The following is a 41,274-nucleotide window of genomic DNA, read 5'->3' as shown; positions in this document are numbered from 1 at the left end:
TCAAAACGAATCAGGGTATCCATACCCGTGAACTGACGCTCGACACTGATTGCCGACATATTTCTCCTTATTTACGATTGCTTGTTCTGGAGCAAACGCGACTAGCGTCGCAAACCAAGACGGGATATCAAAGTACGGTAGCGCTCAACGTCTTGGTTGCGCAGGTAGTCGAGAAGTCGTCGGCGTCGGCCGATCATCATCATGAGGCCACGGCGCGAATGGTGATCGCCCTTGTGCACCTTGAGATGCTCGGTGAGCTGAGCTATCCGATCCGTGAGAATGGCGACCTGAACCTCTGGGGAACCGGTATCACCCTCACGAGTCTGGTAGCTCGCAATGACCTCTTGCTTAGTCGACATACGTAGTCATTCCTCTTCTAGATCTGGACCCACCAGATTGACGTTTCACTTACGAGTACGGCGTTCATCATAGCGCCTCAAGGAAGGAAAGACGGCCAGGCCCCGACCGCTTCGATCGTGTCATGCACATCACGCTCCATCTGTTGACGAAAGTCTTCCTCAGAATCAAAGACCTGCTGTTCTCGCAGCTTTCGCAGGAAATAGACGCACAGCACCCTCCCATAGAGGTCTTCGTCCGCTCCGATGACGAAGACTTCAAGCAGCCGAGCTCCACCCTCTGGATAGTACATCGGGCGAGTACCGAGCGAGATCGCTACCGCATAGCGCCGACCGTCAAGGTAGGTATACCCCGCGTAGACGGCATCCGGTGGCTTCACGAACTCCTCGCCGACCACGAGGTTGGCGGTAGGAAAGCCAAGGGTGCGTCCTCGTCGATCCCCAGACACCACGACTCCTTCGACCCCAAAAGGGTGACCCAAAAGCTCGTTGGCAAGGTCCAATTGACCCTCTTGTACGAGGGATCGGATCAGCGTTGCCGACACCACTCGGTCGGTTCCTAACAGCGCAATCGCCTCGGGGTTCTCCGTTAACTCCCCGACGGTCAGCAACCTAGACGCGTGCACCGAAAACCCTCGGAGTGCGCCCTGTTCGACAAGGTCGGCAATCGATCCTGCACCCTTGGCTCCATAGGTAAAGTTCTCCCCCACGTAGACCCCTGTCGCACCCAAGGTGTGGACGAGCACCTCATCGACAAAGTCGATCGGAGCCTGAGCGGCACGTGCTGGATCAAAGTGGAGGAGATAGAGGACATCCACACCGAGGGCACCCAACAGATGGTGGCGCAACCTTGGACCCATAAGGAGACGAGGGGCGCGCTCGGGAGCGAGCACCTTCATCGGATGTTGGTCAAACGTGACGACTACAAGTGGCAATGCTCGCCGATCGGCCTCCTCACGCGCAGCACCGATGAGGCCGAGATGACCGAGATGAAAACCATCAAAGGCTCCAATGGTTACGACCGACTGATCCAACGAGTAGGTCGGAGCTTCAGAGCTGAGCACCTCGATCATTTAGCCCCCTCTGGCGGCACCACACGCAATGGGACCAGCTTATCGCCCTGCACACCATAGACCCCAACAAGTCGTTGATACTCGGGCTCAGCACCTTGGGCCAGAACCAACACCTCCTTACCATCGCCAAGCGCAGGTGGACATGCAAGCACATGACCATTGCGAGCCTGTGTCAGCAACTCCCTCTCAATCGCGTAGGATGGTGCGTCAGGAAAGATCACCGACAAAGGGAGACGATCGTCCGGCTCAAGGGAGGTGGGATCCTTCGCAGACGCAAGCGTCACTGAACCGATCGACTCCCGTCGTAGCGCATACAGCGTCGCACCCGTACCGAGAAGCTCGCCAAGATCCCGGGCGAGTGATCGGATGTAGGTACCCGAAGAGCAGTGAACGCGAATCACCACATCCAAAAATGGACCTGAACGAGCGAGATCAAGAAGATCAATGGCATAGATCGTCACTGACCGCTGCGCCAGAGTGACCTCTTCACCCGCGCGCGCAAGTGCATAGGCCCGCACACCGTTGACCTTAAGAGCGCTAAAGGCCGGCGGTAACTGGTCGATGGTGCCGAGAAAACTCGCAAGTCCCGCCTGTACGGCCTCCGCCCCCAGGGTGGAGGGAACAGCTTGAAAGCCCTCGACCGCCCCAGTGATGTCGAGCGTATCGGTGCGTAGTCCACAGCGTACGGTCGCATAGTACACCTTGTCCGCACCCAACACAAAGGCCAACAATCGCGACCAAGAACCAACTGCGACCACCAAGAGACCAGAGGCGAGCGGGTCAAGTGTACCGCTATGCCCAGCTTTCTTGATCCCCAGTTGCCGTTTCGCAATGGTAAGCGCCCGCTGCGAGGTGATGCCAACCGGCTTGTCGAGAGCGTAAAAGCCCCCTGCCTCCATCGCTTGCTTAGCCAAGGTTTTGATCATGGCGGCGTAAAACCGCCTCAATCGCCTCCGAGGTTGCCAACACATCATCGACGATGAACTGCAACTGAGGCGTGCGTTTCATGCGGACCTGCCGAGCGATCGCAGCCTGCAGCTCAATGCGGTGTGCCTCAAGCGCGATCTCGGCCTCCTCGGTGAGCGAAGCAAAGAAGACCAGAGCAGAGCGTAAGTCAGGGCGCACCCGTACGTCGGTGATCGTCAGCAACGCCACACGATCATCGATATCTCCGATACGCTCAAGCTCCCAGGCCACCACCTCTTGTAGCAGCCGTGAAACCCGATCAACCCTCTCGTACCCATGCGAACCTCGACTGGCCATGTTCGGCTTACTCCCTGGCGATCTCGCGGAGCTCAAAGGTCTCGATCAGATCTCCGCCATGGAGATCCTGGAAATCGGAGAGTCCAACACCACACTCAAAACCAGCGCTCACCTCACGAACATCATCCTTGAATCGTCGCAGCGACACCACGGTACCCTTCCAAAGGATCACTCCCTCGCGCAAGAATCGCACGTGCGATCCTCGTGTGATCACACCCGATCGCACATAACAACCAGCAATCGCGCCAACCCGAGGAATCCTAAAGACCTCGCGAACCTCAGCTTCACCGGTGACCACCTCTTCATACTCAGGCTTGAGCATGCCGACGACGGCAGCCTCGATGTCTTCGATGACCTTGTAGATGATCTCATAGGTGCGAACCTCAACGTGGGCGAGCTCGGCCGCCTCACGAGCACGTCGGTCTGGACGCACATTGAAACCGATGATAAGTGCATCTGACGCAGCAGCGAGTGCTACGTCGTTCTCAGTGACGCCGCCTACTGCCTTGTGGATGATCGCAAGACCCACCTCATCGCGGGCGAGCTTCGCAAGCGCGTCAGCGAGCGCCTCAAGACTCCCCTGGACATCTGCCTTCAAGATGATATTGAGCATCGGCACGTCGCCCTTTTGGATCTGCTCAAAGAGATCCTCGAGTTTGATCCCCGAACTACCGATAGCCCGATTGGCGTTGGCGGCCAGACGTAACCGTTGCTCGCGCGATTCCGCCACCTCTCGCGCACTCGCGATCTCATTGGTCACACGGAACAGATCGCCGGCACTGGGAACCTCAGAGAAGCCCAATACCTGTACCGGAACCGATGGTCCGGCAAGATTGACCTTGTTGCCTCGATCATCGACAAGGGCCTTCGCCTTCCCCCATGCCTGTCCAGCAACCATCGAGTCACCGACCCGCAACGTCCCCGACTGCACCAACACCGTCGCCACTGGGCCACGGCCCACATCGAGGTGACCCTCAAGGACCGTGCCTCTGGCATGGCCCGTCGGGTTCGCATCGAGCTCTAACACCTCGGCCAACACCAGGATCTGCTCAAGCAGGTCGTCAATGCCTAAATTCTGTAGCGCCGAGATCTCGACGACGATCGTGTCGCCGCCCCACTTCTCTGGGACGAGGTTGTACTCCGAGAGCTGTTGGAGGACACGATTCGGATCGGCATCGGCCCGGTCAATCTTGTTGAGAGCCACAATGATTGGGACGCCAGCCGCCTTTGCATGGTTGATCGCCTCAACGGTCTGGGGCATGACACCATCATCGGCAGCAACGACCAAGACGACGATGTCCGTCACCCCAGCACCGCGTGCGCGCATGGCCGTAAAGGCCTCGTGGCCTGGCGTATCGATAAAGGTTACACGACCACCTGGCAGCTCGACCTGATAGGCACCTATGTGCTGAGTGATGCCGCCAGCCTCACCCGCAACCACGTTGGAGTTGCGAATGCGGTCGAGCAACAGTGTCTTGCCATGATCAACATGTCCCATAACGGTGACGACGGGCGGACGAGATGCGATCGCATGCTCGTCTTCGGTCTCGTCAACGTCGAGGTAGCGAGCGGCGAGCATCGCCTCTTGTTCCTGTCCAGCATCCACCATGCGAATTTGCGCACCGAGTTCGGCAGCGTACAACTCAATCATCTCGTCAGAGAGCGACTGTGTTGCCGTGACCATCTCACCCTGTAACAACAGAAAGCGAATCAGATCACCGGCTGAACGATTGAGCTTGGGCCCGACCTCCTGTGCGGTCGATCCGCGCTCGATGATGACTTCGTGATCCGGTATCGGCGCACTCGAGGGGACGTAACTCGATACCGTCGTCGGCTCGAGCTCTTCGTACTCCTTCCTCGATACCCGCTTCTTCGACTTCGGTCCACCACGGCTACGGCCGCGCGGAGCTGGCATTGGTCCACCTGGACCTCGTGCCGGCGCACCTCTGCTACCACCTCGTGGCGGCGGGGATCCTCGAAATCCGCCCGTAGAGGGTCCAGTGCCCGCCCCTGGACGCGCACCGGTCTGATCAGTGCGAGGAGGACGATCGTTCGGTCCCGCAGGGCGCGGCGGTCGATCGTCGGGTCGGCCCGTACGAGGAGGCAGTGGAGCTCGGCTACCGTCACGCGGAGGACGAGCTGGCCTGCGACCACGGGGATCGGGATTCGCGGAAGGACGCGGGGGCGGCGGAATTGGTCGCCCGGAGAAGGAGGTAAGGGGTTGTTGTTTACGCGCTGGTGGCGGCGGAATTGGCTGACCGGAGGGCGATACCGGTGATGACCTCGGTCGCGGTGGAGCCTGGGGTTCCGCGGCCTCACGGGCGAGCTTGCCTGCATTGGCGATCGCTACACGTTCAGCCTCTTCACGCTTGGCGGACTCCTGTGCAATCACGGCCGCTAAGTCGTGCTTATCCTCGTCCTCTGCTGGCTTGGCCGCCGGACGCTCCTCGGGAACCACCTCCACTGCTGGAGCAGGACTGGGCTCAGCGACTGCCTCCTCAGGCTGGTCTTGAGTCGGTTCCGCCTTTGCACCATAGATGCCAATACCTTCGCGTTGTGCACGTCGACGCGCACGGTCAGCATGCGCCTCCTCAACGCTTGAGGAGTGTGACTTCACGTCTATTCCAAGGGCGAGGCACAGATCAAGCGCCTCCTTATTGGAGAGGTTTAACTCCTTCGCAATCTCATAAACTCGTAACTTCTTAGCCAACGACGAAACCTGACCTCCACTGTACCGACTCGACGCCTACGCCATCTGAGTCCATTGCAACCTCTACCTTGCGCTCGCTCAGACACCAAAGGAGTCCTTTAACCTAGCCAGTCTAGCCGGGGGGATAGGAATTCTTAGTGCCTTCGACAAACGTCCGCCTCTGAATGTCTCTTCGGCACACCGTCGAGAGTCAGAGCACAACCATGCGCCCCTGCCGTGTCCCGCCCGTAGGTGAACATCGCCATCATAGGCCGCGAGTCGAATCAACTCCGACGTTGGCCGTCGACGTCGACAGCCCACGCACATCCGTATCACGACTCGCCGACTGCGAGCCATCGTCACCCCTCGGAAGGATCCCCAGTCGGGGCGTCCATCGTCTCAATCGCCACATCGGAGACCCCTCGATCCTCATCAACCTGATCCGCCCCACCCTCTGATGCGGTACTTTGCCCATCGCTCGGCGGACTGTCCTGGCCCATTGGGGATGAAGCGATGTCCTCGAGGTAACCTTCTTCGGCCGCCGCCTCACGATCGAGTGCGGCCACCTCACTCTCGGCACGGACATCGATATGCAGCCCGCTGAGGCGCGCTGCGAGTCGAGCGTTTTGGCCCTCTCGGCCGATAGCGAGCGAAAGCTGATCATCTCCGACGACGATGAGTGCCGAGCCAGCAGCCTCATCAATACGCACCTCAAGCGCATAGGCAGGCTGAATCGCCCGTTCGAGGTACTCGATAACATCGTCTGAAAATGGTACGATATCGAGTTTCTCACCCATCAACTCATTGGTCACCATGCGCACACGGGATCCGCGCGACCCAACACAGGCACCCACCGGGTCGACCCCGTCATCGTTGGACCAGACGGCCACCTTGCTACGATGACCTGGTTCACGCGCAATCGCCTTGATCTCGACGACCCCAGAAGCGATCTCGGGGACCTCGAGCTCGAAAAGTCGCTTGACCAAACCGGGGTGCGTACGTGAAACGACGATCTGAGGGCCCTTCGCCGTCTTGCGTACCTCAACAATATAGGCCTTGATCCGCTGTCCAATGGAGTAGCGCTCATTCGGTGGGCACTCAGTATGGGGCATAATGGCCTCGATCTTGCCGAGATCGAGCAGCGTGAACCGAGTATCCATCTGGGACACAACACCGGTCACCACATCACCCTCACGCCCCGCATACTCTTCGTATTTGAGATCGCGTTCAGCATCACGAATCTTTTGAAACATCACCTGTTTGGCCGTTTGTGCCGCTATGCGACCGAAATCCTTCGGGGTGTCCTCCCACTCGCGCACGACATTGCCGTCGTCGTCAAGCTCCTGTCCAAAGACCCGGATCTCACCGTTATCCGGGTCAATCTCGACGTAGGCCTCATCGGCCGCCCCAGGCATGCGCTTATAGGCAGCCACCAATGCGTTCGCCAACGACTCAAGTAGTGTCTCTACCGTCAGGCCCTTCTCTCGAGCAATTACCTCAAGGGCATCCATAAAATCCTGGTTGTCACGCGCCATCGACCTGCCTCCTTCCATCGTTGTTTTTGTTCTTGGTACCCCACTGGAAGACGGTCATCGCCTGATCGATCTCGCGCAGTGCATAGAGTCGTGATTCGCCCTCCACGATGACCTCAATCCTTGGTTCGCTCTCATCGAAGACGCGAGCCAACACGCCTGCAACGACCCCATCCGTCGACGTGAACTGTATATCTCGCCCGGTCGCCCACTGAAAATGGGTCAATCGCAGCAGTGGACGCTCAAGCCCTGGACTCGACACCTCAAGCGTGTAGGTGCCATCTCCTTGTCCACCGGCATCATCAAGCACCGCCGAGACGGTCTTCGATGCTTGCGCGATCTCATCTAGCGAGGGAGCTGACGCATCATAGTGCTCGAGTCGGAGGTCTAGAACCCGCCCGTGCCAGGTAGCCGATAGCACGCGAAGGTCAAGCGGCGCGATCACCGGGTCGAGGAGATCGATAAGCGTCTGACTCGAGAGCATACCTCCTCCTCCCACCTATCCACTTGAACAAAAAACGTGGGCTCACGCCCACGCAGTTCCCATACTACGAATTATCCTTCACCAGTATAGCGCATCGCTATCGTCGTTCAGATGCGAGTGCCCGGGTGAGCGACAGGATCGTGGCGGTGACCTCGTCGATCGGAACTTCGACGGTCTGTTCTCGAATGCGGTCTCGCAACTCGACGACGCCCTTGGCCAATGAACGGGCACCAACGATACAAAAGAGGGGGGATCCGATCAGTTCGAGATCGCGCATCGCCACCCCAGTCGAGATGCTCCGATCTTCGAGTAGCGCTGCAATGCCAGACTGAACCATCGATTCGTGCAACTGCTCGGCTACCGTAGCCACCTCGTTGGTCTTGGTGGCACCCACGCCCACGATACTCACGACGTAAGGGGCAACCTCTATCGGCCAGACCACCGCATCCCCATCCACTGAGCCATACTGTTGCGCGATTACCGCCGGCACCCTCGTCACCCCAATGCCATAGCAACCCATCCAGTAGGGCAGCTCCTCACCGTCAACGGAACGATAGCGGGCATGGGACAAGACTCCGGAATAGGTCAACCCGAGCTGGAAGGTATGGCCGACCTCCACCGAACGAATCAGCGATAGAACCCCGCCACATCGAGGACATGGATCTCCATCTTCAACCACTACCAGATCAACAAATTGATCGACCTGGAAATCGACACCAACGCGCAGACCGACGCAATGATGACCCACTTCATTGGCTCCACTCGCCCAACTAGGACGCGTACGGACCAAGGGGTCTGCAATCACCCGAACCTCAGAGCCGTGACCCTGCGGACCAATGTAGCCCTTCGCGAACCCCGTCATCTCGGCATCGGTGGCCAAGCGCATGCCACGTGGAACGTTGAGCGTACGATCACCAGGTAGGAGCGCGATGACCCGATCACCCAGGTCGTCAATCAACAACATCGACTTGAGCATGCTCGCAACCTCTACCTCTGCACCGAGATCGCGCAGCGCCTTCACTGCGATCTCAATCCCCGGCGCATTCGGCGTCGCATACGTCACCGGCTGACCCTCTGGGTCAACCTCGACCGATGGCCGTTCGCCAGCGCGAGCAGCCTCGATATTGGCTTGATAGCCGCAGTCACTACAGTGAGCAAAGTGATCCTCTCCAATGCTGGAGGCGACCATAAACTCATGATTCACGTCCCCGCCGATAGAGCCAGCATCGGCTTCAACCGGCTCCGCCCGAAGACCGAGCCGCGCAAAGATGGCGAGGTAGGCGTCATAGAACCTTCGATACGAGTCGCGCATCGCGTCGCGATCAACGTCGAAGGAGTAGCCATCGGCCATAATAAACTCGCGTGTTCTCATCAATCCAAAACGTGCCCGGGGCTCATCCCGGAACTTGGTTTGGATCTGATAGACCAGCTTGGGCAGATCGCGGTAGCTCTCGATGTCGGGGCTCATCGCCTCGATCACCGCCTCCTCATGGGTCGGTCCAAGCACAAATGCACCTGATTTACCGTCAACACGAAAAAGGACATCCGCCATCTTGTCGATACGACCGGTCGCTCTCCAGATATCCACCGGTTGGAGTGCCGGCAACAGAAGTTGGGATGCCCCCGCACGGTCCAGCTCCTCCTCGACGATGCGTTCCACATTGCGAAGCACGCGAAAACCCAGCGGAAGAAAGCTATAGACACCACTGGTGAGCCGACGAATGTAGTTCCCACGAATCAGGACTTTATGTGAGGCGGCCTCAGCATCCTGAGGGACCTCCCGTCGACTCCTAAAGACGAGTTCAGATGTTCGCATGGGAACAAAGGCTAGCACGGCCCCAATGATCGCTCAGCGACGCTTCTTGTTAAGCCTCGCTTCAACACCCTCAACCATGATCGCCTGTGCCTCCTCCACGAGGGCTGCGACCATGTTCGCCTCAGGAACGACCTCGACAATCTTTCCCTTGATAAAGAGGTGACCCTTCCCTTTGCCGGCAGCGATGCCAATATCAGCCTCACGCGCCTCACCCGGTCCGTTGACGTTACAGCCCATAACCGCGACTTGTAGGGGGAGGCCAAGCTTCTCAAGCTCTCGTTGCGCCTCGGTAGCGACCGCCACCACGTCGATCTCTGCTCTTCCACAACTTGGGCATGCGATGAAGTCGAGTCCTTTGCGCTCGCGAAGGCCCAACGACTCAAGGAGCTGCCGTCCGGCTCGGGCCTCCTCGATCGGGTCTGCGGTCAGCGAGTAACGAATGGTGTCCCCGATCCCTTCAGCGAGCAAGGTGGCGATACCAGCCGTGGCCTTGATGAGACCACCGGGCAATGGCCCCGCCTCGGTGACCCCGAGGTGGAGCGGGTGATCGACCTTTTGGGCGAGCAACCGGTAGGCAGCGATCATCAACGCCACATTCGAAGCCTTGACCGAAAAGGCGACATCGTCAAAACCCACCTCATGGAAGAGATCGAGTTCATGCAGTGCAGAGGCGACCATCGCCTCCGCGGTGATCCCTCCATACTGCTTCGCAAAATCCGGGTGCAGCGAACCAGCGTTCACGCCGATTCGGATAGGAACGCCACGCGCTCCCGCCTCACGCGCCACGAGTTTGATCTCTTCAGGTTTGCGCAGATTGCCCGGATTCAGTCGAAGTGCAGCGACCCCAGACTCCAGTGCGGCGAGCGCCATCTCCACATGGAAGTGGATATCAGCTACGATCGGCACAGGAGATCGTGGAACGATCTGACGAAGTCCATCAGCTGCATCCTGCGAGTTGCAGGTACATCGGACAATCTCTGTACCGGCGGCAGCCAATGAGTAGATCTGGACGAGCGTACCCTCGACATCGGCGGTCTTGGTGGTCGTCATCGACTGCACGGAGATCGGGCTATCGCCGCCGACGGTGACCTTGCCAACCTGGACTGATCGTGCGACGCGGCGCTTTGCTAGTACTACCTGTTCACGTGTCATTGTAACTCACTTTCATTCCTAGCCTAGCGAAATGGATTCGCGATTGGATGAACGATATCCAAATACAGTGCCGTCACCCCTATGAGCAAAATGATGGTCAGCACTGCGTAGGTGACAGGCATCAGCTTCATGACATCGGCGTGATAGGGGCGGTTCTTACGCGAGCGCAGGCGCTCATAGATGGCGATCACGACGTGACCACCGTCGAGCGGCAGGAAGGGGAAGAGATTGAAGACACCCACGAAGACATTGATCAAGAACAGGAGCTCAAGGACCGCCGAGATGCCAGAGTGTACCGCGTCGTTCGCCAAGTAGACGATGCCGATCGGTGACTCAAAGCGTGATTGTGCCCGTGCCGACGTCGGATTTGATGACGGATGGATCACCTCGTGGGCGTAGGTCGCGATGCCATGAGGTGAAAAATGTGAAAGGATCCCTGTCACCGACTGCCAAGCAAAGGAACCCAACCCCGTCACGGCGTGGCCGACACCACTAAGGAACGAATCGGTGACCGTCTTCGAGGTCGCCTCGATGCTCACACCGATCACCCCAGCTTGGTGCAGCGGCTTGTACGCCGGATCCGTACGCGCCAAAACTGCAGCACTGACGGGAATCACGGTTCGATGGATCACCTTGTGCCCAACCGCAAGCGTGAGGTGTACCGGCTTGCCTGGATTCTCTTCGATGATCTTGCCAAAGGTCGTCGTGTTCGGGTGGGTAATCCCGTTCACTGCCAGGACGGTGGATCCGGCAGGAATGTGCGCCTGGATCGCTGGCGACTCGATGTGGGGAGTCTTGGCGACCGCGGCGATCACGGTTCCACCACTCGAGACGGCAAAACCGACGCTCGAGAGCAGGATCCACAGGATCGCAAAAGCCATGATGAAGTGCATCAACGAACCCGCTACACTCACGAGAATTCGGCGCGGGAAGGTAGCCTGCCGATAGGTCTTCGCCTCATCCTCTGGCGGAACCTCTTCAACATTGGTCATCCCAGAGATCCTGACATAGCCGCCAACGATCAATGCCTTGACGCCGTACTCGATCCCGCCTACCTTGATCGACCAGATTCGAGGGCCAAAGCCAATAAAGAACTCCGTCACCTTCATACCCGATAACCGAGCGGTGATGTAGTGACCGAACTCATGCAAGATAATCATCGCCGCGATGGCCGCGACGACCACCAACGTAGAGAGCGCATGGATGTGGGCGGCGAAAGCAATGATCGCCGCGATGGCGATCAAAAACTCGATCAGTCGGCGTCCAGAGAAGGAGCGAGCCTCCGCGAGTGTCGGTGCCCGGTTTTCTCGACTATCGGCATCGTTGACGGTATCGACGTCAGGCACTGGCGAGCACCTGCACCACTTCGGTGGCGACCACCCGCGCCTGCCGATCCAGCTCGACAACCTCATCGATACTCATTGGTGAACCTACCTCATAGCTCTCCATGGTCCGGGCAACCACCTCATAAATTTGCAACCAACCGATTCTGGAGTTCAAGAAAGCCGCCACCGCAACCTCATTGGCCGCATTCATCCAACAAGGGGCACCACCCCCGAGCTTTCCTGCCGCGTACGCTAACCCAAGTCCTGGGAAACGCGTCCGGTCGACCTCTTCGAAGCTCAGCGTCATGGGTCGTGACCAGTCCAACGCACCGTGAGCGAGATCGCTCCGAAGTGGCGAGTAAAGCGCCAAAGAGATTGGGAGCCTCATGTCGGGCATGGAGAGCTGTGCCAGTGTGGAACCATCAGTGAATTCAACCATCGAATGGACCAAAGATTCCGGATGGACCACGACCGAGATCGCGTCGTACTCAACCCCAAAAAGGTAGTGAGCCTCAATGACCTCGAGTCCCTTGTTAAACAATGTCGATGAGTCCACACTAATTTTTGGTCCCATCGACCACGTCGGATGCGCGAGTGCATCCTCTATGGTTACCGTGCGAAGGGCTTGGGCAGAAAGTTGCCGGAAGGGTCCACCTGATGCCGTGATGACCAACCGGGCAAAGCCAGCCGGAACTTGCCGCGACAGCCCCATCGCTTGAAAGATTGCAGAATGCTCGGAGTCGACCGGAATGAGCTCTCCGCCCATCGACAAAAGCGCGAGCACAAGGTCTCCCGCAGCAATAAGCGACTCCTTATTCGCCAGTCCGAGACGCAAACCGGCTCGCAATGCGCGCTCAGTGATGCGGATACCAGCAAACCCCATCACGCCGTTGATCACGATCTCCGCTGCGGTCACAGCGTCTACCAGCTCCTCCCCCGTCACGACGGCAACACTGGCATCCACGTGACTCCGCAGCTCCTTGGCCGCGACCTCATCGTAGACTCCCACGACGAGCGGATGAAACTCCTGCACCTGCTTGAGAAGGCGTTCGATATTCGAGTGCGCCGCTAGCACAGTGACCTTGAGGGTCCCTGGATCCTGCCGCACAAGATCAAGTGTCTGGCAACCGATCGAACCGGTCGAACCCATAACGGCAACTGATTTCATGGTAACCCTCTAATGCATCACCTTAAGTGGAGACTCAGAAACAGATAAAAAGCGACTGGTAGTACGATCAGTATCCCGTCAATGCGGTCCAGCATACCCCCATGACCTGGGAGTAACCGTGAAGAATCCTTAGCCGATACCGAGCGCTTCAGCGCAGACTCGGCCAAGTCGCCTACCGGGGCGATAATCGCTGACGCCACACCAATCAACACCCCCGCCTCAAGGGTAAACGGGTGAATCAACGGGAGCGCGAATGCACCAACCAAAATTGCCGCCGCGCCACCGATAAGAACCCCCTCGACAGTCTTCCCCGGTGAAATCGCCGGAGCAAGCTTATGCTTCCCCAGAAGCGAGCCACCAAAAAACGCGAAGACATCGGCGGTCGTTGCACAGAGTAACGCCCCGATCAGGAGACCGAGACCACCATCTCCAAACAACGCATGTCGAAGTAGGAGCCCAGCGAACGCCCCAAATAGGCCAACCCACACCACAATGACCATCGTGGTGGTTACACCGACCACAAACTGCTCACCACGGTGCTGAACCATGAACCAGACAAGGGAGGCCAGGATGGCCACAAAGATCACCAAAACTATGGCATCTTCTCCTGCCACATAGGCACCAACCACCAACCCGATAACGGCGAGAAGCCCCACCAATGCAGCGGGCCGATAACCACCTCGGCGCAGCAGATTGTAGCCCTCAGCTGCAGCGGTAGTGACCGCCACGACCACGACCACTAGCGTCGAGATTGTTCCAAGTTTGAGCGCGCCGATAAAGACAAGGGCGAGTACGACCCCCGTGATGGTCCGGACCACCTTAATGCGGCGAAGTGGATCCGTCCCGGGAGAAACTCTGTCATCTCTCTCCGGCACTGGGGCATCTCTCTCCGGCGCTGGGGCCGCGTCGTTCTGATGATCGCGGTGGGGGTGCGCCCTTTTGTTCTCAACAGAATCCCTACCCAACCATGGCGATCCTCTTCGAGCACGCATGACTTCGTGGCGCGTGCGACCCAACACTGCGCCCTCCGGCGGACCGTCTCGCCTCGTGCTCTCCGCCTCTTGGGTATCGCCGCTAGCCACTGGTGGTCGTGGAGTACTCGCCGACGACCCCCTGCGCTCATCGATCATGCGCTGGAGGGCCACACCATCATCGCCGACTTCCGGCGAGGGAGGCTTGACCGGCGCATCACCTTCGGGTACTCGTGGGGCCCCTGACGGCTCTCGATACGTCCGCTCCGGAGACGTAGGCCTCATTGCCTCATTGGACATGGGGGGACTCGTAACAGTTCGATCTGGGGAGAGGCGCTCCACAGGCACCAAGAAATCGTCGTTAGTATCGCTGGCGGAGGTGTCGGATCGGTCCTCCCTATCCTCAAGCGCATCAAAATTGGTCGGGGCCTCCTCGTGCACACGAGGAAGAGGCTCCCCGGCCAGCTCCTCGATGATTCGAGGGATCTCACCTGTAGGCGGATCTCGCCAACCAGGCAATTCGACCGTTGCATCCTCCCCAGTGCGATCGTTGACTTGGCGCTCCGGAGTGCCTGAGATACTATAGGGCACGTCAAGACTCAGCGTCTGATCAGGATCTTCCGCGGCTTCAGACCCAGGCACCTCGTCATAGAACAGCGTAGGATCGTCGTCCTGTGGAGGCTCACCTTGACCACTGAACAACGGCCCCTCTGACTGCCCGTTGGGCCCTCGCCGGTGGCGTTCCTCACCCTCACCCATCGATACGGCCCCTCTCAGACCTCAAGTAAATCGCGCTCTTTGGTCTCCAACGCCTTGTCAAGTTCAGCGATATACTGCGACGTTAACTGTTCGAGCTGTTTCTCAAGGTCCCCGAGGTCGTCAGTCGTCAGTGAACCCTGTTTCTGCCAAACCTCAAACTGGTGGCGCGCACTACGCCGTATGGCTCGAACTGCAACTCTCCCCTCCTCAGAGCGCGCACGAACAACCTTAATGAGTTCTTTGCGTCGTTCTTCCGTAGGGGGCTGCAGGGTGATGCGAATCGCCGCACCATCGTTGCTGGGGTTCACGCCGAGATCTGCATTGCGTATAGCCGTCTCGATAGCACCGAGGCTCCCGCGATCGTAAGGATTGATAACCAAGGTACGTGCATCGGAGACACCGATACCAGCAATGGTCATCAGCGGAGTGGGCGAGCCATAGTAGTCAACGAGGAGATGCTCGACTAACGCTGGAGCCGCACGACCTGTGCGTACCGAAGCAAACTCCTCCTCAGTATGTTCAACGGCCTTGGCCATCTTGGTCTTCGTCTCGGCGATAACCAGATCCGTATTTACTTCTTCAGCCATCAGTCAACCACCGTTCCGATTTCACCACGCCATGCGCGAGCGATATTACCAGGGCTGGTCACGTCAAACACGATCACTCGAATGTCGTGGTCCTTGCAGAAAGTGACGGCAGTCATATCCATAACATTGAGATCGCGCGAAATGACATCCATATACCCAACATGATCATACTTCGTAGCGCTGGGGTCAAGGCGCGGGTCGGCGGAGTAGATTCCATTAACCCCTGAATGTGTACCCTTCATCATCGTCTGCGCACCGATCTCCGCGGCTCGAAGTGCAGCTGCGGTGTCCGTCGTGAAAAACGGATTACCGGTGCCAGCAGCGAAAATGACGATCCTACCCTTTTCGAGATGACGCACCGCTCTGCGCCGGATGTAGGGCTCGGCAAGCTCGGACATCTGGATGGCACTCTGGAGCCGGACTGGCTGGCCGAGCGCCTCAATGGCACTTTGCAGTGCGAGCGCATTCATCACCGTCGCAAGCATCCCAATGTTGTCCGATGTTGGAGCATCAATGCCGATATCCACGCCGTAGGTGCCACGCCAAATATTTCCGCCACCGACCACCAAGGCGATCTCAACGTCGAGCTCCGAACGGAGCCCGACGAGTTCTTGGGCCAGTTGGGTCAGTACCTTCGCGTCAAGTGGCCCCTTGGCCGCATCTCCAAGCGCCTCGCCCGAGATTTTGAGTAGAATTCGGCATCGATCATCCGATGACTGCACTGTCGTCAACGAGCTACTCGCCGACGACGAGTTGCGCGAACGCGACGAGCGTTGCTTGTCCTAGCACCTCTCGAACTCGATGTTTCTCATCTTTCACAAAGGGCTGTTCCAACAGGCAGATGGACTTGTAAAAGCCATCAAGGCGCCCTGCTACGATCTTTTCGAGGGCCGCCTCTGGCTTGCCCTCATTTCTCGTCATCGTCTCGAGCGTCTCGCGCTCCTGCGCTACCACCGATTCCGGAACGTCCTCGATTCGCAGATACGTTGGACGAGCGAATGCAATGTGCAACGCGATGTCGTGGGCGAGCTCATTCGACCCATTCTTGAGCTGCACGAGCACTCCGTTAACCCCTCGATCCGCCTGAACGTGCAGATAACCCGACACCTCTTCACCTTCACCGGCCTCAAGTCGAACGACTCGACCGAGCGAGATGTTCTCCTTCAACGAGATGATAAGAGAGGAGATCATCTCCTCATACTCCGTGACCGCCTGCTCTCCTCGCTCCGCGACAGCAGCAGCGATCTCGTTCACGGTGTTGACGAAGTCCGTTGACTTCGCGACAAAGTCGGTCTCACACTTGAGTTCAACGAGTGCACCAGCACGATTGCCAACCATGGAGAGCGCTACCGCTCCCTCGCTGTTTTCACGCTCGGCTCGCTTCGCCGCAGAGACGACGCCCCGCTCCCGAAGCAGCTGTGCCGCACGCTCGGCGTCGCCACCTGTCTCTTCAAGTGTCTTCTTCGCGTCGAGAATCCCTGCGCCGGTGAGCTTACGCAGCGCCTGTACGTCCGCAGCTTTGATCTCAGCCACCCTCGGCCTTCCTTTCTGATTATATCAATAAATAGGACAGATTGTTGTTACGCTGGCACCGGCGCCGGAACGGGTTCTAAAGCACCAGCTTTGGACTTCCCTTCGATAATTGCCGTCGCAATCAGCCGAGTGAAAAGCTCACATGACCGGATCGCATCGTCATTACCTGGCATGATATGATCCACCAGCTCTGGGTCGCAGTTGGTGTCGACCACGGCTATCACCGGGATGCCGAGACGAGCTGCCTCAGTGAGCGCAAGGTGTTCCTTGACGGTATCGATAACGAACAGAGCATCCGGCAACCTGGTCATGTTGCGAACACCACCGAGGTTGAGGTCCAGCTTGGTGAGTTCTCGCTGCAACAACAGCGCCTCCTTCTTCGGCATTGCGTCGAAGTCTCCCTGCACCTTCATCTGCTCATACTCTTGAAGCTTGCGCACTCGCGAGGCGATCGTGGGGAAGTTGGTTAACATGCCGCCTAACCACCGATGGCTTACGTAGGGCATACCGGCCATCTTGGCATACTGCGTGATAGCATCTTGAGCTTGCTTTTTCGTACCGACGAAGAGCACACTGCCACCTCGAGCTGACAACGACCGAACGAAGCGGAAAGACTCGTCGATTCCCTGCAGTGTCTGGCGCAGATCGAGCAGGTAGATACCATTGCGCTTGTCGAAAATATAAGGCTTCATCTTTGGGTTCCACCGTTTGGCTTGGTGACCAAAATGGACTCCCGCCTCAAGAAGCTGAGACATGGTTACTAGTGGTTTATCTGGCATGATCCTCCCATCGGTTGCACTAAGAAGTGTCCTCGCGACAAACGCCGACCGTGGGTCGAACACTCCCGTTACTTACTCAAATTTGAGCCGAAGGTAGCCTAGCAGCAACCACAGTCGAGGTCAGCCTTCTTCGATGAGGTGGTCGGCGTCGCAATCGGCGCCTACGACTCGCTGCGTACCTTTCCTCAAGCGCTCGGTAGAGATGTACACTCCATCCAGATCGGGCGTGACCTAGCGGGAAATCGCCCTCTCAAGATCGTTAACGGTTGTGGTACCCAACCGAAGCGATTCCCGATACGCCAGGTATCGCATCGCTACCTTTGGGCACTTTTCACGAGTCCGGTTCGGCATTGCCGACCTCTGCAATCGAGTTCATTCAATCAAAGCTGCCAGAGAAAAGCGATTGTCCGACGGAGCCAAGCGCTCCACCGACGCATGCACGCTCCGCTCCCGAGTGAACTAATCGATCGCCGGCGCTAGCCCACGTCGCCGAGCTTACCTCGGAGTTGCAATACCGCCTTCGAGTGAATCTGGCAGACTCGGCTCTCAGTCACGCCGAGAATGTCGCCGATCTCGGCCAGGGTAAAGCCTTCGTAGTAGTAGAGGGTTAGCACCATCTTCTCTCGGTCACCCAGCCGATTGATGGCATCAACAAGCATGCGCCGAGTCTCTTCTTGCTCAAAGGAGCCATTGGCGCTCTCCTTACGATCAGCAATGGTATCGCCTAGCGTCATACCTTCGTTGCGCTCCCCACCAAGGACCACCTCATCAAGCGCTGCAATGCCTAGGAAAGAGATCTTGGAGAAGATCGCCTGCAATTCGGACTCATCAATCTCTAGCTCAGCGGCGACTTCCTTGTCGGTTGGACTCCGATGGAGCTTTGCTTCCAGCTTTGCATAGGCCTGTTCCACTGCTTTTGCCTTCGCACGAACCGATCGCGGCACCCAGTCAATTGCTCGGAGTTCATCGATAATAGCGCCCTTGATACGGGTAATTGCATAGGTTTCGAACTTGATATTGCGATCAAGGTCAAACTTCTCGATAGCATCGATCAGACCGAAGGTACCGTAGCTCGCAAGGTCGGCCTGTTCGACCGAGTTCGGCAGACCAATCGCGACCCTTGAGGCAACAAAGCGTACCAGCGGCGAATAGGTCACCAAAAGACGGTCTCGCAAACCCTGGTCGCCAGTCTCTTTGTATCTATGCCATAACTTATCTAAGTCGGCATCACCTTGCATCGCAGCCCCTACTTGCCCCGTGGATGTAACTCCCGATAGACCCTTGCTAACCGTTCGTGACTCACATGAGTATAAATTTCCGTTGTGGATAGTCTAGCGTGTCCGAGAAGCTCCTGAAGGCTTCGCAAATCGGCACCGTTTTCTAGTAGATGGGTTGCATAACTGTGACGCAAGGAGTGTGGGTGTGCACCAGGAAAATAGTGATCGACGATGCGTTGCACCGATCGAACTCCGAGTCGGGAACCCCGAGGACCCAAAAAGAGCGCCGTTGAACGGTCGGATCGGGTTCCTAGGTAGCGTTGCATCGCATCGAGGCAGCACTGAGCAACGGGCACGACCCGCGGTCTCCCACCTTTGCCATTGCGTACCGAGATCCGGCAGCCTGCGAAATCCACATCCCCAAGATCGAGCTGCACCAACTCACCGACGCGTAGCCCAGTGTCATACAGCGTCTCAAGTACGGCGTAGTGCAGAAGGTTCGCATCGGGATGCGATCGAAGGCCATCGAGAGTTGCACGAACGCTTGTTGCATCCAACGTTCGAGGAAGCTTCCTTTGCGTCGATGTTCCCGGCTTCACGAGCGCCAGACGCAGCGGAGCGAGATCAAGGTCATCACGAAAACGCAGATAGGACGAGAACGCCGCGAGATCAGTTCGCAGCGTCGATCGGGCAACCCCGCTCGCCTGTCGCTTCGATATCACCCGCCGTACAAGGCGAACATTCAGATCAGCCGGGTCGAGTATACCAAGTTCAGCAGAGGCGCGAATCATCCAATCCAAACCCGTAAGATATCGGTGTTGGGTCGCGGGTGAGAGATAACTCAGCGAGGCGCGGTACTCCTCCAGCCGCCAACAACGCGCATTACCCACACCCATCACCATAGTTCCTACCAGCCAGCTCGCCCTCGAACAGCCGAAGTGCGGGAGAACCTGAACCATCAGTAGCTATTGATCCCACGGTCACAGGTTAGCCTTTGAAAGGTGCCCCGAAAAACACCTCCTCCAGTTCTCCTCACATCGGCTCTCATCCTGGGTGCGCTCCTCTTGACGAGTTGTGGATCCGCAAACGCCAAGCCCGTGACCGCCAAGTCCAGCGGCGTGCTCAAACCCACTCCTACCACTGCAAGGGATCGAGCTGATGCCAAAGCATTTAGCAGCGTCAACTGGTCTAGGGTGACCTACCCTAGTCTTCTCCCCCACTGCCACGTCAACCCTGGGGCAAAAGTCGTCGAACACGGATCCGTCGTCGGCTATCTCGTGGGGTCACACGCACCTATCGCCATCGTAACGGCGACTTGTGGCATCAATGCCTCATCCCTACCGAATGGACTTTGGGCATTCGCCCCTCCCACCAGTTCGAGTAGCACCCGGCCACAGCTGCTCTCCACGCTGGTCTCCCTTCCACCAAGCCCACTGCAGCACGATTCTGCGACAAGCGTTCTCTACTTCTCAAACCTGCTCCAAGGCGACCAACAAGCAAGGGCGGTCCCAAGCCCACCTGGAACGACTCAGAGTTCAGATTATAAAGCGGCAGGTCCAGTTCTCTCGAGCATCAACTGTTACACGAGCGGCCCGCAATTTGTCCACGGGAACGCCTTCACCATCGTAGGACTTACGGGCATTGATTACTCGGTCCCCGACCAACCGCCAGCTGCCATGGAATCGCTCGAGTTCACCTTCACCCACGGCAGCTTCCGGCTCGTCAAGAAATTTATCACTGCCACCGCCCGCTATAGCTGTCCCGGCTAAACGACAACCCGCCCAACGAGATACCTCCTCAAACATCACCATTGAGCAACCGCTATCTCTCTTGGACTACCAGCGCAGGAGCCTCTTACTTTGCCGCCGCCTCCACCGCCTGGGCGATCGTGGGTGCCACCGCTGGATTAAAGACCGTTGGAACGATGTAGGCCGGTGATAACTCGTCTTCGGTAACGATCGCTGCCAGTGCGCGGGCTGCCGCCAGCTCCATCGCCTCAGTAATTTTTGTCGCGCCTGCGTCCAGAAGACCTCGGAAAAACCCTGGAAAAACCAACACATTATTGATCTGATTTGGTTCATCACTGCGACCGGTCGCAACGACAGGCGCAATACGACGAGCCACAGACGGCTCGACTTCAGGATCAGGGTTCGCAAGGGCGAAGACAATCGGATCAGGCGCCATGTGCCGCAGATCACTCTCGGTCAACAGGTTTGGCCCGGAGACCCCGATGACCACATCAGCCCCCTGGAGCGCGGTACGCAGATCCCCTCGAACGCCATCAGGGTTCGAGTGTTGAGCAACCCACAGGCGATTCTCGTCGAGCGAGCTAGACTGGGGATCAAGAACTCCGTCGCGGTCGACGGCGATCAGGTTACCAACACCCTCATTGATGAGTAGCTTGGCGATTGCCACGCCAGCTGCTCCCACCCCGAGGACGACCACCTTTGCCGTGTCCAGACGCTTCTCCACGACCCGAAGTGCATTGAGCAGGGCCGCCAGAACGACAATCGCCGTGCCATGTTGGTCGTCATGAAATACCGGGATGTCGAGGTGCTCTCGGAGGCGTCGCTCGACCTCGAAACAGCGCGGTGCGGAGATATCTTCAAGGTTGATGCCTCCAAAGACAGGTGCAATCATGCGAACTGCCTGTACGATCTCGTCGACATCTTGAGATGCCAAGCACACTGGCCAAGCATCGACATCACCAAAACGCTTGAACAGGACTGCTTTGCCCTCCATCACCGGCAGAGCCGCCTCAGGACCAAGATTACCGAGTCCGAGCACCGCTGATCCATCAGTCACCACCGCCACACTGTTGCGCTTGATAGTCAGATTTCTCGCCGCCCCATGATCGCGTGCAATCGCTAGTGATACCCGCGCAACTCCTGGCGTATAGGCCATCGAGAGATCATCGCGTGTCTTAAGCGGGACCTTGGACTCCGTCGCCAAGACACCTCCCAGGTGTAACAGAAGGGTGCGATCGCTCATGGCGCGCACGGTGACGCCTTCGATGGCCTCGACCTCCGAACGCAACCGGGATGCATGCTCTTCATCGACAGCGTTGCAGGTGATATCGACCACAAGCCGCTCTCCCCGGGACTCCACTGTGTCGAGGGCGGTAATAGCACCACCAGCTTCAGCCAACACCGTCGTGATCGCGCCGACCAGGCGCGAGTCGGAGATCTCCACCCGCAAAGTCACCGAAAACGAAGCACTCGGATTGCCCACCGTTCCACCTTTCGTTCCACACTTGCGTCTATCTAGCTGCACCTACAATAGGGCATAAGTCCGTCTACCTTCAAGTCTTCACGGATGCGACCCCTCCCTCCAGCACCAACGCGTTCATGGATTACAGACAGAACAGCCCCAGTCCGATCTTCTATCGGGCTCGGGTCTCCGAATTGGCACGCATCCAATCAGGGGTCATGGGGATCGCAGCTATTAGTGCGCCACCATGAACCGAGCGAGCATCCACGGACACGCCAGCACCACCACCGTGATGAGCACCACCGCGGGAGGACTATCTACCGTTGAAGTTACAAACGTCGCATCCCTGCGGATCTACAATCAAAACATGCATCCTCGCCACATTCGCCAGCGCCCAGGCATCATCGGGATCGTCGCTGCTGCCATTCTGTGGGGATTTTCTGGCATTGCGGCACAACAACTTTTCCAGCGTTATCACCTCGAGCCAACCTGGCTCGCCGCGGTACGAGTCACTGGGGCTGGAGTCCTCCTCGCCCTTTGGGCTGGACCCAGAGGGCGAGGAGCCGGTTTCAAGCGTTTCAGCGCCGACCGACGACGATTGGCCACCATCATCGTCTTTGGAGTGGTGGCCCTCGATGGCGTTCAACTCACCTTTTTCCTCGCCATCGCCCACGGCACCGCAGTATCCGCAACTCTTCTCCAGTTCACGAGTCCCGTTCTTATCCTTGGCTGGATCTCGTTACGGCATTTCAAGGTACCAAAGCCCTTACTGATACTCCTGATAGCAGGTGCGTTAGCTGGTGTCTTTCTCGTCGTCACCGACGGCTCCACCTCTGGACTGGCGATACCATTAGCGGGAGTCGCATGGGGACTGACCTCTGCACTCTTCACGGCGTTCTACAACCTGTTACCTACTGAACTCTTGGCACAACACAACGCAGAGGTCGTCGTCGCGGGTGCCTTCCTGATCGGGTCTGTGGTCCTGTTGCCATGGCTCATACTCGATGCACCAACCACCATGACCATGCCCGAGATCCTGCTTGTCCTCTTCATCATCGTCGGAGGAACCGCGGTCCCGTTTCTGCTCTACCTCAGTGCCCTCGCCAACATTGCTCCACTGCTCGCCAATGTGGTAGGTACGCTTGAGCCGCTCACCGCAGCCGTCGCATCGATCTTTCTCTTCAACTTGCGAGTGAGCTTGACACTCATCGCAGGAGTGGTACTCGTCCTTGGTTCGGTGATCGGCCTCTCACTCCTCGACGATGGATCCCGCCGCTCGGACGAACTGCCGACACCTCCCTCTTAGTGTCGCTCGCTCTATACAACTGATCAACCAGCCACCATATCAGAGCAGATCGCCAGCCCCCGGCCCACCAGCACTGCGCTCCCCAAGAATCATCAACTTCGCCGCAGCACTCGCTCGCACGACTCCCTGTTCATCACGGATCTCCGACTCCGCCTCGACGACTCGACGCCGTCGACCGAGGAATCGACCCTCGATCGCGAGTAGCTCATCAACTCGAATGGGCAAGGAGTATCTCACCTCGAGACGAGCCGTAACGGTGACAAAGCCCATCGAATAGGGAACGTAGCTCGCAGCCTCATCCAGCATCGTCGCGGTGATCCCTCCATGCAGGACGTCGTCCCATCCCACAAAACGCCGCTCAGCCCGGTAGGTCGCTCGAACCACGCCGTCGGAGCCACTGAACTCCAGATGAAGGCCGATCGGGTTCTTTGTGCCACACGCAAAACAGTTCTCTTCTCCCAACTCTATCTACCTTTCCCGTTGCTCATCCAGTCATGGATCCCTACCAACACCAAGCCTATTGGTACATCACTGCCCAGTACGGACTCTGATAGAAGACCTCGCTGGTCTCCACCACGACGCCCATGCGGCCCCTCACGCTACCGAATGGCAACGAGTACCAATGCTCGGGCTCGATCAAAGATCTGCGTCCGGATTGCGAAGAGCCAACGTCGCTTCTACGACACCACCACATGAGATGATCTATCTCGTGTGACCCGCCCGTGTCACGAGCGACACCGCACCACCGAGTACAATCAGAGATCCAGCGATGATCAACGACACCGAGAGTCCGGCATGAAACGAGCTGTACGCAGCACCAATGACCTTACCAACGATGGGCCCATAGATCTTGGCAGCGCCTCCTTCGTGACCAGCGACACCACCGGTTTCAACCGCGTTGATAACGACCTGACGAAACGCTGGGGGCACCCCCAATCGCGCGAGTCGACTCGATAGACCACCCGTTAATTCGCCGTTCAAGAAGCTACCCAAAATCGCTACACTCAAGGTAACCCCGAGGGCTCGCATCGTGTTGGTCGCTGCGGCCGCCATGCCAGAATGCTCTGGAGGAACGGTTGATAGGGCGATGCTTGTCACTGGCACGACTACCAGTCCAAACCCAATCCCCGCGATGGCAAGGGTCGCAGCCAGCAAGAGCGGGTGCGTTGGCCCCGAAAGCGCAAGGTCCGACAGCCCAATTCCAGCCGCTGCGAGAAGTGCGCCAAACCCAGTCGCCATCCTGGTTCCCACTTGGGTTGTCCAACGTCCAGCAACGATAGAGGCAACGATCATCGTGATCATCATCGCAGCGAAGATACCCGCTACTTGATAGGAACTGTCACCCTCGACAACCTCCAAATACAGGGCAACGAAGAAAAAGATGGCAAATATCGAGAAGTAGATGCTAAAGGCCAACATCAGCGCCCCACTGAACCGAGCATTGCGCAAAAACCTCAGCCGTAAGAGTGGATTCAAGGCTCGATGCTCCGCAAGAATGAAGCCGATCGCACCCAATAAAGCGAGGGCAAAACATGTGACGATAATGGGCGAAGCGTAACCTCGCACCTCGCCCTCGACGATGCCTACAACGAGAACCCCAAGTGCGAATGGGCCAGTCAACGAACCCAAGACGTCTACTGATCCAATCGATCGATCTGCACTCTCCGGTAGAACGCGGATCGCCATCACGATGACCACCACGCCAGCGACACAATTGAACCAAAATATCGTTGGCCAACCATCGAGTCCGACGAGGATGCCACCGAGCACCGGGCCAATCGCGAGTGCAAAGCCTGCGACTGCCGCCCACGTCCCGAGGGCCTTGGTCCGATCTGACTCCTCGGGATAGAGGTGACGGATGAGCGATAGCGTGCCGGGCTCGGAGGCTGCCGCACCGATACCCATCACAACCCTGGCAACGATCAAGATAACGGCTGAGGGGGCGAGCGCCGCGATCACCGACCCGATGACGAAGAGTCCCAGACCAGCCACCATCATCCGGCGTCGGCCGTACCTATCACCAATCGCACCAAACACCAACATGAGTGCGGCAAAGGCCACCGCGTACCCACCGATCACCCACTGCAGCTCATCGACACCCGCATGGAGATGGCTCTGGATAGGCGCTAGCGCCACCGCAACGATCGTGGTATCAAGAAAGGTGAGAAATAGCACACCGCTCAGGACCGCCAAGGCGAGGCGGCGCCGTGACTGCTCCACAAACTTAAGAGTTCTTCTCGAATGTAGCGCAGGCGGGTACTTTGGCACCCTCCAGCGAAATCAAGTTACAGAAGCTGGCATCCCCCACCTTCCATGTTCCATCCACCTTGACCGCCTCGCCATGCTGATCCTTGAGGGCGGGCTGTCCACCGAGGTAGATGGTATAGGTCACTGTTGCCGCCACAGGTGAGACCAAGGTGACGTTGGAGACCTTTGCGCTGGTACCCTTCGCGATACTTGAGCTCGCCTGTGCCTTGATCACTGGAGAGAATGCACTTCCATTTTGTAGGAGTCTGATCTTGGTAGCTGCCGCGGAGGAACCGTCAAAAAAGGTCTGGAATGTCTTGGTAATCGTGACCTTGGCCGACGGTGCCTTGGCAGGAGTTGCTGACGAACTACTCGTTCCACAGGCAGCCAACACGGTACTCGTCGTCATCATCGTCACCGCCATTAGAGCCATCTGTCTTCGTCTCACTTGGCATCCTTTCTCCATGGTGCAAGCCCTCAACGGACATCTCACACCTATCGCTACCTAGCATCCTATCGACTTGGAAGCAAATTACTTGGTACTGCCAACTAAGAGGACTATTGTCACTTCTTTCTGAGTCAAAGAGCATGAATAGACAAGTACCATCGTTGGGCAGTTCCACACTGTTGGTCACGCCCGATAATGCCTGACTTCCCAGAGGGTGCACGGGAATCAAACCTTTCACCGCTATGAACCGAATCTCCTCCAGCGGTTTTTCCATCGAGAGTTGCAAACCTTCACAAGGTGCCTCCAGGTGACCGTTTCGCCGAGAAGATCGTCAACGTGTCTGGCATCGATCTCACAACCATGTGCAGATCCGGTTCTCACATTGCTGTATTCGTCGGGGAGGAGCATCTCCGCCAGGACAGTACACCGTTACATCGAGCAGTAGAACCAGCTAGCTTCCCAACACGCCAATAGCCACCACGCCCCAAGCCGTCCTGTCTCTTCCCTGGCGCAGATACGACGGTAGTCCCCAGCTTACCACACTAGGTTGTGCGAGGCTCAAGAATCGAATTCGCTCCGTCTACCACAATGACTTGCCCGGTGATGTACGAGAGGCCTGGCAGGCAAAGGGAGGCGATCACCGCTGCCACCTCTTCAGGTGATCCAGATCGACCGACGGGACTGGCCGTTCCAAAGCGCAACTCGTCATCGCTCGCAGAGCCGCTCGCGATCCAGCCAGGCGCGACTGCATTGACGGTGATCCCCATAGAAGCGACCTCGAGCGCAAGGGATCGCGTGAGCCCCACCATCGCAGCCTTCGCGGTCGCGTACACGGCATGACCAGGCATCGCATTGACAGGCCCCGTCGTGGAAGCAACCATCACCACCCGACCCCAACCGTTCTCTTTCATGTCGCCAAAGAATGCCCGGCACACCAAGAATGCCGTATCAAGATTCCGGGAGAGCCCTAGATGCCACTCATCCAATGACAACGTTTCAACCGCACCGACCGCATCCGAACCATCTTGCACCGAGGTCATGCCAGCATTGTTCACCACAAGGTCGACACCCCCGTAAGCATCGACACATCGTTCCCGAAGCTGTTGCACCTCCTGGTCCAAGGTGAGATCAGCCACCACTCCACGTGCGTCGATCCCCCGATCCATGAGGTCAGCTGCTCGATCCTCTATACGTGCTGTCGTGGAGGTGAGAACGACCGATGCACCGAGCTCTCCAAGTGCAACCGACGTGGCAAACCCGATACCGGTGGGCGAGCCCGCCCCGGTCACAAGTGCCACTTTGCCAGTTAAGTCTCCCAAAATACTCACGGAACTCGCTCCCATCTGCGAAACTGCCCAGTACGCATTACCCTGATTGTGCTCTGTTGACGCAGCGCCGACGTGTACACCGTCCCAAGCGATCACTTCACAGCACATTGTCTTCGTCTCCATCTGATCTCATGCTGTTCCGATCCAACTTACCACGCCTCAACAGACGCTCCTCTTCGACTCGACCACGAATCACTTCCGCCCTCCGTCCCCGCAACGGAGATGAAACGACACTCGACACTCGTCCATCGTTGCCCCTGGAAGGCCCCTCGTGCATGTGGATGTTCGTAGACCCAGTATCGACGACACCACCGCTGCCACATACAACCCAGGTCTCCGAATCGGGATAGGAGGGACGCAGCTGCACGGATGCGGCCGATTGTTTACACGGTGGAAGCCGCCAAAACTGCAAGGCATGAGCGAAGCAGCGATGCAACCTAGACTCTCGGTCCCCGGTGCTCCGCGGAACTCTTAGCCTTGCGGTGACGACCAAAAAGAGACCCAGATCAACCGATACTCCGCTTTCCCACTCCACGCAACAATAGCCGAACCGCCACCGGCAGGAGCAAGACCAGTGCAGTGAATGCAGACAGCTCACCTGCCCCGGCCAGCTTCGTCGTTACCCCGCCTGCGAGGAGGATCGAAGGCGATAGCGAATGCAGCTATTTGCCACGCCTTGAGAAAAGGGCCTTACGTCGTCAAGCTGGCTAACTCAGAACGCTGAAACCTGAGCCAAGCAACGCACCAAAATCGATCTCTGGATGGTCCCGCATCACCGTCTCCAACCTGATGAGGCTCTCGAAAAGTGCCAACGTGGTACCATCTTTCCGGTGGAGTACTCGTACTCCCGGAACCCGCCCCATCTGCGTGACCCCTTCAGCCGTGATCGTTCTCGCCACGCGGTACGGCGTCGACAGGTATTCGATCAGTGCACCAAACTCGTGTTCCATGCGGTATTGGAACACCTCAAACTGCATCTGACCAACTGCGGCAAGTACAGGTAGCGGATCCCCGTCACCCTCGTAGAGCACCTGCAACACTCCCTCACGCTCCAGTTGATCCACGCCCCGACGAAACTGCTTCGCACGACCAGGGTCCTTCACTCGAACTCGTCGGAACATCTCTGGCGCGAACTGCGGAAAAGATGGGAAGACAACCGGGGTTCCCGCGTACAGCGCATCACCGATGCGCAGCTCACCTGCGTTGACGAGACCGACCACATCGCCTGGGAACGCAACATCGACTGTCGATCGATCAGCGCCGAACAGCGTACTCGCATACTTCGTAGAGAGGGTGCGTCCCGTATCAGCATGCGTGAGATTCACACCCCGCACAAATTTACCCGAACAGAGCCGAACGAACGCCACATGGTCGCGATGCGATGGGTCCATATTCGCTTGGATCTTGAAGACAAAACCCGAAATTGGTGCCTCCAACGGCCGTAGCTTTCCATCAACAGCCTGCCGCGGTCCCGGCGAAGGTACAAATTCAACCACAGCATCCAGTAAGGCGCGCACGCCAAAATTATTCATCGCAGAACCAACGAAGAGGGGGCTCGTCTTGCCTTCGAGAAAGTTCACCTGCTCGTGTGTAGCACCCACTGCGTCCAACAGGGTGCACTCTTCAACGGCGTTCACCCAATCTGAACCCGCTTCGGCCTCCGCAACCGAGGCGTCGAGCTCAACTTCAACCGCAAGCGTCTTTCCACGAACACTCCGTTCAAAGCGAGTAAAGCGCTTGTTTCGTCGATCAATAACCCCGCGAAACTCCCCAGGGATACCAACCGGCCACGTCACTGGGGTCGGTCGAACCCCAATCTTGTCCTCGATCTCATCGAGAAGCTCCAACGGCGACTTACCTGGGCGATCCAATTTATTGAGAAAGGTCAGCATCGGTAGACCCAGGGAACGACACACCTCGAACAGTTTGAGCGTCTGCGCCTCAACACCCTTGGCTACGTCAAGGACCATCACCACCGCATCTACCGCAGTCAACACCCGATAGGTATCCTCTGAAAAATCACGGTGACCAGGAGTGTCCAACAGATTGATCAGGCAGTCACGATACTCGAACTGCAGCGCGGTAGAGGTAACCGAGATGCCCCGTTCCTGCTCCATCGCCATCCAATCAGAACGGGTATCGCGCCTTCCCGCCCGTGCTTTCACGGTGCCAGCCTCAGCAATCACCCCAGCGTAGAGTAGGAACTTCTCCGTTAACGTCGTCTTCCCAGCATCAGGGTGGCTGATAATGGCAAACGTACGTCGCTTGGAAGCTTCCTCGATAATCTCCCGTCTCTCGGCATCCGCTATTGCCATATCACCGCCAAATCACCCTCTATCCCATCGAGAGCCCACGCTTCCCACGCACGCCCATGGAACATTCTACAAGCAGACAACCTTAGCCAACGAAGCGGAGAGCACCAATGGTTTAGCGGCCAGCCGTATACCATCAGTCGAGGTGACGCGGCAGATCGATCCATGAGCACCAACGAAGCCAGCAATCGAGGTCGTCATATGATCGCACCGCACAACAAAGGTCCGGCACCTCCCGGTACCGGACCTTTGGTTTAGGGCTAGCTCAACCTACCTCGTAGGCAAGCGAGGCTCAATCAGCAGACGCCGGCCTCTCAAGCTGGCTCGCACGTTCGATCGCGTCCTCAGTCTCTTGGCTCCCTGAGCCGGAGGCGACACCCCAATAGTAGAAACCAATCGCGACCACAATCACGACCACAAGGTCCCACGGATAATGAATCAGGCCATGCAGGTGGTTGTACTGGCCACCGAAACGCTTGGACCCAAAGTACGTCTCCAACAGCGAGACAGCAATGAAGGCAATCAACCAAATACCCTGTTTCCAGGCTTTCGCATTGATTTTCGCTAGATCACCACGCGCTGCAGAGACGATGAGATAGACAATGATGCCAATGGCATAGCCCACCGTGAGCTTCCAGACAGTCTCCCAACCGCTGAAGTAGATAATCAGCGCACCCATCACATAGGCAACAGGGCTGATGACACTAGCGCCACCAAGTCGATAGGGACGATGCGCTGAATCATGATGGCGTCGGAAAACAGCAAGTGACACTGGTCCCATGATGTAGGTGAACACGGTTGCCGAGGAGATGACGCCGACCAACGACTGCCATGTCGGGAACGGAAGGAGAAAGATCGCGGATGCGATAAGTGTCGTGACCATGGCATACATGGGGATACCAGTCTTGTCTGAAATCTTTCTCCAAACCTGTCCAAGGTAGCCGTTACGCGCACTACCGAGGATGACACGAGGAGTGGATGCGAAGTAGACCAGTCCAGTTCCGGATGGAGACAACACCGCGTCAGCATAGAGGATCGTTGCCAGCCAGCCCAGACCCAACGCTGAGGCAACCTGGGCAAACGGCGATGTCAGGCTCAGGGACGCCCAGCCATGCGCCAGTTCATTCTTAGGAATGGCAGCAATAAAGACCACCTGCAGAAGAACGTAGACGATCATACCTACAACGAGTGCGGTAATGATCGCACGGGGTGCATCGCGCTGTGGATGCTTTGCCTCCGCAGCCATCTCAACAGCCTGCCTGAACCCTAAGAATGAGAAGACGATTCCTGCAGTTGACACCGCCACCAATACCCCAGCAGTCCCATATGGGGCAAAACCGTGGGTGGCAGGGGCCGAGTAGTTCGACCAGTTCTTAGCCACAAACAAGATGACCAGGATGGTCAGTGTCGGAGTCAAGAACTTCAGAAAGGTAATGAAACTGTTAACCTTCGCATAGAGTTTCACCCCGTAGATATTGATCACAAAGAACAGTACAAGCAAGAGCGCTTCAACGATGTAGTCGATAGGTTGCTTGCCAGTGAAGGCACCGTTCACGGTCGAACCAAATCCCTTGATGTAGTGTGATGCGTACTGAACCACTGCTTCAGCCTCGATGGCCGGCACTGACGCGTAGGCAATAAAGGCCGCCCAACTCACAATAAAGCCGACCAGCGGGCCGTGCGAATATTGCGGATACCGTGTAGCCCCACCCGCCTCAGGCAAAAACCCTGAAAGTTCGGCGTAGACAAGAGCGATGAAAAGACACGCTATGCCACCCAATACCCAAGAGATAATTGCTGCGGGTCCGGCGGTCTGCGCGGCATAGAGCACCGCGAACAGCCACCCCGATCCAATAATTGCACCGAGCCCAGCAAAGCTCAGATCTAAGTAGGACATCTCCCTGCGGAGTCGTCCCGTCTGTCGTTGACCAGTCTGCACATGTCCCCCTTGCATATCCTGCAGCCCACCTCTTTAGAGGAGGAACCGTGCACAAAAAATACCATAACTACCTAAACTTGTCTAATCGTCACATCAGCAGTGCTACGCGATCGCCCGGTTGGCCCTCGGCATGCATCCAACCGTACACGACGAGAAGCGGTGTTCCTCCGCATAAAAATACGGCACCTTTCCATAGTTCTTCTGACATGAATAGGGTCCGCAAGTGTGCATCCCTGGCAGTCAGCATCGACCTTTAGAATCATTCCAACCTGTCCACGGTGGAACCGCTGATATCGCAGGCATGCACCTCACTGGTGCTTGGTACTGCGAACGAAGGTTATCGGCCAAGATCCACGCCAAAACCACGACAGCGGTGGGTTGCGGCACGCCCCTTCCGCGAGAAGTCCGATGCCGTCACGGCCCAACTCGTATTCTCCACGACGACATTTAAACTACTGCTGTTGCACCCAGTGCTATGGGAGTAAGGCGCGACAGTGATGCAGACACTCATCGAGTCGGGACATGCTACTGCTACACCCCAGCTAAGCACTCTTCTGGTCTAGTTGAGGCCGGTGCCCTGTTCGTTCCCGGGCTCTCATCGGGTACAGGCGGCAGTTCAGATGATGGGTTGACTTATCACCTGGAGAGAGGATGTAAGACCAGTAACAATACTGGCCGTGCTTGGAGAGACAAGAACGACTCTTGGACAAGTGAGCATGAAGTCCGAGACGAGAACCTTGTAAAAGGTGCGTCATTATGAGTGGACTCACTATTAATCACTCAGATGCAACGGTTGAACGCGGCTAACCCGTGACTTTACAGGCACATGTCTCTGAGACTCTCAACCGCCGGCGTAACAGCTCGACCGCGCTGGGCCCGCGGCTTAAGGGCTAGACCTTTCCCTAAAGCCTTCGCCTTGCCCGTGGCCCTGTCAACGCTGAGTTCAGCCACCGCGATCTTGAACTTGCGCCTCTCTGCCTTGAGCTCTTTGAGGCGCTTGACGTCAGTATCTTTCATACCGCCGTAGCTGTTCTTCCACCTATGCCAGGTGGTCTCGATCACCCGTGCGTCTGGGCCGAGTGTGCCCTTTACGACCGTTACACCCCCTTTTGGCAGCGTATCGCCCGTTGACCGATCGGCCCGTAGCACGGAGTGCTATAGTGACAATATGGCAAGAGACGTCACACAACGGGAGCTTCGAAACGAGAGCGGTCAGATCATGAGGGCGTTAGACCAGGGTGAGAGTTTCGTTGTTACCCGAAACGGCGTTCCCGTAGGCGAACTGACTCCCCTGCGACGCCATCGATTCGTGAGTGCCGAAACCGCCATCGCGATGTTCCGCAATGCTCCAAGCATTGACCTAGACCGACTTCGCGCGGACCTTGATCGCGTGGCATCCCAGGACACCGAACCTCGTGCCTGAATCTCGACGTGTCAAACGAGGAATCCTCGACACCTCCGTGGTGATCGACCTGGAACGACTTGAGGCAGAACAGCTCCCGATTGAGGTCGCGGTCAGCGCAGTTACCATGGCGGAACTCGCAGCTGGCCCTCACGCGACCCAAGACGTGAGAGAGCGCGCACGCCGACAGGACCGATTGCAGCGGGCAGAAGCGGCCTTCGATTCACTCCCGTTCGACGCAGAGGTAGCTCGCGCTTATGGCCGGGTCTACGCCGCAGAGATGGCGAGTGGACGCAAAGCACGCGGGACTCGAGCCCTGGATCTCATGATTGCCGCGACCGCCTGTGCCGCAAAGCTACCGCTCTATACACGCAACCCGGAGGACTTCCGAAGTCTGCACGGTTTGGTCGAAATCATCACGATTTAAGCTACCGCCCGAGGGGCAACGCCAGTGGGCTAATTCTAGTAGCTCACCCCACCCCACACCGACCGTCTGTCATTGCGCAACTCGCAGATGGGGAAAACTCGTAGGGTTGGGACAATAATCAGCAAATTCAATGCTTGAGCGATGAACCGCTATCTGCCTAGAGCTCTGCCGAACAACCCACCCCCAAAATGAGGAGAAAATGAGAGGGGGTTACTGGGGATTGGAAGGCCCCTCGTACCTCTGACCTGCTGGTTGTAAGCCAGCGCGAAGTTGTCCGAGTACGTAGTGATAGTGATCGAGTACGTCTCATTTTTGCAGCTCATTCATGTCCTTTAGAAAAAATGGTAAGACGTTCTCGGACGCAACTGTTGGGTGAAAAGTTGGGTGCGACGCATCGAGAGTGCTGCGGTACGGGTGGCCATCACCTCGTATGCCACAATCTGTTGTCAGCCAATCAGACCAGTCCCCATCATCAACTTGACTCCCGCAGTTCCACAACCGCTACATCTGGCTGTCCCAAATATGTCGCCAACTCTTTATGCTTCTAAATAATTGGAGAGGCCATATCCCGCCAGCGGCAATGAGATATCTGCAAGACAATCACCTTGGGTGGTGGGCCATGCAATGCGGCAAGTTCGCTAAAGTCACTATCTCTAGTTACTATGACAAAATTACTTTCACCAGCGAACGACCAAATCTCACTGTCCTTTGCACCTTCGAGTCCGACGAGGCTAACGTGAGAACTTTCCGGAAAACAGGGCTCCAGGATTTCGAGCATCCGACGCGATAGATTTTCATCTAGAAGAAGCTTCAAGCAGTGACACTCACGCTGCGATGTTCCCGTTCAGCAGCATACGCCAGGCACGCAAGAATGTCTCCTTGCTCCAGTTCCGGATAGTCTTCGAGGATCTCCCCTTGTGCCATACCTGAAGCCAACATTGCCAGAACATCATGGACTGTAATACGTAGTCCGCGGACGCAGGGCTTTCTGCTCCGCTTCCCGGGTTCTATAGTGATGCGTCCGCCGGTATCGATTTCGATTCCCCATTTCACTGGCTAGGGACATTCCCTACGTACCACTGCACCTGCTTCACTTCCACCGTGCGACACTTACCCCAACGGGAGCTGTCCTCAAAACTAGCATTACCTTTTCTGAAGAAACCCAGCCCACAATCAGAGATGTCGAGCGGATTGTGTCGATCCCAGAGCTCTTGGCAGTGTCGAACCTTGGTTGGGCTAAAGTCACCCCAGCCGTACTAGCGACATGTCGCGATCGCGTCGTTAATGGTGGTTGAGGTGTTCCAAGTAAGCTCCGACTCGATGAGCGCTACTGGCTTACGTTCTTGCTCAATCACAAGCCGTACAAGTTCACGCTCAGCCTGTCGCCTTGTGCCACGGAAACGAACGTTGCGATGCTTGACCCTCCCGAGGCTGTCTCGTCCGATGAAAACTCGGAGCTCCCAGGTGTCTGGCTGGACCACAAGGCGCAAGCTTCCTGCCATCAAATCCTTCAACTTCGAAACATTTGTTGGGTGTTTCAGTGGCTAGGAGCCTTGTTAGCTTCGGGAAACATGCCCTGACCTGGTGGGCCGTTTGTGAAACTCATCTGAGCTGGGCGAATGTCCCTCTCTTCAAGGTAGCTATCCTCTGTTAACTATGCGACTATCCTCTTTTAAGTACGGCCCTAGAGGCGATTTGAGCTGGGGGTTGTCATCGTAGATGAAAGGGGGAACATAGACTCTGCTCAAATTTGCACTGCGTCAGGGTAAACAGTTCTCTCCTGAGCGATGCCGGTAGATGCGCCACCGCCTCCCACCTAGGGGAAAGTGTCCAGCTTGAATACGCGTCGAGTGCATAGATATGCATGCTCATCGCTATAGCAGAGAAAGGCGACTCTAGCCCTCGTGAGATACTTCAGCAGAGATAGCCAGACCGAAGGCTCACGGAATTCTTAAGCACAACCGCGGTATTTTGTGTGGGTAGGTTCCTCCAACAGCACTGGGAAAAGAACCACATGGCAAACGTAGACGATGTTGCAGCAGCAATATTTGCCAAGACAAGTGAGATCGACACTTTCAAACTGCAAAGAGCTTGTCTATTGCTCGCCAGCATGGTGTCGAGTTTGGAAATCGAAACCACCGTTTACTGAAGAGATCCAGGGCTGGATTAACGGCGCAGTAGTTTAAGCGGTCCACAACACCTCAGTACTTTTCTGTCTCAGAGTGGCCCTCCGATGAGCGAAGTCGACTAACTGCAGGCGAACTCGAGGCCGTGGAGAGTCTTCCGGATGCCTAATGGGCAGCTCGCAGATTACCAGTCGACTCAAGTAACACACAGCGAAGCATCTAGGGGCATTGGTTTCAGATAACATATCGGCTGAAGAAGTTCTGCATGCCCAGACGATGGATCCGTCCGACTCCACTCATTGGCTAACCCCGTTGTTCACTCGGTGTGGCTACGACATCCGCAACTCTTCGTCGTCATGGGTTGGATTTGGAGAATCAGGTTCAGCCGGCGACCTTTCAGCTCGCAGCTCTTCCGGCCCTTAGCAGATTTATTCACCTAGAGCCAGAATCCAGGTGTCGTCGAGGTATCCGTTGTCGCCCCTACCTCCAAACAGGACAACCTGACCGTTCATTGCATCATAGGTCATGCAGGCCTCTTGCCTCGGTGTAGGTGACATGAGAGGATGAAGCTCTCTCCAGTTCTCCCCGTCAAAGATCCAGGTGTCGTCGAGGAGACGGGGGTTCCCTTCGCCGCCATAACCACCAAAGAGCAGAACACCTTGTTCGTCTGGATGAGACGCCATCACCCCAAATTGGCGATGAGCAGGTCGAGTTTTCAGGTCGAGTTCCTGCCAGTTCTCCCCGTCAAAGATCCAGGTGTCGTCGACAAGTGGAGAATCCCTCTGTTCTCGCGGGAAGAAGACTCCTATTATGGTCTTTGGACCGGCTATGATGCCGCCAAAGGTGACCACTTGACCAGATCGAAGCTGCGCCGCGCTTGCCTGGTGAGCATAGCTAGGATACCGAGATTGCCTTAATTCCTGCCAGTTCTCCCCGCCAAACATCCAGGTGTCGCTCAGGTTCTGTTGTGACCACACTCGCTCACCAGTGATCGGATTATCGCCACCTACCGGCGAAAACCTGACTCCCGTGACGAGCACCAGCACAAGTTACTGGCCGCTCGTGCTGAGGGTCGCCTTGTCGGATCAACTTCGGCCCAGTTGCATCCGTCAAATATCCAAGTGTCACTATAACTACCTTGAGGAGCATTGAATCCACCAAAGAGGACGACGTTCGCTCGCACTTCGTCATAGGCGATGGACGCGTTTGCCCGATGCGAAGGTGCGTTACTAGTCTCGAGTTGAATCCAATCAGCCTTTTCGTATTGTGGTGTTCCCAACGACATTCCCTCCAGCTTCACGGCGTTTCATCTCGACAACGGCATTAGTTTTCAGTACGTTTACAAAGCAAGCCTCGAAGTGCCCTGAGAATCTAGAGCCTATCCTGGAGCCTATCAACCGCTGGTAAGCGAACTAAGCTACGCAGATGGAAGACCCTATGTCGCGACTGTTCCTGAGTAGGTTAGCAGCCATTGATCGGCTTTACCAAATACTGCACACCGACATAGAATGGATCGCCCCCACGGCTTTCATTCGCAAACTCAATCAAGTTCGCAACGCCACCAGAGAACAAACTTAAGGTGCCGATCACTGGGGAGGCTACTCTTCCGTGCCTTGCAGCATTCAGAGCAGATGAAAAAACATCCGACATGCAATGATTAAGCTACGGTTGGCATTCCAAACGCATGGTATTGTGTAGACTGGGTCTTCTCGCATGCTCAATCGGTACTCATGAACAAGTTGAAGTATCCCATAATGAAGGGCTCTAAGTCCGAGATTCTTACGAGCTCCAACCCTTCCAATGAGGTCCAATTGCGTCCCTTCATGAGTACTGAATACTCGTCACAGTCGTACTGAGCAATGACGTAGGCTTGAGCATCCAAGGTCTGAAAGGTCCTAGCCCTGCCATCGACGACAATCGATACTGAAGAGTTGTGCGCCTGGGTCAGGAGGTTATCAGCTTGTCGGGCAACCTCAAGGTGCTCTTCGTCAGAACTCGCCTGCTCTTGTGATTCAAGCTCACCGTAGAGCATATCAGAGAACTGCTGCGAGAGGGGATTCGTCTGCAGCGTCCATCCTCTCCAAGTGGTTACAGCGAGAAGGGGCTTGTTTTGGTCATTTGGATACCCAAACCTAACTTTTACTCCGACTGCATCAATCTCCACCTGTCCATTGCGAACCGTACGCTTGTGGGGACGCCCACCCAATACTCTTGGCAAGTCATCATCAAAAGCAAGTCCGAATATTGGCAGACCGGTATCCAACATCATCGCGGCTATCCGGCGAATATTCCTCTCATGGTGAAATTCCGGTACCTTACCGGCGTAATTCATGGACCTACCTCCTTGCAAAAACGAGACACGTTGTCTCTGCCACCGTGTAGTGCTGGTTTGCTGTCATCGACAAACACAAATTTGATTTGCAATGACGTTCAACCAACCTGAGTTGACGACTCCGGTCCACCCGAGTAGCACACCCCACCATCCCATAGGATAGCGAGACTCGACGTATCAGAAACTACTGCCAAATAATCACCGCTTGGGACATTGACCGCACTGTCGCGACCATACCAACGCGTTCTAAAGGCTAGGGGACCTCCCCACGAGAAGTCATGCTCATAGTTGAGATCAGTCTCGTCGACCTGTACATGCCACTCATAGTCAGTTGCTGCTGTATCGAGATGAAACCCCGTGAGCAAACTGAAAGATCCTGGGGCACCAGAGGCAATGGTGACATAGGAAATGCCGCAATCACCACCGACTTCTCCATCAGGGCTTACTTGTGCGTTGCCTACAACAGTGTCTGCAACTGCTGCTTGGTGTCCGTCCGGCATCGTGACAATCCGAAAGCCATGCTCTTTAGCAACGGCAGCATCAAAGCCAACGATCGTCATGGGAGAAGAGGCGACTATAGGGCTTGTTGAGAGGGTGGAAGACGAATTTGTCAACCCCATCCCGGTTCCTAAACTAGCGAGTCCAAGACTGGCAGCTACAATAGCCCCACCCCGAACCATGTTCCTTACTTTCATCATTACCCCCTTATGGTAATTATCGCTACCAGAGTTATCGTCTGGTGCAATTGCAAACCTAACAGATCGTGGCGACGATTGTACGGGATTGTGAGATATTCCCGAAAGAGTATCATCTAACAAGGGGTTTGCCAGAGTGATTGTGGGAGTGCCAGTTAAAGACAGGAAGTGGTATTCGGGTGAGCAAATGATTGGCCCGAGGTGATGGTTCTAGACTGTGGGCTCGTGATCGACGATTCCGACATTGCTGAGCACCCAAGGTACTCTTTGGAAGCGCTGATCTGATTGAGGCGGGTGTGGTGATGGAGGAGGGGCCACTACGTCAAAGAGATATTGGCTAACCGTGTCGCCCTCACTTGGTATCAGCTTTTGGTAAGCCAGTATCCTCGCCCATTGAGAACGAGAAGGCCGAGAGGATCTGTGTTCGCCTATGGGGAGGACTAGATTGTGTCCCCGATTGGGTCGATGAGCTTAAGTGAGATGAACTCGGGTGATAGATCGCTTGAGATCCTCGCTGATCATATCCGTCACCATTTGATCTGGGAGCTTGAGTCCGGGGAGCGACGGCAGAAATGGATGGCTGGTGGTGAACAGGCATGGACATCAGTAATAAGGGCGCCATCTGGGTCGAAGGCACTTGGTTCTGTCCCGCGATGCCACAAGAACTCATCGATGCCACCAAGAACTTTCGAGCAGGGACCATTGATGAGGAGACCTATCGGGCCAGGATTGAGTCGCGTAGGGCCTATCGCTTTCGCCCTGCAGCCAAACCACAAGCCGATGGTAGTGTGCCGATGATGTGCCCAGCGGCCGGGGTTTCAGCGACGGTGGTGTGTCCACTCAAGAAATCGGTTCGCAAGAAGACCGCTGGCCTTGCCCACATCTCGAACCCACCTACTCACCCAGACGAAGTCTGTATCAATAAGAAGACCACGACGTTCGAGGGAGACGCAGGTGCCAAGTTTGCCCAAGCACTGCTCTTTGAAAGTCCCGAATGGAAGAAGCGTTACGCCTCTGCGCGTAACACCATCGAGAGCACCAATGCCTATCTCAAGGATGCCAATCATGGGGCTCTCCATGACGGGGGCAGGAGGCGCGCAGCAGGGTTTGCCACCCAATTCCTGTTCACGACCTTGATTGTCGTAGCGGCAAACGTTCGAAAGATCGAGACCTTCTTGGAGGACAAGGCCAGTGCTGTCGTCACCCAGTTGCCAAAACTACGACGTCGAGATCGCCTTGACAAGTACCAGGGTTATGAAGAGATACCAGCAGAGACTTAAAACAGCCTCTTATAACTAAGTACTCAAAGCACTGTCGATCCCTCATGCCCCGAAATCGAGGCGTGAGGCCTTTTTGTGTCTACCGTCGAGATCAGAGCGCAAGCAAAGCAGGATTCTGACCCATTTAGCGGCCTTGAACAGGGAAAAGTCAGTTCCTGGTGAGTTTCGCAAACGTGGATGGGGCAGTTTCACAAACGGCCCCTGGTGGGCGCTAAGGGACTCGAACCCCTGACCTGCTGGTTGTGAGCCAGCGCGAAGCTGTCCGAGTGCGCAGCGATAGTGTCCGAGTACGTCCCATTTATGGAGTTCATCGAGGTGTTCTGGCAAGGCTACTGAGATAGCCTCGGACTGGATCGGACGCTCTCGGACACAATTGTTGGGTGAAAAGTTGGGTGGATACCAACTCAACGTAAATCTGGTCCGACGATGCGCATAATCCTTGGAGAGGCGCCGAAGATCTAGTTACATGAGCCCCGAAGATCGGGGCTTTCCTGGCCTACCTAGAACGAGAATCTCTGATGCGCAAAGAATCGACTGAGTTCGGATCAGGTCCTATGGGAATCACTTCGATGTCGAATGGCAGTGACGATGACGATACCTTGGTCTTCGTCAATGAGATACAGTACCCGATACGAGCCTCGTCTCACCGACCATACAGGGTCAAGCGGTGGTCGAAGCGGTTTTCCAACCTTTCTTGGCTCAGTGACCAGGACCTCAGTAAGGAAAACAAGGATAGCTGCCCCAATCTTGGGTGGCAATGATTCCGCGAGCATTCGGGCTGCCGGAGAGGCAACCTCTAACCGGTACCTTCTCTCGGTCAATCAGTTTGACGCAGCCTGTTCGATGGACGCATCAGTTGTGCAAGCTCGTCAGCGTCTACGACATCGCCAGCTTCGACGGCTTGTATGCCCTCGGAATGGGATCGCAGCAACTCGGCATCCGAGAGGACTGCGATCGTCTCGCACAATGCGTCGTAGTCATCCGCTCCAAGCAGCACTGCGACACGGTGGCCCTTGCGAGTGATCTCAAAGCGTTCGTGCGTGGTTTCCGCCTCTGTGACGAGTTTCGAGAGTTGAGCACGAGCGTCAGCTAATGGCAGGGTAGACATGTATAAAAATCTAGCGACCGGCTATCTCGAGCCATAGTCGTAGCAGCTTGCTATTGGGTTTCTATGTCGACAAACATGAGTCATTCCTAGGCGAGCGGCACATGGAGGATTTCTCACTCTAGATCGATGGATAGCCTTGACAGGCTACACAATTGTATACTGTAGGCATGAGTACCACGATTAGGGTAAGCGAAGAAACCAGGGATCGGTTCGCGCGTCTCGCCGCCTCTACTGGCCGCCCCATGACTGTTCTTCTTGACGAGGCGGCCGACGCCCTGGAACGACGAGTTTTCTTCTCGCAACTGACAACCAGATACTCGGAGCTTCGCAATGACCCAGAAGCTTGGTCTAGTATCCAGGAGGAGCGCACCATTGAAGGTATCGCGCTACACGATCAATCTAAGTGAGCG

Annotated in this window: 41 protein-coding genes; 5 read left to right on the top strand and 36 right to left on the bottom strand. The window is 56.6% G+C overall.

From position 1 onward, the window contains the following. Positions 1-101: 101 nt before the first annotated feature. The 19 genes from rpsO to M7439_RS11630 all read right to left on the bottom strand — a co-directional run bounded on the left by rpsO (position 102) and on the right by M7439_RS11630 (position 19,600). Positions 102-359: a 30S ribosomal protein S15 gene (gene rpsO / locus M7439_RS11715; RefSeq protein WP_298210495.1), complete on the bottom strand. Its 258-nt coding sequence runs from the start codon at positions 357-359 to the stop codon at positions 102-104. Positions 360-436: 77 nt separating this feature from the next. Next, complete coding sequence (gene ribF / locus M7439_RS11710; RefSeq protein WP_298345003.1) at positions 437-1,429, bottom strand: riboflavin biosynthesis protein RibF; 993 nt, start codon at positions 1,427-1,429, stop codon at positions 437-439. Then, a complete protein-coding gene (gene truB, locus M7439_RS11705; RefSeq protein WP_308464504.1) occupies positions 1,426-2,355 on the bottom strand; it encodes a tRNA pseudouridine(55) synthase TruB in 930 nt (309 codons plus the stop codon). The genes ribF and truB overlap by 4 nt, the downstream gene beginning before the upstream one ends. After that, a complete protein-coding gene (locus M7439_RS11700; protein WP_298344997.1) occupies positions 2,336-2,692 on the bottom strand; it encodes a ribosome-binding factor A in 357 nt (118 codons plus the stop codon). The genes truB and M7439_RS11700 overlap by 20 nt, the downstream gene beginning before the upstream one ends. A gap of 7 nt (positions 2,693-2,699) precedes the next feature. Beyond that, a complete protein-coding gene (infB, locus tag M7439_RS11695) occupies positions 2,700-5,402 on the bottom strand; it encodes a translation initiation factor IF-2 (protein WP_298344994.1) in 2,703 nt (900 codons plus the stop codon). A gap of 78 nt (positions 5,403-5,480) precedes the next feature. Continuing rightward, entirely contained in the window at positions 5,481-5,708 is a 228-nt protein-coding gene (locus M7439_RS13165; protein WP_366525241.1) for a YlxR family protein, read from the bottom strand. A 32-nt stretch (positions 5,709-5,740) separates the two neighbouring features. Next, on the bottom strand, positions 5,741-6,916 hold the full coding sequence (gene nusA, locus M7439_RS11690) for a transcription termination factor NusA (protein WP_298344990.1): 1,176 nt from the start codon (positions 6,914-6,916) through the stop codon (positions 5,741-5,743). Continuing rightward, on the bottom strand, positions 6,906-7,397 hold the full coding sequence (gene rimP, locus M7439_RS11685; protein WP_298344987.1) for a ribosome maturation factor RimP: 492 nt from the start codon (positions 7,395-7,397) through the stop codon (positions 6,906-6,908). Before rimP ends, nusA begins: the two co-directional genes overlap by 11 nt. A gap of 97 nt (positions 7,398-7,494) precedes the next feature. Next, positions 7,495-9,213, bottom strand: coding sequence for a proline--tRNA ligase (locus tag M7439_RS11680; protein ID WP_298344984.1), 1,719 nt, complete (start codon positions 9,211-9,213; stop codon positions 7,495-7,497). 33 nt (positions 9,214-9,246) lie between these two features. Then, positions 9,247-10,365, bottom strand: a complete 1,119-nt coding sequence (gene ispG, locus M7439_RS11675) for a flavodoxin-dependent (E)-4-hydroxy-3-methylbut-2-enyl-diphosphate synthase (RefSeq protein ID WP_298344981.1) — start codon at positions 10,363-10,365, stop codon at positions 9,247-9,249. A 23-nt stretch (positions 10,366-10,388) separates the two neighbouring features. Next, complete coding sequence (locus M7439_RS11670) at positions 10,389-11,711, bottom strand: RIP metalloprotease (protein ID WP_298344977.1); 1,323 nt, start codon at positions 11,709-11,711, stop codon at positions 10,389-10,391. Continuing rightward, a complete protein-coding gene (gene dxr, locus M7439_RS11665; protein ID WP_298344973.1) occupies positions 11,704-12,858 on the bottom strand; it encodes a 1-deoxy-D-xylulose-5-phosphate reductoisomerase in 1,155 nt (384 codons plus the stop codon). Before dxr ends, M7439_RS11670 begins: the two co-directional genes overlap by 8 nt. 17 nt (positions 12,859-12,875) lie before the next feature. Next, entirely contained in the window at positions 12,876-14,588 is a 1,713-nt protein-coding gene (locus M7439_RS11660) for a phosphatidate cytidylyltransferase (protein ID WP_298344970.1), read from the bottom strand. 14 nt (positions 14,589-14,602) lie between these two features. Beyond that, complete coding sequence (gene frr / locus M7439_RS11655; RefSeq protein WP_298334850.1) at positions 14,603-15,175, bottom strand: ribosome recycling factor; 573 nt, start codon at positions 15,173-15,175, stop codon at positions 14,603-14,605. After that, positions 15,175-15,906, bottom strand: coding sequence for a UMP kinase (pyrH, locus tag M7439_RS11650; protein ID WP_366525268.1), 732 nt, complete (start codon positions 15,904-15,906; stop codon positions 15,175-15,177). Before pyrH ends, frr begins: the two co-directional genes overlap by 1 nt. Positions 15,907-15,910: 4 nt before the next feature. Continuing rightward, positions 15,911-16,708, bottom strand: a complete 798-nt coding sequence (gene tsf, locus M7439_RS11645; protein WP_298344967.1) for a translation elongation factor Ts — start codon at positions 16,706-16,708, stop codon at positions 15,911-15,913. A gap of 47 nt (positions 16,709-16,755) precedes the next feature. Next, a complete protein-coding gene (rpsB, locus tag M7439_RS11640) occupies positions 16,756-17,487 on the bottom strand; it encodes a 30S ribosomal protein S2 (protein WP_298344964.1) in 732 nt (243 codons plus the stop codon). A gap of 476 nt (positions 17,488-17,963) precedes the next feature. After that, entirely contained in the window at positions 17,964-18,725 is a 762-nt protein-coding gene (whiG, locus tag M7439_RS11635) for an RNA polymerase sigma factor WhiG (RefSeq protein WP_298344961.1), read from the bottom strand. An 8-nt stretch (positions 18,726-18,733) separates the two neighbouring features. Then, positions 18,734-19,600, bottom strand: a complete 867-nt coding sequence (locus M7439_RS11630) for a tyrosine-type recombinase/integrase (protein ID WP_298344958.1) — start codon at positions 19,598-19,600, stop codon at positions 18,734-18,736. Positions 19,601-19,705: 105 nt separating this feature from the next. On the opposite strand from M7439_RS11630, the gene M7439_RS11625 reads away from it, so the two are divergent. Next, the gene (locus M7439_RS11625) at positions 19,706-20,473 is read left to right on the top strand and encodes a hypothetical protein (protein WP_298344955.1); all 768 of its coding nucleotides are present in this window, start codon (positions 19,706-19,708) and stop codon (positions 20,471-20,473) included. An 85-nt stretch (positions 20,474-20,558) separates the two neighbouring features. On the opposite strand, the gene M7439_RS11620 is transcribed toward M7439_RS11625, so the two are convergent. Continuing rightward, positions 20,559-21,935, bottom strand: coding sequence for an NAD-dependent malic enzyme (locus M7439_RS11620; RefSeq protein WP_298344953.1), 1,377 nt, complete (start codon positions 21,933-21,935; stop codon positions 20,559-20,561). Between the two features lie 226 nt (positions 21,936-22,161). Between M7439_RS11620 and M7439_RS11615 the strand changes: the two genes are divergently transcribed. Further along, on the top strand, positions 22,162-23,220 hold the full coding sequence (locus M7439_RS11615; protein ID WP_298344950.1) for a DMT family transporter: 1,059 nt from the start codon (positions 22,162-22,164) through the stop codon (positions 23,218-23,220). Positions 23,221-23,259: 39 nt separating this feature from the next. Here the strand turns inward: M7439_RS11615 and M7439_RS11610 are convergent, their stop codons facing one another. From M7439_RS11610 to M7439_RS11580, 7 genes are all read right to left on the bottom strand, one after another. Beyond that, positions 23,260-23,682 (bottom strand): PaaI family thioesterase, encoded by a 423-nt coding sequence (locus M7439_RS11610; RefSeq protein WP_298344948.1) that lies wholly within the window; start codon positions 23,680-23,682, stop codon positions 23,260-23,262. A gap of 240 nt (positions 23,683-23,922) precedes the next feature. Next, entirely contained in the window at positions 23,923-25,440 is a 1,518-nt protein-coding gene (locus tag M7439_RS11605; RefSeq protein WP_298344945.1) for an MFS transporter, read from the bottom strand. Positions 25,441-25,444: 4 nt separating this feature from the next. Further along, a complete protein-coding gene (locus M7439_RS11600; protein WP_298344942.1) occupies positions 25,445-25,915 on the bottom strand; it encodes a hypothetical protein in 471 nt (156 codons plus the stop codon). 542 nt (positions 25,916-26,457) lie between these two features. After that, positions 26,458-27,366, bottom strand: coding sequence for an SDR family NAD(P)-dependent oxidoreductase (locus M7439_RS11595; RefSeq protein WP_298344939.1), 909 nt, complete (start codon positions 27,364-27,366; stop codon positions 26,458-26,460). Between the two features lie 584 nt (positions 27,367-27,950). Beyond that, positions 27,951-29,558, bottom strand: coding sequence for a peptide chain release factor 3 (locus M7439_RS11590; RefSeq protein WP_298344936.1), 1,608 nt, complete (start codon positions 29,556-29,558; stop codon positions 27,951-27,953). Positions 29,559-29,847: 289 nt separating this feature from the next. Next, positions 29,848-31,494: an APC family permease gene (locus tag M7439_RS11585; RefSeq protein WP_298344933.1), complete on the bottom strand. Its 1,647-nt coding sequence runs from the start codon at positions 31,492-31,494 to the stop codon at positions 29,848-29,850. A gap of 816 nt (positions 31,495-32,310) precedes the next feature. After that, positions 32,311-32,556, bottom strand: coding sequence for a hypothetical protein (locus tag M7439_RS11580; protein WP_298344930.1), 246 nt, complete (start codon positions 32,554-32,556; stop codon positions 32,311-32,313). A 157-nt stretch (positions 32,557-32,713) separates the two neighbouring features. Between M7439_RS11580 and M7439_RS11575 the strand changes: the two genes are divergently transcribed. Then, entirely contained in the window at positions 32,714-32,917 is a 204-nt protein-coding gene (locus tag M7439_RS11575; RefSeq protein ID WP_298344928.1) for a hypothetical protein, read from the top strand. Beyond that, entirely contained in the window at positions 32,910-33,323 is a 414-nt protein-coding gene (locus tag M7439_RS11570; protein WP_298344925.1) for a type II toxin-antitoxin system VapC family toxin, read from the top strand. Before M7439_RS11575 ends, M7439_RS11570 begins: the two co-directional genes overlap by 8 nt. Positions 33,324-33,867: 544 nt before the next feature. Here M7439_RS11570 and M7439_RS13160 read toward each other — a convergent pair. The 7 genes from M7439_RS13160 to M7439_RS11545 form a co-directional block, all read right to left on the bottom strand. After that, positions 33,868-34,137, bottom strand: a complete 270-nt coding sequence (locus tag M7439_RS13160) for a DUF5615 family PIN-like protein (RefSeq protein ID WP_366525267.1) — start codon at positions 34,135-34,137, stop codon at positions 33,868-33,870. Next, positions 34,134-34,358, bottom strand: a complete 225-nt coding sequence (locus M7439_RS11565; protein ID WP_366525272.1) for a DUF433 domain-containing protein — start codon at positions 34,356-34,358, stop codon at positions 34,134-34,136. The genes M7439_RS13160 and M7439_RS11565 overlap by 4 nt, the downstream gene beginning before the upstream one ends. A gap of 221 nt (positions 34,359-34,579) precedes the next feature. Then, positions 34,580-34,825, bottom strand: coding sequence for a hypothetical protein (locus M7439_RS11560; protein WP_298344919.1), 246 nt, complete (start codon positions 34,823-34,825; stop codon positions 34,580-34,582). Between the two features lie 1,052 nt (positions 34,826-35,877). Then, positions 35,878-36,489, bottom strand: a complete 612-nt coding sequence (locus M7439_RS11555; protein WP_298344916.1) for a kelch repeat-containing protein — start codon at positions 36,487-36,489, stop codon at positions 35,878-35,880. Continuing rightward, positions 36,456-36,734, bottom strand: coding sequence for a kelch repeat-containing protein (locus M7439_RS13155; protein WP_366525270.1), 279 nt, complete (start codon positions 36,732-36,734; stop codon positions 36,456-36,458). The genes M7439_RS11555 and M7439_RS13155 overlap by 34 nt, the downstream gene beginning before the upstream one ends. 432 nt (positions 36,735-37,166) lie before the next feature. After that, complete coding sequence (locus tag M7439_RS11550) at positions 37,167-37,781, bottom strand: hypothetical protein (protein WP_298344913.1); 615 nt, start codon at positions 37,779-37,781, stop codon at positions 37,167-37,169. Positions 37,782-37,879: 98 nt separating this feature from the next. After that, the gene (locus M7439_RS11545; RefSeq protein ID WP_308464503.1) at positions 37,880-38,479 is read right to left on the bottom strand and encodes a hypothetical protein; all 600 of its coding nucleotides are present in this window, start codon (positions 38,477-38,479) and stop codon (positions 37,880-37,882) included. Between the two features lie 593 nt (positions 38,480-39,072). On the opposite strand from M7439_RS11545, the gene M7439_RS11540 reads away from it, so the two are divergent. Further along, positions 39,073-39,756, top strand: a complete 684-nt coding sequence (locus M7439_RS11540) for a hypothetical protein (RefSeq protein WP_298344908.1) — start codon at positions 39,073-39,075, stop codon at positions 39,754-39,756. A gap of 545 nt (positions 39,757-40,301) precedes the next feature. Here the strand turns inward: M7439_RS11540 and M7439_RS13150 are convergent. Continuing rightward, on the bottom strand, positions 40,302-40,529 hold the full coding sequence (locus tag M7439_RS13150) for a type II toxin-antitoxin system RelE/ParE family toxin (RefSeq protein WP_366525266.1): 228 nt from the start codon (positions 40,527-40,529) through the stop codon (positions 40,302-40,304). A gap of 44 nt (positions 40,530-40,573) precedes the next feature. Beyond that, complete coding sequence (locus M7439_RS11535; protein ID WP_298344906.1) at positions 40,574-40,864, bottom strand: type II toxin-antitoxin system Phd/YefM family antitoxin; 291 nt, start codon at positions 40,862-40,864, stop codon at positions 40,574-40,576. Between the last annotated feature and the right edge of the window lie 410 nt (positions 40,865-41,274).

The sequence above is a fragment of the Ferrimicrobium sp. genome, assembly GCF_027319265.1.
GTDB lineage: Bacteria > Actinomycetota > Acidimicrobiia > Acidimicrobiales > Acidimicrobiaceae > Ferrimicrobium.
The sequence above is the reverse complement of the archived record's forward strand: the minus strand, read 5'-3'. Positions and strand labels throughout refer to the sequence as shown.

Excerpts from the sequence above, each read along its gene's own strand:
- M7439_RS11590 (WP_298344936.1), bottom strand. The coding sequence starts at position 29,558 with ATGGCAATAGCGGATGCCGAGAGACGGGAGATTATCGAGGAAGCTTCC.
- M7439_RS13155 (WP_366525270.1), bottom strand. The coding sequence starts at position 36,734 with ATGTCGTTGGGAACACCACAATACGAAAAGGCTGATTGGATTCAACTC.
- frr (WP_298334850.1), bottom strand. The coding sequence starts at position 15,175 with ATGGCTGAAGAAGTAAATACGGATCTGGTTATCGCCGAGACGAAGACC.
- M7439_RS11700 (WP_298344997.1), bottom strand. The coding sequence starts at position 2,692 with ATGGCCAGTCGAGGTTCGCATGGGTACGAGAGGGTTGATCGGGTTTCA.
- nusA (WP_298344990.1), bottom strand. The coding sequence starts at position 6,916 with ATGGCGCGTGACAACCAGGATTTTATGGATGCCCTTGAGGTAATTGCT.
- whiG (WP_298344961.1), bottom strand. The coding sequence starts at position 18,725 with ATGCAAGGTGATGCCGACTTAGATAAGTTATGGCATAGATACAAAGAG.
- M7439_RS11535 (WP_298344906.1), bottom strand. The coding sequence starts at position 40,864 with ATGTCTACCCTGCCATTAGCTGACGCTCGTGCTCAACTCTCGAAACTC.
- M7439_RS11545 (WP_308464503.1), bottom strand. The coding sequence starts at position 38,479 with ATGATGAAAGTAAGGAACATGGTTCGGGGTGGGGCTATTGTAGCTGCC.
- M7439_RS11595 (WP_298344939.1), bottom strand. The coding sequence starts at position 27,366 with ATGGAGACGAAGACAATGTGCTGTGAAGTGATCGCTTGGGACGGTGTA.
- rimP (WP_298344987.1), bottom strand. The coding sequence starts at position 7,397 with ATGCTCTCGAGTCAGACGCTTATCGATCTCCTCGACCCGGTGATCGCG.
- ispG (WP_298344981.1), bottom strand. The coding sequence starts at position 10,365 with ATGACACGTGAACAGGTAGTACTAGCAAAGCGCCGCGTCGCACGATCA.
- rpsB (WP_298344964.1), bottom strand. The coding sequence starts at position 17,487 with ATGCCAGATAAACCACTAGTAACCATGTCTCAGCTTCTTGAGGCGGGA.
- M7439_RS13165 (WP_366525241.1), bottom strand. The coding sequence starts at position 5,708 with ATGTGCGTGGGCTGTCGACGTCGACGGCCAACGTCGGAGTTGATTCGA.
- dxr (WP_298344973.1), bottom strand. The coding sequence starts at position 12,858 with ATGAAATCAGTTGCCGTTATGGGTTCGACCGGTTCGATCGGTTGCCAG.
- M7439_RS11660 (WP_298344970.1), bottom strand. The coding sequence starts at position 14,588 with ATGGGTGAGGGTGAGGAACGCCACCGGCGAGGGCCCAACGGGCAGTCA.
- truB (WP_308464504.1), bottom strand. The coding sequence starts at position 2,355 with ATGATCAAAACCTTGGCTAAGCAAGCGATGGAGGCAGGGGGCTTTTAC.
- M7439_RS11680 (WP_298344984.1), bottom strand. The coding sequence starts at position 9,213 with ATGCGAACATCTGAACTCGTCTTTAGGAGTCGACGGGAGGTCCCTCAG.
- M7439_RS11550 (WP_298344913.1), bottom strand. The coding sequence starts at position 37,781 with ATGAATTACGCCGGTAAGGTACCGGAATTTCACCATGAGAGGAATATT.
- rpsO (WP_298210495.1), bottom strand. The coding sequence starts at position 359 with ATGTCGACTAAGCAAGAGGTCATTGCGAGCTACCAGACTCGTGAGGGT.
- M7439_RS13150 (WP_366525266.1), bottom strand. The coding sequence starts at position 40,529 with ATGCTCGCGGAATCATTGCCACCCAAGATTGGGGCAGCTATCCTTGTT.
- M7439_RS11575 (WP_298344928.1), top strand. The coding sequence starts at position 32,714 with ATGAGGGCGTTAGACCAGGGTGAGAGTTTCGTTGTTACCCGAAACGGC.
- M7439_RS11560 (WP_298344919.1), bottom strand. The coding sequence starts at position 34,825 with ATGGCAGGAAGCTTGCGCCTTGTGGTCCAGCCAGACACCTGGGAGCTC.
- M7439_RS11540 (WP_298344908.1), top strand. The coding sequence starts at position 39,073 with ATGGACATCAGTAATAAGGGCGCCATCTGGGTCGAAGGCACTTGGTTC.
- M7439_RS11615 (WP_298344950.1), top strand. The coding sequence starts at position 22,162 with ATGAACCGAGCGAGCATCCACGGACACGCCAGCACCACCACCGTGATG.
- ribF (WP_298345003.1), bottom strand. The coding sequence starts at position 1,429 with ATGATCGAGGTGCTCAGCTCTGAAGCTCCGACCTACTCGTTGGATCAG.
- M7439_RS11630 (WP_298344958.1), bottom strand. The coding sequence starts at position 19,600 with ATGGGTGTGGGTAATGCGCGTTGTTGGCGGCTGGAGGAGTACCGCGCC.